The 56,884-nt window shown below is 77.8% G+C and carries 52 protein-coding genes and 2 riboswitches (1 of these 54 cut by a window edge); of the genes, 19 read left to right on the forward strand and 33 right to left on the reverse strand.

From position 1 onward, the window contains the following. Positions 1 to 163: 163 nt before the first annotated feature. From ACI780_RS18280 to ACI780_RS18290, 3 genes are all read left to right on the forward strand, one after another. On the forward strand, positions 164 to 916 hold the full coding sequence (locus tag ACI780_RS18280; RefSeq protein WP_457004770.1) for a Mut7-C RNAse domain-containing protein: 753 nt from the start codon (positions 164 to 166) through the stop codon (positions 914 to 916). 311 nt (positions 917 to 1,227) lie between these two features. Beyond that, positions 1,228 to 2,526 (forward strand): Nramp family divalent metal transporter, encoded by a 1,299-nt coding sequence (locus tag ACI780_RS18285; protein WP_457004773.1) that lies wholly within the window; start codon positions 1,228 to 1,230, stop codon positions 2,524 to 2,526. Between the two features lie 55 nt (positions 2,527 to 2,581). Continuing rightward, entirely contained in the window at positions 2,582 to 2,971 is a 390-nt protein-coding gene (locus ACI780_RS18290) for a PIN domain-containing protein (protein ID WP_456872116.1), read from the forward strand. A gap of 24 nt (positions 2,972 to 2,995) precedes the next feature. Here ACI780_RS18290 and ACI780_RS18295 read toward each other — a convergent pair whose 3' ends face one another. The 6 genes from ACI780_RS18295 to ACI780_RS18320 form a co-directional block, all read right to left on the reverse strand. Beyond that, entirely contained in the window at positions 2,996 to 4,015 is a 1,020-nt protein-coding gene (locus ACI780_RS18295) for a GNAT family N-acetyltransferase (RefSeq protein ID WP_457004775.1), read from the reverse strand. 13 nt (positions 4,016 to 4,028) lie between these two features. Further along, a complete protein-coding gene (gene thiD, locus ACI780_RS18300; protein WP_457004777.1) occupies positions 4,029 to 4,844 on the reverse strand; it encodes a bifunctional hydroxymethylpyrimidine kinase/phosphomethylpyrimidine kinase in 816 nt (271 codons plus the stop codon). Then, complete coding sequence (gene thiE / locus ACI780_RS18305; RefSeq protein ID WP_456872113.1) at positions 4,841 to 5,479, reverse strand: thiamine phosphate synthase; 639 nt, start codon at positions 5,477 to 5,479, stop codon at positions 4,841 to 4,843. The genes thiD and thiE overlap by 4 nt, the downstream gene beginning before the upstream one ends. Then, positions 5,476 to 6,261, reverse strand: a complete 786-nt coding sequence (gene thiM, locus ACI780_RS18310; protein ID WP_457004780.1) for a hydroxyethylthiazole kinase — start codon at positions 6,259 to 6,261, stop codon at positions 5,476 to 5,478. The genes thiE and thiM overlap by 4 nt, the downstream gene beginning before the upstream one ends. After that, positions 6,255 to 6,353, reverse strand: a riboswitch (TPP riboswitch). It overlaps the preceding gene by 7 nt. Further along, a complete protein-coding gene (locus tag ACI780_RS18315; protein ID WP_457004782.1) occupies positions 6,346 to 6,999 on the reverse strand; it encodes a TenA family protein in 654 nt (217 codons plus the stop codon). Its footprint overlaps the riboswitch before it by 8 nt. Then, positions 6,996 to 7,580, reverse strand: coding sequence for a thiaminase II/PqqC family protein (locus ACI780_RS18320; RefSeq protein WP_456872110.1), 585 nt, complete (start codon positions 7,578 to 7,580; stop codon positions 6,996 to 6,998). The genes ACI780_RS18315 and ACI780_RS18320 overlap by 4 nt, the downstream gene beginning before the upstream one ends. A gap of 37 nt (positions 7,581 to 7,617) precedes the next feature. Beyond that, positions 7,618 to 7,716: riboswitch (TPP riboswitch) on the forward strand. Here ACI780_RS18320 and ACI780_RS18325 point away from each other — a divergent pair. The 6 genes from ACI780_RS18325 to ACI780_RS18350 all read left to right on the forward strand — a co-directional run bounded on the left by ACI780_RS18325 (position 7,715) and on the right by ACI780_RS18350 (position 12,311). Beyond that, positions 7,715 to 9,046 carry a purine-cytosine permease family protein gene (locus ACI780_RS18325; protein WP_457004784.1) on the forward strand — a complete coding sequence of 444 codons (1,332 nt, stop codon included), beginning with the start codon at positions 7,715 to 7,717 and terminating at the stop codon, positions 9,044 to 9,046. (Overlaps the previous riboswitch by 2 nt.) Beyond that, on the forward strand, positions 9,043 to 10,164 hold the full coding sequence (thiO, locus tag ACI780_RS18330) for a glycine oxidase ThiO (protein ID WP_456872108.1): 1,122 nt from the start codon (positions 9,043 to 9,045) through the stop codon (positions 10,162 to 10,164). Before ACI780_RS18325 ends, thiO begins: the two co-directional genes overlap by 4 nt. Beyond that, a complete protein-coding gene (thiS, locus tag ACI780_RS18335; protein ID WP_456872107.1) occupies positions 10,155 to 10,355 on the forward strand; it encodes a sulfur carrier protein ThiS in 201 nt (66 codons plus the stop codon). The genes thiO and thiS overlap by 10 nt, the downstream gene beginning before the upstream one ends. Positions 10,356 to 10,438: 83 nt before the next feature. Then, complete coding sequence (locus ACI780_RS18340; protein ID WP_456872106.1) at positions 10,439 to 11,200, forward strand: thiazole synthase; 762 nt, start codon at positions 10,439 to 10,441, stop codon at positions 11,198 to 11,200. Then, positions 11,197 to 11,787, forward strand: a complete 591-nt coding sequence (locus ACI780_RS18345; protein WP_456872105.1) for a thiamine phosphate synthase — start codon at positions 11,197 to 11,199, stop codon at positions 11,785 to 11,787. Before ACI780_RS18340 ends, ACI780_RS18345 begins: the two co-directional genes overlap by 4 nt. A gap of 98 nt (positions 11,788 to 11,885) precedes the next feature. After that, positions 11,886 to 12,311: an ATP-binding protein gene (locus ACI780_RS18350; RefSeq protein ID WP_456872104.1), complete on the forward strand. Its 426-nt coding sequence runs from the start codon at positions 11,886 to 11,888 to the stop codon at positions 12,309 to 12,311. A gap of 10 nt (positions 12,312 to 12,321) precedes the next feature. On the opposite strand, the gene ACI780_RS18355 is transcribed toward ACI780_RS18350, so the two are convergent. From ACI780_RS18355 to ACI780_RS18365, 3 genes are all read right to left on the reverse strand, one after another. Beyond that, complete coding sequence (locus tag ACI780_RS18355) at positions 12,322 to 14,424, reverse strand: SpoIIE family protein phosphatase (protein WP_457004789.1); 2,103 nt, start codon at positions 14,422 to 14,424, stop codon at positions 12,322 to 12,324. A gap of 142 nt (positions 14,425 to 14,566) precedes the next feature. Beyond that, entirely contained in the window at positions 14,567 to 15,454 is an 888-nt protein-coding gene (locus ACI780_RS18360; RefSeq protein ID WP_456872102.1) for a S1 family peptidase, read from the reverse strand. A gap of 681 nt (positions 15,455 to 16,135) precedes the next feature. Further along, entirely contained in the window at positions 16,136 to 17,020 is an 885-nt protein-coding gene (locus tag ACI780_RS18365) for a hypothetical protein (RefSeq protein WP_457004791.1), read from the reverse strand. 328 nt (positions 17,021 to 17,348) lie between these two features. Between ACI780_RS18365 and ACI780_RS18370 the strand changes: the two genes are divergently transcribed. Beyond that, positions 17,349 to 18,770, forward strand: coding sequence for an APC family permease (locus tag ACI780_RS18370; RefSeq protein WP_457004793.1), 1,422 nt, complete (start codon positions 17,349 to 17,351; stop codon positions 18,768 to 18,770). Here ACI780_RS18370 and ACI780_RS18375 read toward each other — a convergent pair. After that, on the reverse strand, positions 18,751 to 19,626 hold the full coding sequence (locus ACI780_RS18375) for an ATP-grasp domain-containing protein (RefSeq protein ID WP_457004795.1): 876 nt from the start codon (positions 19,624 to 19,626) through the stop codon (positions 18,751 to 18,753). The two genes, ACI780_RS18370 and ACI780_RS18375, sit on opposite strands and share 20 nt — an antisense overlap. 40 nt (positions 19,627 to 19,666) lie before the next feature. On the opposite strand from ACI780_RS18375, the gene ACI780_RS18380 reads away from it, so the two are divergent. Continuing rightward, a complete protein-coding gene (locus ACI780_RS18380) occupies positions 19,667 to 20,626 on the forward strand; it encodes a nucleoside hydrolase (protein WP_456872098.1) in 960 nt (319 codons plus the stop codon). Positions 20,627 to 20,635: 9 nt separating this feature from the next. On the opposite strand, the gene ACI780_RS18385 is transcribed toward ACI780_RS18380, so the two are convergent. Next, entirely contained in the window at positions 20,636 to 21,331 is a 696-nt protein-coding gene (locus ACI780_RS18385; protein WP_457004797.1) for a GAF and ANTAR domain-containing protein, read from the reverse strand. Between the two features lie 174 nt (positions 21,332 to 21,505). Between ACI780_RS18385 and ACI780_RS18390 the strand changes: the two genes are divergently transcribed. Then, on the forward strand, positions 21,506 to 22,003 hold the full coding sequence (locus ACI780_RS18390; protein ID WP_456872120.1) for an ATP-binding protein: 498 nt from the start codon (positions 21,506 to 21,508) through the stop codon (positions 22,001 to 22,003). A 7-nt stretch (positions 22,004 to 22,010) separates the two neighbouring features. Here the strand turns inward: ACI780_RS18390 and ACI780_RS18395 are convergent, their stop codons facing one another. The 7 genes from ACI780_RS18395 to ACI780_RS18425 form a co-directional block, all read right to left on the reverse strand. Further along, positions 22,011 to 22,247, reverse strand: a complete 237-nt coding sequence (locus tag ACI780_RS18395; protein WP_457004799.1) for a hypothetical protein — start codon at positions 22,245 to 22,247, stop codon at positions 22,011 to 22,013. Positions 22,248 to 22,303: 56 nt separating this feature from the next. Continuing rightward, positions 22,304 to 23,008 carry an NYN domain-containing protein gene (locus ACI780_RS18400; RefSeq protein ID WP_456872096.1) on the reverse strand — a complete coding sequence of 235 codons (705 nt, stop codon included), beginning with the start codon at positions 23,006 to 23,008 and terminating at the stop codon, positions 22,304 to 22,306. Positions 23,009 to 23,100: 92 nt separating this feature from the next. Beyond that, entirely contained in the window at positions 23,101 to 25,203 is a 2,103-nt protein-coding gene (locus ACI780_RS18405) for a putative bifunctional diguanylate cyclase/phosphodiesterase (protein ID WP_456872095.1), read from the reverse strand. A gap of 164 nt (positions 25,204 to 25,367) precedes the next feature. Further along, entirely contained in the window at positions 25,368 to 26,996 is a 1,629-nt protein-coding gene (locus ACI780_RS18410) for an acyl-CoA dehydrogenase family protein (RefSeq protein ID WP_456872094.1), read from the reverse strand. Between the two features lie 131 nt (positions 26,997 to 27,127). Further along, complete coding sequence (locus tag ACI780_RS18415; protein WP_457004802.1) at positions 27,128 to 28,321, reverse strand: DUF222 domain-containing protein; 1,194 nt, start codon at positions 28,319 to 28,321, stop codon at positions 27,128 to 27,130. Positions 28,322 to 28,432: 111 nt separating this feature from the next. Beyond that, positions 28,433 to 28,828 carry an SRPBCC family protein gene (locus tag ACI780_RS18420; RefSeq protein ID WP_457004804.1) on the reverse strand — a complete coding sequence of 132 codons (396 nt, stop codon included), beginning with the start codon at positions 28,826 to 28,828 and terminating at the stop codon, positions 28,433 to 28,435. Positions 28,829 to 28,877: 49 nt separating this feature from the next. Next, complete coding sequence (locus ACI780_RS18425) at positions 28,878 to 30,161, reverse strand: competence/damage-inducible protein A (RefSeq protein WP_457004806.1); 1,284 nt, start codon at positions 30,159 to 30,161, stop codon at positions 28,878 to 28,880. A gap of 294 nt (positions 30,162 to 30,455) precedes the next feature. Between ACI780_RS18425 and ACI780_RS18430 the strand changes: the two genes are divergently transcribed. Next, positions 30,456 to 31,202: a hypothetical protein gene (locus tag ACI780_RS18430; RefSeq protein WP_457004808.1), complete on the forward strand. Its 747-nt coding sequence runs from the start codon at positions 30,456 to 30,458 to the stop codon at positions 31,200 to 31,202. 41 nt (positions 31,203 to 31,243) lie between these two features. Here ACI780_RS18430 and ACI780_RS18435 read toward each other — a convergent pair whose 3' ends face one another. From ACI780_RS18435 to efeO, 4 genes are all read right to left on the reverse strand, one after another. After that, positions 31,244 to 32,875: a serine/threonine protein kinase gene (locus tag ACI780_RS18435; RefSeq protein ID WP_457004810.1), complete on the reverse strand. Its 1,632-nt coding sequence runs from the start codon at positions 32,873 to 32,875 to the stop codon at positions 31,244 to 31,246. Between the two features lie 14 nt (positions 32,876 to 32,889). Next, positions 32,890 to 34,629 carry a serine/threonine protein kinase gene (locus tag ACI780_RS18440; protein WP_457004812.1) on the reverse strand — a complete coding sequence of 580 codons (1,740 nt, stop codon included), beginning with the start codon at positions 34,627 to 34,629 and terminating at the stop codon, positions 32,890 to 32,892. A 254-nt stretch (positions 34,630 to 34,883) separates the two neighbouring features. Then, on the reverse strand, positions 34,884 to 36,167 hold the full coding sequence (efeB, locus tag ACI780_RS18445) for an iron uptake transporter deferrochelatase/peroxidase subunit (protein WP_457004814.1): 1,284 nt from the start codon (positions 36,165 to 36,167) through the stop codon (positions 34,884 to 34,886). Continuing rightward, positions 36,164 to 37,033 (reverse strand): iron uptake system protein EfeO, encoded by an 870-nt coding sequence (gene efeO, locus ACI780_RS18450; RefSeq protein WP_457004816.1) that lies wholly within the window; start codon positions 37,031 to 37,033, stop codon positions 36,164 to 36,166. Before efeO ends, efeB begins: the two co-directional genes overlap by 4 nt. Before the next feature lie 157 nt (positions 37,034 to 37,190). On the opposite strand from efeO, the gene ACI780_RS18455 reads away from it, so the two are divergent. Next, entirely contained in the window at positions 37,191 to 37,985 is a 795-nt protein-coding gene (locus ACI780_RS18455) for an enoyl-CoA hydratase-related protein (RefSeq protein WP_457004818.1), read from the forward strand. 452 nt (positions 37,986 to 38,437) lie between these two features. On the opposite strand, the gene ACI780_RS18460 is transcribed toward ACI780_RS18455, so the two are convergent. The 3 genes from ACI780_RS18460 to ACI780_RS18470 form a co-directional block, all read right to left on the reverse strand. Further along, the gene (locus ACI780_RS18460; RefSeq protein WP_457004820.1) at positions 38,438 to 40,042 is read right to left on the reverse strand and encodes a dynamin family protein; all 1,605 of its coding nucleotides are present in this window, start codon (positions 40,040 to 40,042) and stop codon (positions 38,438 to 38,440) included. Positions 40,043 to 40,068: 26 nt separating this feature from the next. Continuing rightward, positions 40,069 to 41,853, reverse strand: coding sequence for a dynamin family protein (locus ACI780_RS18465; protein WP_457004822.1), 1,785 nt, complete (start codon positions 41,851 to 41,853; stop codon positions 40,069 to 40,071). 122 nt (positions 41,854 to 41,975) lie between these two features. After that, positions 41,976 to 43,409 carry an IniB N-terminal domain-containing protein gene (locus ACI780_RS18470; RefSeq protein ID WP_457004824.1) on the reverse strand — a complete coding sequence of 478 codons (1,434 nt, stop codon included), beginning with the start codon at positions 43,407 to 43,409 and terminating at the stop codon, positions 41,976 to 41,978. Between the two features lie 277 nt (positions 43,410 to 43,686). On the opposite strand from ACI780_RS18470, the gene ACI780_RS18475 reads away from it, so the two are divergent. Then, a complete protein-coding gene (locus ACI780_RS18475) occupies positions 43,687 to 45,687 on the forward strand; it encodes an Hsp70 family protein (protein ID WP_457004826.1) in 2,001 nt (666 codons plus the stop codon). After that, the gene (locus ACI780_RS18480; protein ID WP_457004828.1) at positions 45,684 to 48,248 is read left to right on the forward strand and encodes a LuxR C-terminal-related transcriptional regulator; all 2,565 of its coding nucleotides are present in this window, start codon (positions 45,684 to 45,686) and stop codon (positions 48,246 to 48,248) included. The genes ACI780_RS18475 and ACI780_RS18480 overlap by 4 nt, the downstream gene beginning before the upstream one ends. Positions 48,249 to 48,251: 3 nt before the next feature. On the opposite strand, the gene ACI780_RS18485 is transcribed toward ACI780_RS18480, so the two are convergent. Continuing rightward, on the reverse strand, positions 48,252 to 48,602 hold the full coding sequence (locus ACI780_RS18485) for a hypothetical protein (RefSeq protein WP_456872077.1): 351 nt from the start codon (positions 48,600 to 48,602) through the stop codon (positions 48,252 to 48,254). Here ACI780_RS18485 and ACI780_RS18490 point away from each other — a divergent pair. After that, entirely contained in the window at positions 48,592 to 49,230 is a 639-nt protein-coding gene (locus ACI780_RS18490) for an MBL fold metallo-hydrolase (protein WP_456872076.1), read from the forward strand. The genes ACI780_RS18485 and ACI780_RS18490 overlap by 11 nt on opposite strands. A 24-nt stretch (positions 49,231 to 49,254) precedes the next feature. On the opposite strand, the gene ACI780_RS18495 is transcribed toward ACI780_RS18490, so the two are convergent. The 3 genes from ACI780_RS18495 to ACI780_RS18505 form a co-directional block, all read right to left on the reverse strand. After that, positions 49,255 to 49,518, reverse strand: a complete 264-nt coding sequence (locus ACI780_RS18495; RefSeq protein ID WP_456872075.1) for a GlsB/YeaQ/YmgE family stress response membrane protein — start codon at positions 49,516 to 49,518, stop codon at positions 49,255 to 49,257. 106 nt (positions 49,519 to 49,624) lie between these two features. Next, positions 49,625 to 50,086: an SRPBCC family protein gene (locus tag ACI780_RS18500; protein WP_456872074.1), complete on the reverse strand. Its 462-nt coding sequence runs from the start codon at positions 50,084 to 50,086 to the stop codon at positions 49,625 to 49,627. Next, complete coding sequence (locus ACI780_RS18505; protein WP_457004831.1) at positions 50,083 to 50,550, reverse strand: MarR family winged helix-turn-helix transcriptional regulator; 468 nt, start codon at positions 50,548 to 50,550, stop codon at positions 50,083 to 50,085. The genes ACI780_RS18500 and ACI780_RS18505 overlap by 4 nt, the downstream gene beginning before the upstream one ends. 60 nt (positions 50,551 to 50,610) lie before the next feature. On the opposite strand from ACI780_RS18505, the gene ACI780_RS18510 reads away from it, so the two are divergent. Further along, positions 50,611 to 51,777 (forward strand): hypothetical protein, encoded by a 1,167-nt coding sequence (locus tag ACI780_RS18510; RefSeq protein WP_456872072.1) that lies wholly within the window; start codon positions 50,611 to 50,613, stop codon positions 51,775 to 51,777. On the opposite strand, the gene ACI780_RS18515 is transcribed toward ACI780_RS18510, so the two are convergent. The 3 genes from ACI780_RS18515 to ACI780_RS18525 all read right to left on the reverse strand — a co-directional run bounded on the left by ACI780_RS18515 (position 51,764) and on the right by ACI780_RS18525 (position 55,614). Continuing rightward, on the reverse strand, positions 51,764 to 52,504 hold the full coding sequence (locus ACI780_RS18515; protein WP_456872071.1) for a GntR family transcriptional regulator: 741 nt from the start codon (positions 52,502 to 52,504) through the stop codon (positions 51,764 to 51,766). The genes ACI780_RS18510 and ACI780_RS18515 overlap by 14 nt on opposite strands. A gap of 64 nt (positions 52,505 to 52,568) precedes the next feature. Then, positions 52,569 to 53,822 carry a metallophosphoesterase gene (locus ACI780_RS18520; protein ID WP_456872119.1) on the reverse strand — a complete coding sequence of 418 codons (1,254 nt, stop codon included), beginning with the start codon at positions 53,820 to 53,822 and terminating at the stop codon, positions 52,569 to 52,571. A 172-nt stretch (positions 53,823 to 53,994) separates the two neighbouring features. Further along, a complete protein-coding gene (locus tag ACI780_RS18525; RefSeq protein ID WP_457004834.1) occupies positions 53,995 to 55,614 on the reverse strand; it encodes a CYTH and CHAD domain-containing protein in 1,620 nt (539 codons plus the stop codon). 128 nt (positions 55,615 to 55,742) lie between these two features. Between ACI780_RS18525 and ACI780_RS18530 the strand changes: the two genes are divergently transcribed. After that, positions 55,743 to 56,789: a DUF2382 domain-containing protein gene (locus ACI780_RS18530; RefSeq protein ID WP_457004836.1), complete on the forward strand. Its 1,047-nt coding sequence runs from the start codon at positions 55,743 to 55,745 to the stop codon at positions 56,787 to 56,789. Between the two features lie 51 nt (positions 56,790 to 56,840). Here ACI780_RS18530 and ACI780_RS18535 read toward each other — a convergent pair whose 3' ends face one another. Further along, positions 56,841 to 56,884, reverse strand: partial view of a nitrilase-related carbon-nitrogen hydrolase gene (locus tag ACI780_RS18535; protein WP_456872068.1) — the end only. The gene runs 718 nt beyond the window's last position; only the last 44 of its 762 coding nucleotides appear in the window; its start codon lies off the right edge, out of view; the stop codon is at positions 56,841 to 56,843.

The following is a 56,884-nucleotide window of genomic DNA, read 5'->3' on the forward strand; positions in this document are numbered from 1 at the left end:
GGGTGGGCACACCCCCGGTGGTCCACCCCCCGCCCCCGCCCCCCCCCCCCCCCCCCCCCCCCCCCCCCCCCCCCCCCCCCCCCCCCCCCCCCCCCCCCCCCCCACGACGGTGGGCCGGACGGCGGCGCAGGTGAGCCGGCCGCGGTCCGGGTAGGGCGGTCCGGTGGAGCGGTCGGTCACCGTCGCGGTCGACGACGACCTGCGGCCGCTGCTGCCGGCCCGGGACCGCGCGGCCGGCCGGCGGGTGCTCGCCGCCGACCCCGACGCGACCGTCGGCCACCTGGTGCAGGCCGCCGGCGTCCCGCTGACCGAGGTGGGCGAGCTGCTCGTCGACGGCGTCCCGGTGTCCCGGGGGGCCCGGCCGCCGCCGGGTGCGACGGTCGCCGTCCGTCCCGTCCGGCGGCCGCAGCCGGTTCCGGCCGGCGGCTTCCTCCTCGACGTCGGCCTGGGGGCGCTGGCGCGGCGGATGCGACTGCTCGGCCTGGACACCGCCTGGTCGCCCGAGGCCCGCGCCCCCGACGCCGACGACGCCGAGCTGGTGGCGGCCGCCGTCGCCGGGGACCGGGTGCTGCTCACCCAGGACCGTGGCCTGCTCATGCGCCGCGCGCTGCCGGCCGGGGCCTGGGTGCGCGGCGCGACGCCGGACGAGCAGCTCGCCGACGTCCTCGACCGCTTCCGGCCGCCGCTGGCCCCGCTCACCCGCTGCCCGGCGTGCAACGGCGTGCCGGGTCCGGTGCCGCCCGCCGAGGTGGCCACCCTCGTGGAACCGGGGACGTGGCGCACCGCCACGGAGTTCACCCGCTGCCCGGACTGCGGGCGGGTCTACTGGCGCGGCGCCCACGCCCGGCGCATCGACGAGCTCGTGGCCCGCGCGCGCCGGCTCACCGGCAGCCGACAGCGCGACGACGGCCCGTAGGGGCCACGCGGGTCGGCCCCGCCGCGTCAGCCGGGCCGGCAGGACGAGGGGGTCCGCCCGGCCCGACGGCGAGCTCCGCGGCGCGCACCGCCACCGCCACCGCCACTGCCACTGCCACTGCCACTGCCAGGCTCGTCGTCCCGGCGTCCTGAGCACCCGCGGGCCGCGGGACCGCCCGCGGCCCCGGGACGGCCCAGGCGAGCCTCACCTCGGCCCCCGCGGGCCACGTCCTGGCCCTCCCGTGACACCGCCGGCGGGCAGGAGCACCGACGACCCCACCGCGCACCGCCCGTCCCCCTGCGAGGCCCGCCGTGTACCTGTCGAAGACCGAGGCCGCCGTCCTGCCGACGACGCTGGTCGGCACCCCGAGGACCCCACCCCCGCCGACGACCGGCCGGCGGCGGCTCTGGCCGCTGCTGGGCCCGGCCTTCGTCGCCGCCGTCGCCTACGTCGACCCCGGCAACTTCGCCACCAACTTCTCAGGCGGCGCCTCCTTCGGCTACACGCTGCTGTGGGTGATCGTCGCGGCCAACCTCATGGCGATGCTCATCCAGAGCCTCACCGCCAAGCTCGGCCTGGCCACCGGGCGCGACCTCGCCACCAACTGCCGCGAGCAGCTCCCCCGTCCGGTCACCTGGGGGCTGTGGGTGCAGGGCGAGGCGGTCGCCATCGCCACCGACCTGGCCGAGATCGTCGGCGGGGCGGTCGCGCTGTACCTGCTGTTCGGGGTGCCGCTGCCGGTGGGCGGGGTCATCACCGCCGTCGTGGCGTTCGTGCTGCTGGCCGCACAGTCGCGCGGGCACCGGCCCTTCGAGCGGGTCATCACCGGGCTGCTGCTGGTCATCGGCCTGGGCTTCGGCTACACGCTGGTCGGCTCCGGCGTCGACCTGGGCGGGCTCGCCGGCGGCCTGGTGCCCACCTTCGCCGGTCCCGACAGCCTGGTGCTGGCCGCCGGCATCCTCGGCGCGACGGTGATGCCGCACGTCATCTACGTGCACTCCGCGCTGACGCCGGGCCGCTACGGCGACGTCGTCACCGCCGGCCGCACCCAGGAGGGACGGCGCCGGCTGCTGCGGGCCCAGCGCATCGACGTCCTGCTGGCCATGGGCCTGGCCGGGCTGGTCAACGCCTCGATGCTGGTCATCGCCGCGCAGCTGTTCACCGGCGACGCCGGTCAGGCCACCTCGCTGGAAGGCGTGCACGCCGGGCTCGGCGAGCAGCTCGGCGCCGGCGCCTCCCTCGCCTTCGCCCTCGCGCTGCTGGCCAGCGGGTTCGCCTCGTCGTCGGTGGGCACGCACGCCGGGCAGGTGGTCATGGCGGGGTTCCTGCGGCGCCACGTCCCGGTGCTGGCGCGCCGGCTGATCACCCTGGCCCCGGCGCTGCTGGTGCTCGTCCTCGGCGGCGACCCGACCACCGCGCTGGTGTGGTCGCAGGTGGTGCTCAGCTTCGGCATCCCCTTCGCGCTGGTGCCGCTGCTGTGGCTGACCAGCCGGCGCGACCTGATGGGCGGCTGGGTGAACCGGCCGGTCACGACCGCCGCGGGCGCCGTCGTGGCCGCGCTGATCATCGGCCTCAACGGCCACCTGCTGCTGGGCTTCGTGCTGGGGTGACCCGCCGCCCGCTCCCCCGCGCCGAGATCGGCGCTCTCGTGGTCATCAGCCGCTGATGGCCACGAGACCGCCGATCTCGCGCGCGTCACGGACGGCTCTCGGCGCCGCGGGCGAGCTCGGCGGTGGCCCGGACGTCGTCGGCGATCACCGGCCACAGGGCGCGGGGCTCCTCGCTGCCGAGGAGGAGACGATCCTGGCCCGGCGGGCGGACACCCTCGCGCTGGCACGGGAGTCCGACCCGATCCCCGTCAGCGAGGCGGTCATGAGCTCCTGGGCACGCCTGGTCGTCGACTGCCGCCGCGCGGGCGTCCACCGCACGGTCACGCTCACCGACGCCCTCGTCGCGGCCACCGCGGTCGTGCACGGGCTGCCCGTCGTGACGCAGGACGAGGACGTCGACCGGATCGCGGCCGCCCACTCCCCGCTCCGCGTTCTCAGGGTCTGACGACGGCCCGCCCGAGCGTCCCGGTCAGATGCGGGTCGACCAGGTGGACAGCCCGCCGGCGCGGCGGAAGCCGAGCGCCTCGTTGACCGCGACCATCGGCCGGTTGGTGTCGGAGTTGTAGGTGCTGATCCGCCGGACCGCCGGCAGCGTGGCGGCGAGCTCGCGCAGGACGGCGATCTTCACGCGCGCGCCGAGGCGGTGCCCGCGGTGCTCGCGCAGCACCAGCGTGCCGCCCTGGTTCGCGCGTTCGGGGTGCGCCAGCGGCACGAGCAGCTCGGTGAAGGCCACCAGCCGGCCGTCCCGCACCGCGCCGGCCGAGAGCACCGTGCGGCCGCGGGCCAGGTCGACGTCCTCCTGCTCGCGCACCCGCGCGGCGTCCCAGTCCTCCTCGTCGACCGGCACGTCTCCGCTGGGCGCGTCGGTCGACATCCGGCGGCTGAGCAGCGCCCGGTCGGCCAGGAGGTCCTCGGGTGTCCGGTCCCGCCAGGTGACCACCTCGTAGCCGGCGCCGGCGGCCGCCGCCTCGGCCTCCAGGGCCGACAACCGCTCCTCGTCCACCGGGAGCAGCAGGTCGCGCCGGGTCTCCTGCAGGTCGCACGCCCAGCCGGACGCCAGGGCGAAGGCCCGCCCGGGAGTGCCCGGCCCGGGCTCGTCGACCTCGGCGACGAGCGACGAGCGCCCGGCCGCCGCGGCCAGCCGGACCCCCTCCTCCAGCAGCGCGGTGCCGACGCCCCGGCGGCGGGCGGCGGGGTGCACGGCCAGGTCGAGGAAGGCGACGGAGGTGTTGTCCCGCACCGGCAGCAGCACCCGCAGCGCGCCGACGACGGCACCGTCGACCACCGCGGCCCGGTGGGTGCCCACCCGCGAGCCGCCAGGGGTGGTCAGCCGCCGGGCCAGGGCGAGGTGGTCGGAGGCCGGCCGCGGCGCCTCGCCGGGACGGGCGGCACGCTGGCTCTCCGCCCACACCGCGCACCAGGCGGTGAAGCGCCCGTCGTCCGGGCCGGTCTCCACGATGTCCACGCCTGAGCCTGACCGGCGGCGCAACCGCGTTTCCGGCTCAGGCGGGCCAGATGCCGGCGAAGTGGTGCACCGGGCCGGCGCCGGAGCCGACGCCCAGCGACCGCCCGCCCTCCAGCATGCGCTGCAGGTGGTCCCGCGCCTGCTCCACCGCCGGCTCCCAGCGCGCCGGGCCACCCACGCCCCGGGCCACCAGCGCCGCGATCGCCGCGGACAGCGTGCAGCCGGTGCCGTGGGTGGCGGGGGTGTCGATCCGCGGCCGCCGGGTCGGGACGACGCCGTCGGCGGTGGCCAGCACGTCGACGCTCTCGTCCCCGCCGAGGTGGCCGCCCTTGAGCAGCACCGCGCCGGGGCCGAGCTCGAGCAGCGCCTCGGCCTGGCCGGGCAGGTCGTCGACCGACCGGGCCGGGGCGACGCCGAGCAGGGCGGCGGCCTCGGGCACGTTCGGCGTCACCAGGTCGGCCACCGGCAGCAGCACGTCGCGCACGGCGACGACGGCGTCGTCGTCGACCAGCCGGTCGCCGCTGGTGGCCACCATGACCGGGTCGACGACGACCGGCCCGGCCGCCCGGCCGGCCAGCGCGGCCGCCACCTCGCGGACGACGTCGGCGGTGCCGAGCATGCCCGTCTTGGCCGCGTGCACCGTCACGTCGTCGAGCAGCGTGGCGAGCTGCTCGGCCACGAACGCCGCGGGCACCGGGTGCACGCCGGTGACGCCGCGGGTGTTCTGCGCGGTGAGCGCGGTGAGCACGGCGGTGCCGTAGGCGCCCAGCGCGCCGAAGGTCTTGAGGTCGGCCTGGATGCCCGCGCCGCCGCTGGGGTCGCTGCCCGCCACGGTCAGCGCCACGGGGGTCACCGGCGCGCCTCCCGCAGGGCGCGCGCGGCCGCGGTGGGGTCGGGCGCGGCGCAGATCGCCGAGACCACGCAGATCCCGTCGACACCGGTGACCAGCGCGGCCCGGTCGGAGGAGATCCCGCCGATCGCCACCGACCGCAGCCCGGCCGCCGCCGCCTCCGCCGCCAGCGCCGCGACGCCCTCGGGCCCGAGCCCGGTGCCGGCGTCGGGCTTGGTCGGGGTGGTCCACACCGGCCCGATGCCCACGACGTCGACCGTGCCCGGCGGCAGCGCCAGCGCGACGGCGAGCTCGTCGTCGGACCCGGCCGACAGCCCGAGCAGCCGGTCGGGGCCGATCCGCGCGCGCACCTCGCCCGCGGGGGCGTCGTCCTGGCCCACGTGCACGCCGTCGGCCCCGGCCTGCAGCGCGACGTCGACGTCGTCGTTGACGAACAGCGCCACCCCCGTCCCGGCCAGGACCTCCTTCACCGACAGGGTCAGGGCGTACAGCTGCCGGCACGACGCCGTCTTGTCGCGCACCTGCACCGCGGTCACCCCGCCGGCCACCGCCGCGCGGACGACGTCGGGCACGCCGCGGGCGCCGGCCAGCGCGGTGTCGGTGACCAGGTACAGCGTCGGGTCGAACGCCGGCCTCACGCGGTCACCCGTGCCGGGGACAGGTCGGTCACCGCGTCGAGCGCGTCGAGCCAGCGCGGGGCGAACGTGCCCGGCCCGGCGGCGACCGCGGCCGCGGCCTCGGCGGCCAGCGCCACGTGCGCGTGCGCGGCCACCGCGCCGGTGAGCGGGTCGTCGGCGACGGCGACGTAGGCCGCGACCAGGGCGCCGAGGGCGCAGCCGGCGCCGGTGGTGCGGGTGAGCAGCGGCGACCCGCCGCCGACCCGCACGGTGCGGGACCCGTCCGTCACGACGTCGACCTCCCCGCTCACGGCCACCACGCCGCCGGTGCGCCCGGCCAGCGCGACGGCGGCGTCGAGCGCGTCGTCGACCTTCGCCGTGGAGTCGACCCCGCGCCCGCCCTCCCCCGCGCCGGCCAGCGCCATGACCTCGCTGGCGTTGCCGCGGACCACCGCCGGCCGCGAGCCCAGCAGCTCGGCGGCGAGCTCCGTGCGGAACGCCAGCCCGCCGACGGCGACCGGGTCGAGCACCCAGGGCGTGCCGGCGCCCGCGGCCGACCGGGCAGCCAGCCGCATCGCCTCCGCGGTGCGCCGGTTGACGGTGCCGACGTTGACCAGCACCGCCGAGGCGACGGCGGCGAAGCCCTCGGCCTCGGCCGGCTCGTCGACCATCGCCGGTGCCGCGCCGACGGCCAGCAGCGCGTTGGCGGTGAGCGTCTGCACGACCGTGTTGGTCAGGCAGTGCACCAGCGGGGCGGCGCCGGGCAGTGCGCTGCGGGCAGCGGTCAGAGCAGTGGCGTCCATCGCCGTGACATCCCTTCGCCAGCATGACCTGGACAGGTTCGGCGGGTGTGTTCTCAGCCCGCTCCCGAGAGCGGACACCCCGAGTCACTCGGCGGCGACGGTACCCCTCCCGCGCGGTGCCGCGCCGGGATCCCAGGCGGCGTCGAAGAAGCCGAGCTCCAGCTCCATCGCCCGCCGGTAGGCCCGCCGCACCGCCGGGGTGTCGGCGGCCAGGCGGTCCAGCAGCGCCTCCAGCGTCGCGGCCAGCTCCTCGAAACCGGCGTCGGCGTAGGTGTCGACCCACTCCCGGTAGGGCCCGGCCGCGGAGCCGGCCAGCGCCTGCCCGAGGTGCGCGTAGAGCCGCATGCACGGCGTCATGGCCGCCGCCACCTCCCCGAGGTCGCCCAGGGCTGCGGTGGCCAGCAGGAACTCGGTGTAGGCGAGCGTGGCCGGCGCCGGCTCGACGTCGGCCAGGTCCACGCCCCACCGCGCCGCGTAGCCCTCGTGCAGCCGCAGCTCGTCGCGGACGCCGGCGAGCAGGTCGGCGAACGCCGCCAGGGTCGCGCGGTCGCGGCTGTGCGCCACCCCGAGCGCGTAGGCGCGGGCGAAGGCCTCGAGGAAGAACGCGTCCTGGGCGACGTAGCCGGCGAACCGCTCGCGCGCCAGCGTCCCGTCGCCGATCCCGGTGACGAACGGGTGCCCGGCGGCGGCCGCGGCGAGGTCGGCGCTGCCGGCCCACAGCTGCGCCGACAGGGTCACCGCGCCATCCCCCAGAACGCCTCCTCCGCGGCGGCCACCTCGAGGAACACCGTCTCGTCGGCCGGGCCGGCGTCGTCGGCGGCGGCCTGCAGCCCGGCGACGTAGGAGGCGAACCCGGGCACGGTCCAGTGCTCGACGAACGGGCGGTACTGCTCCGCTCCCGGCCGCGCCGACCACCAGGCGTCGAGGTAGGCCCGCTCCACCGCCCACAGCGCGGTCAGCGCGGTGCCGACGTCGGCGGCGTCGAGCCGGTAGAGCAGGTCCCCGTAGGCGATGGTGGCCGGCAGGCGCGGCGCGGCGAGGTCCAGGCCGCGCTCCTCGGCGACCCGGGCGAACCAGTCCAGCTCCTCCACCAGCGACACGCACCCGGCGGCCAGCACCGCCTGCGCCGGGCGCGGGGCGCGGGCCAGCAGCCGGGCCTGGAAGCGCAGCAGGTCGGCGAGGAACCAGGCGTCCTGCACCAGCCAGGTGTCGAACGCGGCCGGCGGCAGCGTGCCGTCGCGGACGGCGTCGAGGAAGGGGGCACGGGTGGCTCGGCCCCACGCGTCGGCGTGGCGGACGAGCAGGTCGGCGACCGGCACGGCGGCCGACCCTACGGGGTGGCTATGGTGGCCGCGCCACGTGCGGGAGCTCGGGTCGACCGGGCTGAGAGGGCGGCTGGACGCGCCGCCGACCGCTGGAACCTGACCGGGTAATGCCGGCGTAGGGAGCGAGCATGAGCGCGGCGGACCCCGTCCGTACCGACGTCGTCGGCACCCCCGAGGTGCCCCTGACCCTCGACGGCGCGCCGCCGCGCACCCTGGGCCTGGCCGACACCCTCGGCCTGTGGGCCAACCTCGGCGTCAGCCTGCTGCTGCCGGTGGCAGCGGTGTTCGTCGTCCTGCCGGGGCGGCCGCTGTGGGTCACCGTCGCCGCGATCGTCGTCGGCGCGGTGGTCGGCTCGGCGCTGCTGGGGGCGGTCGCCGCGGCCGGCGCGCGGGAGAGCGTGCCGGGGATGGTGCTGCTGCGCGGGCTGCTGGGCCGCCGCACGTCCTGGCTGCCGACGGCGTTCAACCTCGTGCAGTGCGTCGGCTGGGCGACGTTCGAGATCGTCGTCATCGCCGAGGCCGCCTCCCGGGTGCTCGGCGCGCCGCGCTGGCCGTTCGTCCTCGCCGCGGGGCTGCTGGCGACCGCGATGGCGCTGCGGCCCCTCGGCGTCGTCCGGGTGCTGGCCCGGTACGCGGTGTGGGCGGCGCTGGCCGCCGTCGGCTACCTGTTCGTGCAGGTGCTCGCCGAGCCGCTTCCGCCGATAGGGGGCGGCGGGGCGACGTCGTTCTGGACGGCGGCCGACGTCGTGATCGCGCTGCCGGTCTCCTGGGTGCCGCTGGCCGCCGACTACACCCGGCACGTGCGCAGCGCCCGCGCGGCGGGGGTCGGGTCGGCGGTCGGCTACGGGCTGGCCACCGTGGTGATGTTCGTGCTCGGCGTGCTGGCGCTGGCCGCCTACGGCAGCGCCGGGCTCGACGTCGTCGACGCGCTGCTGGCCGTCCCGCTGGGCGCGCTGGCGGTGCTCGTGCTGGTCGCCGTGGAGCTCGACGAGGCCTTCGCCAACCTCTACTCCACCGCGGTGTCGGCGCAGAACGTCGTCGCGCGGCTGGACCGGCGGGTGCTCGCGGGCGCCGTGGGCACGCTCGCCACGCTGCTCGCCCTCTCCCTCGACGTCGCCGCCTACGAGCCGTTCCTCTTCCTCATCGGCGCGGTGTTCGTCCCGCTGGCCGGCGTGCTGGTCGTGGCCTACTGGACCACCCCGCGCGGGCGCTGGGACACCTCCGACACCGCCCCGGCCCGGCCGCTGTACCTGCTGCCGTGGCTGGCCGGGTTCGTCGCCTACCAGCTCACGCTGCCCACCTGGTTCCCCGGCCCGGGCGCCGGCTGGACGGCGTGGTGGACCGCGCGGCAGGCCGACCTGGGCATCGACCCGGCCAACGGCTGGTCGGCGTCGCTGGTGGGGCTCGCCGTCGCCGTGGCGCTCACCGTGCCGGTGACGCTCGCCGCCCGCCGCCGGTGACCGACGTCGCCGTCGCCGGCGGCGGGCTGGTCGGGCTCGCGGTGGCCTGGCGGGCCGCCCGGCGCGGGCTGTCGGTGACCGTCGCCGACGACGCCCCGGGCGGCGGCGCCTCGGCCGCCGCGGCCGGGATGCTCGCGCCGGTGGCCGAGGTCGGGTACCGCGAGGAGCCGCTGCTGCGGCTGGGCCTGGCCTCGCTGCGCAGCTGGCCGGCGTTCGCCGCCGAGCTGGCGGCCGCGTCGGGGTGGCCGGTGGGGCTGCGCACCGCGGGCACGCTGGTGGTCGGCCTCGGCGAGGACGACGCCGGCGAGCTCGACGCCCTGCACGCCTTCCAGCGCGAGCTCGGCCTGGCCGCGCGGCGGCTGACCCCGCGCGAGGCCCGCCGCCGGGAGCCGGCGCTGGGCACCCGGGTGCGCGGCGGGCTGCTGGTCGAGGGCGACCACTCCGTGGACGGCCGCGCGGTGCACGCCGCGCTGCTGGCGGCGTGCGCGGCCGCCGGCGTGGGGCTGGTGCGGGAGCGGGTGACCGGGGTCGTGGTCGACGGCGGCCGCGCCGCGGGACTGCGGCTGGCCTCCGGCGCCGTGCTGGCGGCCGGCGCCACGGTGCTCGCGCTCGGCGCGCACAGCGGCGCGCTGCCCGGGGCGCCGGCGCTGCCGGTGCGCCCGGTGAAGGGGCAGGTGCTGCGGCTGGCGGGCGCCGACGGCCTGCTCGCGGGCACGGTGCGCGCGCTGGTGCGCGGCCGACCCGTCTACCTCGTCCCGTACGGCGGGGACCGGCTGGTCGTCGGGGCCACCGTGGAGGACCGCGGCTTCGACGCGCGGGTGACCGCCGGCGCCGTGCACGACCTGCTGCACGACGCCGTCGAGGTCGTCCCGGAGGTCGAGGAGCTGGAGCTGACCGAGACGCTGGCCCGCTTCCGGCCGGGCACGCCGGACAACGCGCCGCTGCTCGGGCCCTCGTCGCTGCCGGGGCTGGTGCTGGCCACCGGTCACCACCGCAACGGCGTGCTGCTCACCCCGGTGACCGCCGAGGCCACCGCCGACCTGCTGGCCACCGGCGCCCTGCCGGAGGTGGCCGCCCCGTTCACCGCCGACCGCTTCGGAGGACCCGAGTGCAGCTGACCGTCAACGGCGACCCGGCCGAGCTGGCCGACGGCGCCACCGTGGCCGACCTCGTCGCCGCCCGGGCCGCCGGGCACGACCGGGTGGCCGTGGCCCGCAACGGCGACGTCGTCCCCCGCAGCAGCTGGGCGGCGACCCGGCTCGTCCCCGGCGACGCCGTCGAGGTGCTCGCCCCGACCGCAGGAGGCTGACGGTGAAGGACCCCCTCGCCCCCCGCCACTCGCGAGCTCGTGGCGGGCCCCTGCACGGGGGCCGAGCGGCCGATGGCGGCGACGTGTTCGAGCTCGGCGGGGTGGCGTTCGGCTCGCGGCTGCTGCTGGGCACCGGCGGGGTGCCCAGCCTCGAGGCGCTGGAGGCCGCCGTCCGCGCCTCGGGCACCGAGCTCGTGACCGTGGCGCTGCGCCGGGTGGAGGCCTCGGCGAGCGGCTCGATGGTGCAGGTGCTCGACCGGGCCGGCGTCCGGCTGCTGCCCAACACCGCCGGCTGCCGCACCGCCCGGGAGGCGGTGCGCACCGCCCGGCTGGCCCGCGAGGCCTTCGGCACCGACTGGGTCAAGCTGGAGGTGATCGGCGACGACGTCACGCTGCTCCCCGACGCCGTCGAGCTGCTCGACGCCGCCGAGCAGCTGGTGGCCGAGGGGTTCACCGTGCTCGCCTACACCACCGACGACCCGGTGCTCGGCCGCCGGCTGGCCGACGCCGGGTGCGCCGCGGTGATGCCGCTGGGCTCGCCGATCGGCAGCGGCCTGGGCATCCGCAACCCGCACGCCATCGCGCTGCTGCGCGAGGCCGTCGACGTCCCGGTCGTCCTCGACGCCGGCATCGGCACCGCCTCCGACGCCGCGCTGGCGATGGAGCTCGGCTGCGACGCGGTGCTGCTGGCCTCGGCGGTGACCCGCGCGCGCGACCCCGAGCGGATGGCGCTGGCCATGCGCTCGGCGGTGGAGGCCGGCCGGCTGGCGCGGCTGGCCGGCCGGATCCCGCGGCGCCTGCACGCGGAGGCCTCGACGTCGCCCGTGGGCCTGCCGGCGCTGTGAGCGGACCGCGCCTGCTCGTCGTCACCGACCGGACGCAGGCGCGCCGCCCGCTGCCCGAGGTGGTGGCCGCGGCCGTGGCGGCCGGCGCCCGCGCGGTCTGGCTGCGGGACAGGGACCTGCCGCGCGCCGACCGGACGGCGCTGGCCGCCGACCTGCGCGCGGTGCTCGCCCCGGTGGGCGGCCTGCTGGTGTGGGGCGGCGCGGACGGCGCCCCGGGCGGCTCGCCCGTGCACCTGTCGGCGGCCGACCCGTTCCCCTCGGTCCGGCCCCCGCTGGTCGGCCGCTCCTGCCACTCGGCCGCCGAGCTGGCCCGCGCCGCGGCGGAGGGCTGCGACTGGGTCACGCTCTCCCCGTTCGCGCCCACCGCGTCCAAGCCCGGGTACGGCCCGGCGCTGGGCACCGCGGGCCTGGCCGCGCTGACCCCGGCCGCTCCCCCGGTGCTGGCGCTCGGCGGCGTGCTCCCGGGCGACGTGGCGGGCTGCCTGGCCGCGGGGGCGTCCGGCGTGGCGCTGATGGGGCCGGTGATGCGCGACCCCGCCCTGGTCGCCCAGTACGTCGCCGCGCTGGCCGGGGTCCCGGGGGTGTGACCTCGGTCCTTCCGTGTTTGGGGACGGCCGGCGCGAGCCACACGCAGGTGTTGGACATCGACGCCCAGCAGTGGGCGGTACGCGCGAGGAGCTGACGGGTGAGACGCGGACCAGCCGTGCCCGGCTGGCCTCCGGCGTCCCCGCCGCCCGCGTGGGACGGGCTGTCCTGGCAGCTCTCCGACGTCGCCGAGCTGCCGCGGGTGCGCGACGAGCTGCGCCGGTCGGAGGAGGTCGACGGCCCGGCCGACCTGCGCGACCGGTTGCTGCTGGTCCTCGACGAGATGGCCTCCAACGCGCTGCGCCACGGCGGGGGGCACGTCGAGGCCGCGGTCCGCCGCACCGGCGACGCCTTCCTGGTGGCCGTGTCCGACGGCGCCGCCGGCACCCCGCCCACGCCCGCCGTCGACCGCGACCCCAGCCGGGGCGGGCTGGGGCTCTACCTGATCGCCGAGCTGTCCACCGCGCACGGCTGGTACGTCGACGGCGACGCCAAGACCGTCTGGGCGGTGCTCCCCCCGGCCTGAGGCGACCCCGTCACCCTTGGGGGTGGAGGCGGATGGCGACGAGGGCGACGTCGTCCTGGAGGCCCTCGGGCTGCAGCCGGGTGACCAGCGCGTCGCACAGCCGCTCCAGCGGCAGGTCGGCGAGCTGGGCCAGCGCGGCGCACAGCCGGTCGGTGCCCTCGTCGAGCAGCAGGTCGCGGCCCTCGACCAGTCCGTCGGTGTAGAGCAGCAGCGTCGAGCCGCGGCGCACCTCCAGCTCCTGGGAGGTGCGGTGCGCGCCGGGGTCGACGCCGAGCATGAGCTGCCCCCGGGCGCCGCCGAGCCGGTGCACCTCGCCCTCGGGGGTGAGCAGCAGCGGCACCGGGTGACCGGCGTTGGACCAGCGCAGCGTCGTCGTCCCGGCGGCGCGCTGCTGCGGCGTCTGCTCCACCCGGGCGACCACCGCGGTGGCCATGGTGTGCAGCCCGAGCGCCTCCATGGCGTCGTCGAGCTCGGCGAGGACGGCGTCGGGCGGGTTGTCGCCGCGGTGGGCGATCCCCCGCAGCATCCCGCGCAGCTGGCCCATCGCCGCGGCGGCCTCGGTGTCGTGCCCGACGACGTCGCCGATCACCAGCACCGTCGACCCGTCGCGCGGCAGGAACGCGTCGTACCAGTCGCCGCCGACCTGGGCGACCTGCACGGCCGGCTGGTAGCGGACGACGATCTCGGCGTCGTCGGGCTGCGGCGGCGCGGTGAGCAGGCTGCGCTGCAGCGCCTCGGCCAGCCGTCGCTGCTGGTCGAACAGCCGCGCGTTGTCCAGCGCGAGCGCGACGCGGTCGGCGACCTCGCGGGCTGCGGCGACGTCCTCGGCGGTGGCGGCGGGCCGGTCGGCGCCGCGGTAGACGCTGAGCGCGCCGAGGGTGCGGCCGCGGGCGAGCAGCGGCAGCGTGACCGCCGTCCGCGGGGCGAGCGCGTCGAAGACCTCGAGCACCTCGCCCTCGGGGAGGGTGGGGCGGACCACTGCCGGGACGTCGGCCACGGTGAGCAGCCGGCCCGACCCCAGCGCCTGCAGCACCGGGGCGTCGGGGGCGATGGAGGCCAGCCGCAGACCGGCGTAGGCGGCGGTCGCCGGGCGCATCGCGGGGTCGGCGTGCCAGCTGGCGACGTCGTGCATCCGGCCGTCGGTGCCGTCGGCCAGGGTGAGGATCGCCCAGTCCCCCAGGACCGGGACGACGGCCTCGGCCACCCGCTGCAGCGCCGCCTGCTCCGCCGCCGCGGAGCCCGGCGTCGCCGACATCAGCGCGCTGACCTCGGCGAGGAGCGTGAGGCGGGCGGCGCTCGCCCGCGCGCGCTCCTCGGCGGCGCGGCGCTCGGTGACGTCGAGGAAGTACACCGACAGGCCGTCGGGCCCGGGCCACGCCCGGACCTCGTACCAGGCGTCCAGCGGCGGCGGGTAGTGGGCGTCGAAGACCCGCTCCTCGCCGCGCTCCATCACCGCGCGGTAGTTGACCTCGAAGTCGCTGCCGACGGCGGCGGGGAAGAGCTCCCACAGGTCGCCGCCGAGCAGCTCGTCGCGGCTGCGGTGCAGCACCCGCTCGGCCTCGGCGTTGACGTAGGTGAACCGCCACGAGCGGTCGAGGGCGAAGAACGCCGACCGCATGGTCTCCAGCACCCGCGAGACGCGGGCGTCGCCCTCGCGCAGCCGGGTGGTGTCGAGGGCGGCACCGAGCAGCCGCACCGCCCGGCCGCGGGAGTCGGCCAGCGCCCGGCCGCGGCCCTGCACCCAGCGGGTGTCGCCGGAGGGCAGCACGACGCGGAACTCCGCCTCGTAGGTGCCGACCGTCTCGACGGCCTCCTGCAGCGCCTGCAGGGTGCGGTCGCGGTCGTCGGGGTGCAGCCGCGCGGCGAAGGCCTCGATCGTCTCGTCGAAGCCGCCGGGCCGGTAGCCGAACAGGGACAGCAGCTGCTCGTCCCAGGCGAGCCGGCCGGTGAGCAGGTCCCAGTCGAAGCTGCCGATGCCGGCGGCGTCGATGGCGAGCTCGAAGCGGAGCCGGCTGACCTCGGCGTCGTCGGGGAGGAGGGACAGCGGCCGGGGCGCCTCACCCGGCGACCCCGGACGCTGCTCGGGGACGGTCACGGGGAGCGGGAGGTCCATTCGTGCGGGGGAGAGCGGCGGTCCGCCGTCCTTTCTCCCATGCCGGGGCGGTGGGAGACAACCGGTGTGCCGGAGTCGACACCCGCCTCCGGCGTGCGGGAGCCCCGGTCCGCGGCCGGCGGACCGGGGCTCCGTCGAGGGCTCAGGCGGCCGGGGTGACCCCGAACTGCGCGAGCCAGTCCTGCACGACCGGGATGTCGACGCGCTGCAGGCCGTCGATGTACCGGCAGTTGCTCGTGTAGCCGTAGCTGGTCACCGTGACGACGTTGCCCGACGGGGCGAAGCTCGGGCCCCCGGAGTCGCCGAAGCAGGTGCCGCCGCCACCGCGGTTGTCGTTCTCGTTGCCGTTGACCTGCAGGATCTGCGCGGTCAGCTTCTGCCCGACGACGTCGGTGTAGCGGCGCACGATCGGGTAGCTCATCGGCGTCGGCTTCTGCGGGCCGGAGTCGGCCTGCCGCACCTCGGTGCCGTAGCCGACGGCGCGGAACGTCGTGGAGTTCAACCGCGGCTGGGCGTACTGGTCGAGCTCGTTCGGGGCGGCCAGCTGCGCCGGCTCGATGCCGGTGACCGGCTCGTCGAGGACGATGACGCCGACGTCGTTCCAGTTCCGCTGGTCGGTGAAGTCCGAGTAGCCCGGGTGGGTCTGCGCGGTGCCGGAGTACCAGTCGGAGCCGTCGGTCTCCTCGCTGCCGGTGTACCCGGCGGCGGGGTCGGCGGCGACCGGCAGCGCGGAGGGCTCGCCCGGTGCGGGCTGGGTGCGGGCGACCTCCCAGTCGAAGGTCACCAGGGTCTTGCCGTCGGTCCCGTCGGTGCAGTGCGCGGCGGTGAGGACGACGGTCGGGCTGACCAGCGTCCCGGAGCAGCGGTACCGGCCGCCGTCGCTGTAGAAGGCCAGCATCCCCACGTTGGAGTACGTGTTCGCGCTGTCCTCGGTGCCCCCGGTGACCGCGCCGGCCGGGGCGGGTGCCACCAGGCCGGCGGTGAGCAGGGCGGCGGCTCCGGCGAGCACCGCCTTCGTGCGTGCGTGCATCCTCGTCCTCTCCGTCGTCGGGCCGCCGGACCGCGACCCCACGGAGGGCAACGAACCCTGTACCGACCGGATCCGCAACTCGGGGGGCCCGGAACGCCGGACGGGCGCCCCGGGAGCGAGCCGGCCGGCTGCCGGTCCGACGCTCCTGGGGCGCCCGTCGAGGCCGTGGTCCCTCCCACCCCGGGCTCCCGGGACGGCGTCCTGCGGTCTCCCTCGTCGCGGCGCCGGGCCGGGACCGCGTCCCGGTCCGGCGAGCGTCTCCCTCGGGCGGCCGGTGGGGCCGGCGCCGTCCTGGCCAGGTCGTGCCGGTCAGAGACCCGGGGACGACGGGGTGGGTCGTCCTGCGCCGGGCACCGGCAGGGCCTGGGTCCTCGTCCGCGGGCGCTGCCGGGGTCGCCGTCCCGCGTCGCGTCCGGGCCTCCCGGGAGAGTCCGCGCGCTGCACCCGGGTCGGGTCAGTCGGCGGGAGGTCGAGGCCGGATCGTCGTGCGGTGCGGTCTGCCGGCGGCGGGGCGGTGCCGCGGGAGGGCCAGGGGTGGGCCGTGGAGGCCGGGAGGGAACTGCTCGGGGAGCGGGCCGTCGGTCCGGCCACCCGCGGGGGGACGGGGGTGGCCGGGCCCGTCGGGCTCGGTCGACGAGGGGAGCGGACGCGCGACGTCCTGGGAGGAGGAGGCGCGGGGGATCAGTCGGGAGCCGGTGGGGGCCGGGGCGAGCCCCGGGCCCGGTGCACGGCCGGGTCGCCCCGGGTCCGCACCGCACCGGCGAGGGACACCGGTGGGTCGGGCGCCCGCGCCCGCGAGGAGCCCGGCGCCGGGCGCAGCGGCCAGCCCGCGGGGGCCAGCGCCGGCGCCGCCCGGCGCGGGGCGGGGACCGGCCGGGCGGCGCCGGCCGGAGGAGACGCCGCGGTGGGGGAAGACACCGCGGGCCTGACCGTGGGGGTGCTCGGCAGCTCGGTGAGCACCACGGGCCCGTTCGCGACGGGAGCGGGGGCCGGCCGCCGGGGGGCGCCCCAGGCGAGGTGCGCACCGTCGGGACCGGCGCCCCAGAGCGCCAGGCGGCGCACCAGACCGGGGCCGGCCGGCGGGACGACGACCGGCGGGGTCGGCCACGCGGCGTGGGCGCCGTCGGGACCGGCGCCCCAGAGGGCCAGGCGGCGGACCGTCGCGCGGAGGCGCGCCCCCAGCCGGGAGCCGGGAGCGGGCCGGGCCGCCGCGGACGCCGGGACCGGGGGCACCGCGGGGAGCACGGCGGGGGTCACCGCGGCCGCCGAGGGGCGTGGCCGCGGCGCGGGCACCGGGCGGGCCACCGGCAGCGGACGCAGCGCCCGCCGGGCGACCGGGTGCCGCGTGGCGGCGGCCCGGACCGGGCGACGGCGGCGCGGCGGGGCGCCGGCGCGCTCGAGCAGGTCGAGGAGGCCGGTCAGCGGCCGGTCGTCCGGCAGCACGGCCGGCGCCGCAGCCGGAGCCGGGACCGGACGCGAGGCCGCCCGCGCCACCGGTCGCGACACCGGCGGGGACACCGGCGGCAGGGGGGCCGACCACAGGGCGGCTGCCCGGTCGATCGCCATGCCGGCCTCCTCGGGGGGTCTGTGTCCGCAGCCGGGGAAGGTGCTGCGGACGAGGAGAACGGTAGGGACCGCGGGCCTCGCGGACGGCTCGTCGGGACACGTCCTGGAGGCCCCGTGACGCAACCGTTGTGCGGCTCTGACCTGCGCGTTGGTGACCGTGTGCTGCCGGCGAGCACTTGTCGACAGGTCGGCGGCCACCGAGCGTGGGACCGCCCCGCCGGGCCCGCGGTCACCCCGGGACGCGCCCCGGCGCGCCCGGCGTGTCGGACCCGTCCCGGAACCGGCCGGTCCGGTTGCCGGCGTCAACGAGCCTGCCCAGACTCGATCGGTGACCGAGCCGTCCCCCACCGGGGCCACCGCAGCGTCCACCGCCCCGTCCCCGGCTCCGTCCACCGCGACGGCCCCGGCCGGCACCGGCGAGCCCGGGACGAAGCTGCGCCGCGCGGTCACCGGCCCGCTGCTCTACCTGTTCATCCTCGGCGACGTCCTCGGGGCCGGCGTCTACGCGCTCGTCGGCGCGGTGGCCGCGGAGGTGGGCGGCGCCATCTGGGTGCCGCTGCTCGTGGCGCTGCTGCTGGCGCTGCTCACCGCCGCCTCCTACGCCGAGCTGGTCACCAAGTACCCGCGGGCGGGCGGGTCGGCGGTCTTCGCCGAGCGCGCCTTCCGCTCCCCCGTCGTGGCGTTCCTCGTCGGCTTCTGCATGCTCGCCGCCGGTGTCACCAGCGCCGCAGGGCTCGCGCTGGCCTTCGCCGGCGACTACCTCGGCGTCTTCCTCGACGTGCCCGCCGCCCCGGCCGCGCTGGTGTTCCTGCTCGCCGTGGCACTGCTCAACGCCCGCGGCATCCAGGAGTCGCTGCGCGCCAACCTGGTGATGACGCTGGTGGAGACCTCCGGGCTGGTGCTCGTCGTCGTCCTCGGCGCGGTGGTGCTGTTCGGCGGCGACGGCGAGCCGGCCCGGGCGCTGGAGTTCCCGCCCGGGGTGTCCGCGGCGACGGCGGTGCTCTCGGCGGCGCTGCTGGCCTACTACTCCTTCGTCGGCTTCGAGACGTCGGCCAACCTCGCCGAGGAGGTCCGCGACGTCCGGCGGGTCTACCCCCGGGCCCTGTTCGGTGCGCTGCTCACCGCCGGCCTGGTCTACGTGCTGGTCGGCATCGCCGCCGCCGTGGTGCTGCCGCCGGAGGAGCTGGCCGGGTCCACCGGGCCGCTGCTGGAGGTGGTCCGCGCCGCCGACGCCGGCATCCCCGACCGGCTGTTCAGCCTGGTCGCACTGGTCGCCGTCGCCAACGGCGCGCTGCTCACCCTGATCATGGCCAGCCGCATGGCCTACGGGCTGGCCGAGCAGCGGCTGCTGCCCGCCGTCCTCGGCCGGGTGCTCCCGCGGCGGCGGACGCCGTGGGTGGCGATCGCGGTCACCACCGCCGTCGCGATGGGGCTCAGCCTCGCCGGCGACCTCGCCACGCTGGCCAGCACCGTGGTGCTCCTGCTGCTGTTCGTCTTCCTGAGCACCAACACCGCGGTGCTGGTGCTGCGGCGCGACCGGGTCGAGGCGCCGCACTTCCGGACGCCGCTGGTGCTGCCGGTTCTCGGCATCGCCTCCTGCCTGCTGCTGCTGTGGCAGCAGGAGGCCCGCACCTGGGCCTTCGCCGGGGTGCTGCTGGCCGTCGGGCTGCTGCTCTACGCGGTGACGGCGCTGCCGCGGCGGCGCGCCGAGGCGCGCGAGGGGACGGCGGTCAGCCGACCCGGCGCCTGATCGCCGCCGCGAGCCGGTCGGCGGCGCCGCCGTCGGTGGTGAGGAAGAGGCTGGGCTCGGTGAGCTCGACCTCGATCACCTGCGGGTCGCCGTCCTCGCCGGGGACCAGGTCGACGCGGGCGTAGAGCGGCGTGCGCCCGGTCCGCTCGGCCACCCAGGCCAGCACCCGGTCGCCGATCGCCCGCTGAGCCGCCGTCGCGGTGCGGGAGGTGATCTCCTCCTCGGCGTAGAGCCCCTCGCCGAGCGGCCCGCCGGCCAGCAGCGCGCCCTTGCCGAAGGCGTGGCCGTACGCGCCGTCGACGTACACCAGGCCGGTCTCCCCCTCGGCGTCGAGCCGGTCGAGGTAGGGCTGCACCATCACCGCGCGACCGCCGGCGAGGATCCCCTCCGCGGCGGCACGCGCCTGCTCTCGCTCGGCCGGGGAGAAGCGGGCGGTGTCGCGGGCACCGGCCGACACCACCGGCTTGACCACGACGTCGCCGGGCCAGCGCTCCAGCGCGGCGGCCACGTCGCCCGGGACCTCGGCCCAGGCGGTGGGGACGACGGGCACCCCGGCGGCGGCCAGCTCGCGCAGGTAGCGCTTGTCGGTGTTCCAGGTGAGGACGTCGGCGGGGTTGGCCAGCCGGGTCACGGCCTCGACGCGGCGCGCCCAGGCGAGGAACTCCTCGCGCCGCGGCGCGTAGTCCCAGGTGGAGCGGACGACGACGGCGGCCGCGGCGCCCCAGTCGACGCCGTCGTCGGCCCAGTCGGCGGGAGCGGCGGACAGCCCCACGGCGGCCAGGGCGGCGAGCAGCAGCGGCTCGTCCTCGTCCTTCCCGGTGGCGGCGGCACAGCTGGCGAGGAGGACGTCGGGCACGGGCTCGATCCTGCCCGACGGGGTCTGCTGGGATGACCGGGTGGCTGCTCCCCGACCGCGACCCCTGGTGATCGACACCGACCCCGGCATCGACGACGCCCTGGCGATCCTGCTCGCCCTGGCCAGTCCCGAGGTCGACCTGCGCCTGGTGACGACGACGCACGGCAACGTCGAGCTGGCGCAGACCACCGACAACGCGCTGCGGGTGCTGCACCTGGCCGGCCGCTCCGACGTCCCGGTCGCCGCCGGCGCCGCCGAGTCGCTGGTGTACCCCCAGCCGGAGCGGGCCGGGCACGTGCACGGGCAGACCGGCCTCGGCGGGGCGCAGCTGGCGCCGTCGCCGGCCGCCGTCGACCCGCGGCCGGCCGTCGTCGCGCTCGCCGAGCTGCTGCTGGCCAGCGAGGAGCCGGTGACCGTGGCCGCCATCGGGCCGTGGACGAACATCGCGCTGCTGCTGGCCACCTACCCGCAGGCCGCGGCGCGGATCGACCGGCTGGTCCTCATGGGCGGCTCGGCCGCGCGCGGCGGCAACGTCACCGCGGCCGCCGAGTTCAACGTGTGGGCCGACCCGGAGGCCGCGGCGCGGGTCCTCGGCTCGGCGGTGCCCACCGTGCTCGTCGGGCTCGACGTCACGGTGCCCACGGTGCTCGACGAAGACGGCATCGCCCGCTTCGCCGCGGCCGGGCCGGTGGGGGCGACGGCGGCGGCGATCCTGCAGCAGTACGTCGACCACGCGCGCAGCTCGTACGGCACCACCGGCGTCGTCGTCCACGACGCGCTGGCGCTCACCGAGGCCATCGTGCCGGGGACGCTGGGCACCGTCCGCCGCGACGTCGTCGTGGACACCACCCGGGGCGCCGGCCGCGGGCAGACGCTGGTCGACCGCCGCGCGGTGTCGGACTCCCCCACCGCCGTCGACGTCGCCGAGACCGTCGACAGCGCCGCCGCCGTGGAGTTCCTCGTCGGCCGGCTGGCCGGCCTCGCCGCACGGACGCGCTGAGCCCGGCGGTCAGGCGGGCGGCGTGCCCTGGGTGGAGGCGACGATGCCCGCGGCGATGTCGCGCAGCTTGCGGTTGTAGCGCTGCGAGGCCGCGCGCAGCATGTCGAAGGCGCCCTCGGCGTCGACCCCCCGCTGGGCCATGAGGACGCCCTTGGCCTGCTCGATGACCGCTCGCGACTGCATCGCCAGCTCCATGTTGCGGGCGTGGTCGCCGAGCGTGGCGTGCGCGTCGGCGTTGGCGACGGCGACCGCCACGGCCTCGGCCACCTCGCGGGCCGCCTCGGCGGCGTCGGCGGAGACGAAGGCGTCGACCCGGGTCGCGTAGAGGTTCAGGGCGCCGATCGAGGTGCCCTGGTAGGGCAGCGGCGTGGACAGCGAGCTGAGGACGCCGACGTCGACCACCCGGGCGGTGTAGTCCGGCCAGCGCGTCTCGGTGCGCATGTCGTCGATGCGCAGCTGCACGCCGCCGCGGCCGGCGTCGAGGCAGGGGCCGTGCCCGCGCTCGTACTGCATCTCGTCGGCCGCCAGCGCCATGTCGCCGTGGTGCGCCGCGGTGAGCGGGGTGTCGCCGCGGACGAGGGTGATCGACGCCGCGTCCACGCCGGGCACCTGCTCGGCCGCCAGCCGGGTCACCTCACCGAGGACGTCGGACAGCTCCCGGTTGACCAGCTGCAGCCTGCTCAGTGCCCGCCAGAGGTCCTCCACGGGCGCCATCCTGCCCGGCGCGGGGGCCCGCCGGGGAGTCCGCGGCCCGGGGCCGGGGTCTCGCCGCAGCCCTGGCCGGGGTCCCCCCGCCGGGGGCCGCCGCTGCAGCCGTCGGCGGTTTCGGTCAGGATGGACGCCGGTGAGGCGCCGGGAGACGGGACACGAGGGGTGACGATGGCCCAGGAGGCGTGGCCGCTGGTGCCGGTGCCCTCGGTGGCGGGTGACGTCTGGCACTGGCAGCTGGAGGCCATGCACGTGGTCTCCCGCGTCCGCGCCGACCTGCGGGCCCGCATCGCGCACCCGTCGGTGAGCTCGTCGTCGACCGAGGACGCCCGCGACGGCCTGCTGCTGGTCTTCGAGGAGCTGGCCTCCAACGCGCTGCGCCACGGCGGCGGCGACGTGCGCGCCCTCGTCGTCGCCAGCCCCTCCGGCTGGCTGCTCGACCTCAGCGACGAGGCGCCCGACCGCCCGCCGGTGCCGGCCGTCGACCGTGACCCCTCCCTCGGCGGGATGGGGCTGCACCTGGTGGCGCAGCTGTCGGTCGACTACGGCTGGGAGCGCCGCCCCGGCCGCAAGCACGTCTGGGCGCGGCTGCCCTCGGGCCTGGCCCCGCTCGAGGGCATCGGCGACCGGGTCCCCGAGCCGCGCAGCCCGGAGATCCCGCGCGACTGACCGCCGCTCAGGCGGAGTCGGCCACCGCCGCGTCGCGGTGTTCGGCGCGGGCGCAGTGGGCGCAGCAGTAGAACTGCCCCTCGACGACGACGCCGTGGCCGATCACCTTCACCCCGCAGTGCTCGCAGATCGGGGCCATGCGGTGGATGGCGCACTCGAAGCTGTCGAAGGTGTGCCGGACGCCCTGCGCCACCACCTCGAAGCTCATGTCGTAGTCGTTGCCGCAGACCTCGCAGACCGCCATGGGGCTGTCGTTCCCCGGCGGGCCACCGCGGACACCGCCGTCCGGCGCCGGGCGTGTCAGCCGCTGCGGCGGGCGGTCCAGGAGGACACGAAGTCGCGCAGGCTCCGGGTGGGCCGCAGCCACGCGCCGTCGGGCGGGAGGGCGTCGAGGCGGACGCGGTCCAGCGGCGCGGAGAAGGCGCCGGGCACGTCCTCGATGTCGATGAACTCCAGCAGGTCCGAGCCGATGGCGTACCCGGCGACCTCGCTGAAGGCGACGACGACGACCTGGGTGCCGGCGCGCGCGAGCTCCTCCAGCGGCTCGGCGAAGTTGCGCCCGTCGCCGGAGAAGACGACCAGGCGGCGCAGCCGGTGGCTGTGCCGGCGGACGTCGATGTGGTCGAGCATCGCCTGGTCGATGTCGTCGTCGGGCTGGGCCTTGGGCCGGGCGAACACCGCGTAGCCGAACCCGCGCAGCGCCTCGACCCAGCGCTGCAGCGACCCGACGACGGGCGGGATGTTGGCGAAGACGCAGGCCTCGACCTCGGGCGCGTCCGGGGCGGCCGGGTCGCCGGCGCCGTCGACGAACCACGCGGCGATCGCGTCGAAGCGCGGCCGGGAGGCGGCGGTGGGCCGGGCGCCGATGACCGTGGACAGGGTCATGTCGATGTTCGGCGCGTCCCAGATGAGCAGGTCCAGCGCCGGGCGTCCGCGGCCCTGCTCGTCGTCGGGCAGGGCGGACACCGCCGCGACGGGGTCCTCGGCCACGCTGGTCTCGGTCACGGGGGCAGTCTGCCCGGCCGCCTCCGGCACGCGGACGGGCGGCCCGGCCGGTGCAGTCGCCCGGCGGACGGCGCGACGGCGCACCGGGCCGGTCAGCCCAGCCGGCCGGCGAGGGCCATCGCGCAGGAGTCGCCGCCGCCGTCGCGCACCCGGTACGCCCAGCGCTCGACGTCGGCGGCCGCCATCGGGCGGGCCAGCAGGTAGCCCTGGGCGGAGTCGCAGCCGGCCTCGCGGACCATCCGTAGGTGCTCCGCGGTCTCCACGCCCTCGGCGACCGAGCGGATGCCCAGGGTGTGCGCCAGCTCGACGATGGCGCCGAGCACCGCGCCGGTGCCACCGGAGGCCAGGCGCTCGGCGGCGGCGATGAGCGAGCGGTCGATCTTCAGCGTCCCGATGGGCAGGGCCATGAGCTGGGCCAGCGAGGACCAGCCGGTGCCGAAGTCGTCGATGGCGACCCGGACGCCGAAACCGCGCAGCACGGCGAGCTGGTCCTCGGCGCGGGTCGGGTCCTCGGCGACGGAGGTCTCGGTGAGCTCGAGCATCAGCTGCTCGGGGTCCAGGCCGGAGTCCTTGAGCGCGGTGCGGACGTCGCGGACGAGGGTCTCGGCGGAGAAGTGCCGCGCGCTGATGTTGACCGCCATGCGCAGGGCCAGGCCCTGCCGCGCCCAGTCAGCGGCCTGGCGGGTCGTCTCGCGCAGCAGCCAGCGGGTGATGGGGATGAGCTGCCCGGTCTCCTCGGCGACGGAGAGGAAGGCGTCGGGGGCGAGCAGCCCGCGCTCGGGGTGCTGCCAGCGCAGCAGCGCCTCGACGCCCTCGACCTCACCGGTGTCGAGCCGCACGACGGGCTGGTAGTGGACGACGAACTGGTCCATGGCGCCGTCGCGCAGCCGCGTGGCGACGTCCATCCGCCAGCGGGCGGCGTCGCGCAGGTCGGGGGAGAACAGCCGCACCCGGTCGCGGCCGGCCGCCTTGGCGGCGTAGCCGGCGGCGTCGGCGTCGCTGAGCAGGTGGTGGGCGCGCCGCTGGCCGGGCTGGGCGACGGCCACGCCGATGCTCGCCGACACCGGCACGCTCAGCCCGGCGGCGCTGAACGGCCGGGTGAAGGAGCGCTGCAGGCGGAAGGCGAGCGCGGCCGCCTCGGGGGTGTCGCAGGACCGGGCCAGGACGACGAACTGGTCACCGCCCAGCCGGGCGACGGCGTCGTCGGGACGGACCTGGCCGACCAGCCGGCCGCCCACCTGGCGCAGCAGCTCGTCGCCCACCTCGTGGCCGAGCGAGTCGTTGACCGTCTTGAAGCCGTCGAGGTCGAGGAACAGCAGCGCGGTGCGGGAGGACTCGTCGGCCAGCGCCTCCTCGATGAGCTCGAGGACGCGGGCGCGGTTGGGCAGGCCGGTGAGGTCGTCGTGGGAGGCCTGCCAGGCCAGCCGCCGCTCGCCGCGGGCACGCTCGGTGACGTCGGTGTGGGTGACGACGACCTGCCCGGTCTCGTCCACGCGCGCGGCCTGCAGCCGCCACCAGGTGGTGTCCTCGCCGAGGTCGTGGGAGTAGTCGTGGGCGAACGTGCGCGGGACGACGTCGGCCGGCCCGGTGCGCAGCAGCCGGAGCCCGTCGTCGATGCGATCGGCGTCGGCCCGGGAGAGGCCCTGCCGGATCCGGCTCACGTAGTCGTCGCCGACGTCGGCCGGCTCCCAGCCGTGCGCGCGCACCCGGGGGGCGTTGCCCGCCCAGACCCGGTTGACCATGAGGATCCGGCCGTCGCGGTCGAGCAGGACCGTCGGGGAGGGCAGCGCGTCGAGGACGCCGGCCATCTGCTCCAGCCGGCGCGCCTGTGCGGCCTGCTGGCGATACCGGGTGTCGACGTCGCGGAGGAAGACCACGGCCCCACCGTGGGCGTCCGGGGAGACGCGCACCTCGAACCACCGGTCGTGCGGCTCGTAGAGGTACTCGAAGGCCCGCGGCCGGCCCTCGCCGACGGCGGCGTGCACGTGCGCCTGCAGCTCCGAGCCGAGGACGTCGGGGACGCAGTCGCGCACCGGGCGGCCCAGCAGGCGTCCCGGCGGTCGCTGCAGCAGCTCGGCGAGGGCGGCGTTCACCCAGGTGAAGCGCCACTCGGCGTCCAGGCGGCAGACGGCGTCGGGGACACTGGCGAGCAGGTCCGGGGGTGCGATGGTGACTGCACGGTCGGATTGCTGCACGCGCTCTCTCTCCCCCTGCCGCACTCCGGGTCCCGCCCAGCGGGCCGCCTCCGGGAACGGACCGGGACGGGATGGGAAGTCGGTCCGTGCGCGACGCCTGTCCGAGAGTAGTGGAGTGACGCGGGGTCGGGCACAGGACGGCCCCAGCCGTCTCTCCCGTTCCGTCACACCGGGGCGACGACGGACCGCTCGACCAGGCGGGACACCGGCACGCCGGCCGGGAGGGTGCCCAGCACCGTGCCCCAGTCGCCGCCCAGGCGGGTGGCGCAGAAGGCGTCGGCGACCTCCGGCGGGCTGTACCGCAGCAGCAGCGAGGCCTGCAGGCAGAGGGCGAGCAGCCCCGCGACGCGGCGGGCGCGCAGCGGCAGGGCGTCGGGGTCGCCGAGCTCGGCGGCGAGCCGCTTCACGGCGTCGTCGAAGCGCGGGTCGGCGCCGCGGGCGAGCTCGAGCTCGGCGGTGACCGCGGCGAGGGACTCCCCCGACCGGCCCAGCGCCCGCAGGACGTCGAGGGCGATGACGTTGCCCGAGCCCTCCCAGATGCTGTTGAGCGGTGCCTGCCGGTACAGCCGTGGCAGGCCGGACTCCTCGACGTAGCCGTTGCCGCCGAGGACCTCCATCGCCTCCCCGACGACGGCCGGGGTCCGCTTGCAGACGAGGAACTTGGCCGCGGCGCCGGCCAGCCGGAGGAACGCCGTCTCGCCGCCGTCGACCGCGGCGGCCAGCCGGATCGCAAGCGCCGTCGCGGCCTCGCTCTCGACGGCGAGGTCGGCGAGCACGTTCTGCATGAGCGGCTGGTCGGCGAGCAGGGCACCGAAGGCCCGGCGGTGGCGGGCGTGGTGCAGTGCCTGGGTGAGGGCGGCGCGGACGGTGGCCGCCGAGCCGACGACGCAGTCGAGGCGGGTGGCGTTGACCATCTCGATGATCGTCGGGACACCGCGGCCGGGGTCGCCGACCGGCCAGGCGGTGGTGCCGTCGAACTCGACCTCGCTGGAGGCGTTGGCGCGGTCGCCCAGCTTGTCCTTGAGCCGCTGCAGGCGGAAGACGTTGCGGCTGCCGTCGGGGAGCACCCGCGGGACGAGGAAGCAGGACAGGCCCTCGGGCAGCTGGGCGAGGACGAGGAAGAGGTCGCTCATCGGGGCGCTGGTGAACCACTTGTGACCGGTGAGCGCGTACGTCCCGTCGGCGGCCGGCACCGCGCGGGTGGTGTTGGTGCGGACGTCGGAGCCGCCCTGCTTCTCGGTCATGCCCATGCCGGCGACGAGGCCGGGCTTGGCGGCGGGGTCGGTGAGCCCGGGGGCGTAGCCGGTGCCGGTCAGGCCGGGCTCGTAGCGGTCCGCCAGCGCGGGTGCGGCGCGCAGCGCGGGGACGGCGGCATAGGTCATCGTCACGGGGCAGCCGTGACCGGCCTCGACCTGCGTCCAGGCGAGGTAGCCGACGGCGCGGCGGACGTGGGCGTGCCGGTCGCCGGCGCCGGCCGCGGCCCAGGGGGTGCCGGCGAGGCCGTGCGCGAACGCCGTGCGCATCAGCTCGTGCCAGGCGGGGTGGAACTCGACCTCGTCGACCCGGTGGCCGTAGCGGTCGTGGGTGCGCAGGACGGGCCGGTTCTCGTCGGCCAGCCGGCCCCACTCGCGCGCCTGCTCGCCCCCGGCCACCCGCCCGAGGTCGGCCAGCGAGGCGAGGGTGGCCTGGTCCGCGTGCCGGACGCAGGCCTCGGCCAGCACCGCGTCCCCGGCGATCGGGTCGTACCCGGCCAGTGGCGGGACCTGGTTGGTGACCTCGTGCGTGGCGCTCACGGCCGGCACCGTACGGCCTGCCCCGCCGCCCGGTCCTCACCCGCCGTGCGCCTGCGGCCGGCCACGCACGCCGGCCCGCCGTTCCACGTGGAACGGCGGGAGGGCAGGGTCCCGTGCGGGTCGAGGTGGTGTCAGGCGGCGGTGGGCACGGCTGGTGTCGGGGCGAGGGGTGCCGGGGTGCTGATCTGCGACCCGTCGGGTCTGTAGGTGCGCCATCGGCCGTCGGGTTGGCGTGCGACGCGGAAGCCGTGGTGGACCTGGGTGTGGTGCCGCTCGCACAGCAGCGCGCTGTTGTCCAGGCTGGTCTCGCCGCCGTCGATCCAGTGCACCAGGTGGTGCACGTCGGCCCAGTGGCTCGGCGCATCACAGCCGGTGAACACGCAGCCGCCGTCGCGCAGCTCCACCGCCCGGCGCAGCTGCCGGCTGACCAGCCGCTGACTCCTGCCGAGGTCCAGCGGGACCCCGTCGGGGCCGAACACCACCCGGCTGATTGCGCCGTCACACGCCAGCCAGCGAGCCCGGGCGGCGGAGATCACCGCACCGAACCCCATCGTGGCCGCGCCCGCGCCGGTCGCCGGGTCGGCCAAGTCGTCGAGATCCACCCGCACGGCCACGTGCGGCTTCACCGTCCGCAGGACGGGGAGGTCCCCCGACGCGAGCGAGTTGTCGGCCAGCTGCACCAGCGCATCCCCCTGCCGCTGCGACCGCGTGCGCTCGTCCCCGGCGGGGCGGTCGGCCTGCACGTGCGCCTCCAGCGCCGCCTGCAGCTTCTCCCCACCCACGGCGTCCAGGTGCCCGCGGAACGACAGGCTGCCGTCGGCGTGCTTCGACAGCGTGAGCGACCGGCCCTCGGTGGGGTCGGGCTCCGGGCCGTCGGGGTCGAGCGCGTCGCAATAGCGCTTCACGACCAGCACGAGGTCGGCGTGCTCGCCGTCGCTCGCGACCTGGGTCAGCGCCGCGTCGATCACATCGAGGTCCACCCCCTGCGCGGCCGCCGCCGCCCGCCGGCGCGGGGTGACCACCCGGGCGGCCTCGGCGACCTGCTCGGCGCTCACCCAGCCGGCCTCGTGCGCCTCGGCGAGCACGGGCAGGTGCTCCAGTGCCCGCCCGGCGGTCACCAGCCGGGCGGCCGCGGCGTCGGTGAGTCGGCAGTGCCCTCGCAGCCACGAGGCCATGGACTTCAGCCCGTCGCGCTCCGGGGCCTGGGCCAGCTCCGCCGCCCGCACCCGCCGGGCCAGGGCGGCGTCGATCCGGTTGCGCTCGGCCACCAGCGCGGCGACGTCGTCCAGCACGTCGTCACCCACCTGCCACTCACCCGAACACATGTACGAAGGATACCGGAACGGAGACCGTCCCGCCACCCGTATCCGCAGGTCAGAGGCTCGTCCACAGATCCGGGCGGCGTCTTGACACGGCCCACGAGGAGCCGGACAGCGTCAGTCGAGCGGACGCACCAGCCGGCTGATCGCCAGCTGCGCGAGAGGCACGTAGCCGACCACGACGGGCAGTGGACCGGAGACGCGCAAGCCCGTGGTGCTGCCGCCGTCGGGCCCCTGCGAGACCCAGTGCAGCAGGTGCAGGCGCACCGGACCGGCCGTCACCGTCCACGACCACCGCCGCGCGGCCTCGTCCACCGACTCGACGACGAACGGCAGCGTCACCCCGACCGGCCCGCGCACCCGCCCGGTCACGCCGGCCGCCAGCCGGGCGACCGGCACCTGGACGCCGGTGATCTGCGGCGCCCAGGTCGGCCACCGCGCGGGCTCGGCGTAGCGCTCCCACACCTCGGCCGGCGGCAGTGGCCCGGTGGCGTGCAGCGTCACGGTGGTCACGAGGAGGTGCTGCCCGCGACCGGCCCGCCGCACGCACCCGGCACGAGCCTCACGCCGGCGGGCCACCCAGCAGCAGGTGCCGCAGCAGGTGCAGCGCGAGCACGACCGACCGCTCGCGCACCGCCGTCCGCGAGCCCGGCAGCCGCACCGACCGCGCCTCGGTCCCCGACGGCCCGACGACGCACAGGTGCACGGTGCCCACGGGCTTCTCCAGCGTCCCACCGCCCGGGCCGGCGATGCCGGTGATGCCGACGCCGACGTCGGCACCGAACCGCGCCCGCGCCCCCTCCGCCAGCGCCTGCGCCACCTGTGGGCTCACGGCGCCGAACTCGGCCAGCATCTCCCCCGGCACGCCCACCAGGTGCTCCTTCGCCGAGTTGGCGTAGGAGGTGATGCCGCCGAGCACCCAGGCCGAGGACCCCGCCCGCTCGATCAGCCGCGCGACCAGCAGGCCGCCGGTGCACGACTCGGCGGTGGCGATGGTGAGTCCCTGGTCGCGCAGCGCGTCGGCGACGAGGTCGTCGAGCGTGGGGCCGGTCGAGAACAGCGTCGCCGCGTACTCCTCGGCCAGCACCGCGCCCAGCCGGTCGTAGGCCGGCTGCGCCCCGGGCGCGAACCGGGTCACGATCTCCAGCTCGCCCTCGCGCAGGCACGTGGTGATCTCCAGGCCGGCCAGCTCGGCCTCGTGCTCGCGCAGCGTGGCCGCGAGCTGGGCCTCCAGGGTCCCCCACAGCCGCACGGTCTCCTGCCGCACCTCACCGGCCCCGGCCAGCGCCGTCCGCACCGGCCCGACGGCCAGGGCGGCCGGCCACATGCCCTGCAGCTCCGACGGCGGACCGGGCAGCACGACGACGACGGGCCCGCCGCGCCCGTCGGCCGGTGGGACGACGAACCCGGGCGCGGTGCCGACCGGTTCCAGCACCGCCGCGCCGGCGGGGACCATCGCCTGCTTGCGGACGCCGGCCGCGGTCGCCTCGGGGTCGGCCCGCCAGCCGCGGCGGGCCATGAGCCGCTCGACGATCGCCCCGACCCGCTGCTCGAGCTCGGCGTCGACGGCGACGGGGCGCCCCTGGAACTCGCCGACGACGGCGGCGGTCAGGTCGTCGGCGGTGGGGCCGAGCCCGCCGGTGGTGACCACCAGGTCGACGCCGGCGGAGGCGAAGTAGGTCAGCGCGCCGCGCATGTCGTCCGGCCGGTCCCCGACCACCAGCACGGCCCCGACGTCGACGCCGGCCTGCCGCAGCTCCTCGGCCAGCCACGGGCCGTTGCGGTCGGAGACCCGGCCGGTCAGGACCTCGGTGCCGGTGACGACGATGCCCGCGCGCGTGCCCACCCGCCCGACCCTAGGAGGACCCCCTCGCCCCCGCCGCTCGCAGCCGGTCCCCGCACGGCGGCCCGCCGGCGAGTGGGCAGTCGTCGCTGCCCGTCACGGCGCGTCGGCCCGTGTCGGCGACCGCAGGTGCTCACCCGGGTCGCGAGAACACAGCGGCGGCGGGGACCAGGGGGCGGGGACCAGGGGCCCGACACCGGACCCGCCGACCCGCCTCCGGGGTCCCGCCGCCCGCCCCGGATAGCGTGCCGGGGAGGGCCCGACCCGGTCCACCGCCGACCGCTTGGAGGAACGACCGTGACCGCCTCGCCGCCACCGGCCGGCCCGCGCACGCAGGAGATCGCCGTCCCGCCGGCGGGTTCGGCTCCCGCCGACCCCGCCGCGCACGGCGCCACCGCCGTCGGCACCGCGCCCGAGCACCCGCCGCACGCGGCCCCGGCCCCGCTGCCGCCGCCGGCCTACCCGCACACCGCTCCGCAGCCCGTCCACGCGGAGGCGGCGACCGCCGTGGTGCCGCCGGCCGGGACCGGAGCCACCGCACCTCCGCAGCCCACCGGCCCGCTGGACTCCTTCTTCGGCACCCCGCCCCCTCCCCCGCCGCCCGCCGCGCCGGCCGAGGCCCCCGCGGCGCCGGCCGCCGAGGCACCTCCCCGGCGCACGGCCCGCGCTCCCCGCACCCCCCGCGACCGGGCGGTGCTGATCACCACGGGGCTCGGCGTCGTGGGCCTGGTGCTGCTCGAGCTCGGGCTGGCGCTGCGCCTGGGCGGCCAGGTCCTGTGGTCGGACCTGCCGCTGTGGTCGGCGTTCGCCACGCTCGCCGCCCTGAGCGGCGTCGTCGGCCTGGCCGCGAGCCTGCTGTCCGGCGGGCGGCTGCGCCCGGCCGTGGCCGAGCGGCTCGCGGTCGGCGGGCTCGCCGGCCTCGCGGTGTTCTGGGTGCTCATCGCCCTGCCGCGGGTCGACTCCGACCGCGGCTTCCTGCTCACCGCGGCCCTGGGAGCGCTGGCGGTGGCCGTGTGGCTGGCGCCGGCCCGCCGCCGGGGCTGAGCAGCCGCAGCCCGGTCCGCCGACCACGACCGACGGCGGGGTCAGCCGTCGCGTCCGCGGCCGTTGCCCCCGCCGTTGCCGTTCCCGTTCCCGTTGCCGTTGCCGTTGCCCCCGGCGTTGCCGTTGCCCTGACCGGCACCGTTGCCCGGGCCGGCGTCCGCACCGGCGTCGGGGTCGTCCTCCTCGTCGACCTCGTCGGGAGCGGGGACGGCCGGAGCGACCGGCGCCGGGACGACGACCTCGGGGACGGCGGCCTCGGGGGCGGCCGGCGCCGAGGTGGCCGGCGCGGGCGAGACGACGCCGGAGCCCGCGTCGCCGGCCGGGTACCCGCCGCCGTCCCGCGTCGGCCAGTTCCGGGACCAGGGCACCTCGTCCTCCGCCGGTGCCGGCTCCCCGGTCCGGGCCGAGGAGGACGGCGCCGCGGGGGGCGGTGCGACCGCGACGGTCAGCGTGACCAGGTCGCCGAGGGCCAGCCGCCCGACCGGCGTCACCGCGAGCACCGTCCCCGCCGTCGCGCCGGCGCTCTGCTCGGTCACCCGGGTCACCCGCAGGCCGGCGGCCACCAGCTGGTCCTCGACCTCGTCGGCGCCGCGCCCCACCACCTCGGCGCGGCGGACGTCGACGCCCGCGGGGGCGGCGTCGGCGACGGCGGCCGGGGGCGTTCCCGACCCGGTGCCGGCCAGCTGCAGCACCCCCACCCCCAGGACGGCGCCGGCAGCGAGCGTGCCGGCCGCCGCCAGCGCCCGGGCGACGTACCGCCGGCGCGGCGGCCGCCCGGCCGGAGGCGGGGCGGGGAGCAGCAGCGGCGCGGTCACCGGTGGCGGCGCCGGCGGCAGCGGGCTGCCCGAGCGGACCGCGTCGACGACGGCGAGCAGCGCCGCACCGTCGGCGGGACGGCCGGCGGGGTCCTTGACCAGCATCCGCGCCACCAGCTCGCGCACCGGCGCGGGGACGCCGTCCGGCAGCGGCGCGGGCTCCTCGCGGATCTGCATCAGGGCGATCTGGACGGGGTTCTCGCCGTCGAAGGCGCGCCGCCCGGTCAGGCACTCCCACGCCACCATGCCGAGCGCGTAGACGTCGCTGGCCGGGCCGGCCTTGCCGCCGGCGGCCTGCTCGGGCGAGAGGTAGTGCGCGGTGCCGACCACCTGGCCGGTGCGGGTCAGCGGCATGCTGCCGGCCGACCACGCGATGCCGAAGTCGGTGATCCGGACGACGCCGTCGCGGCCGACGAGGAGGTTGCCCGGCTTGACGTCGCGGTGCACCACCCCGGCGGCGTGGGCGGCGGCCAGGCCCGCGGCCGTCTGGCCGACCAGGTCCAGCACGCGGTCCGGCGGCAGCGGCCCCTCGCGGGCGAGCAGGGCCGACAGCGGCTCGCCGTCGACCAGCTCCATGACCAGGTGGGCGCAGACCACGCCGTCCCCGTCGACCTGCTCGCCGTAGTCGAACAGCGCGGCGATGTTGCGGTGCGTGAGGCGGCCGGCGAGCTGGGCCTCGGTGCGGAAGCGGGTGCGCACGGTGTCGTCGCCGCTGTACTCCGCGCGCAGCAGCTTGACCGCGACCGGGCGGTCGAGCAGCGTGTCCCGCCCCCGCCAGACCTGCCCCATCCCGCCGGTGGCGATGAGGCCCTCGAGCGCGTAGCGGCCCCCGATCACCCGCACCCCGCTCCCGCTCACCGCCGCTCCCTCGATCAGGCCTGCGGGGATCCTGCCCCAGCCGGCGAGGTGCCGCTCGCCGTGGAGGACCCGCCGGGCTCGGAACTCGAGCCGCCGGGCGACGACGTCGTGGCCGGGTCGCTCGGCGGCGTCCGGGTCGTGGTCGTGGTCGGGGCCGTCGTCGGCGTCCGGGTGGTGGGCGCCCCCGGGGTCAGCGACCCGGCCGCGGTGGTCGGCGACGTCGTCCCCCCGGCCGGGCCGCCCGGTGTCGTCGTCGCCGTCGCCGGAGCGGTGGGCGGGGTCGGCGACCCGGTCGCCTCCGGCGAGGGGGCGGGGGTCCCGTCGGTGGTGCCGGTCGGCTGCGCGACGGGCTGCTCCACCTGGCCGGGGACGGCGGCGCCGGACACCGGCGACCAGTCGCCCCGGTCGGTGTCGCCGTCCCACCACCCGGAGTCGCTCGGCGGCGCCACGGCGTAGGTCACGACGACGTCGTCGCCGGGCCCCAGGACGACGCCGCTGGGGGAGACCGCGGTGACGACGCCCGGGACGGTGCGGTCGGTGACCTGCTCGCGGCGCTCGACGGTGAGCCCGAGCGCGGACAGCTGGGTGGCGACGTCCTCGACCGGCCGGCCGACGAAGTCGTCCTCCCGGACCAGCACGCCCTGCTCGTCCTCCTCCTGCGTCTGCGCGGCGGCGACGGTCGGCGGGGTGCGGTCGGTCAGCGCGGAGAACACCGCCGCGGCCAGCCCCGCGCCGAGCAGGAGGGCCAGCAGCGGCACCAGGACGGCGGCGGCCCGGCGGCGGGGCCGCGACGGCGGGCTGCGGCGCGGCCGGGCGGCCGGGGCGCCGGGCGGCGGGTGCGCGACCTCGGTGGCCGGCCCCGCGTCGACGGCTGACGGCCCGGGGACCGTCGGCACGGGGGGTGCCGGGTCCGGCAGCCGGCCGGCGCGGGCGTCCTCGACCGCGGCGGCGAACGCCGCGCCGTCGGGCATCCGCGCCGCCGGGTCCTTCGACAGGGCGCGGCCGATGAGCGTGCGGACCCCGCCGGGCAGGTCGTCGGGCAGCGGCTCGGGGTGGGACCGCAGCTGCTTGAGCGCGATGGTGACCGCGTTGTCGCCGTCGAAGGCCGGGTGCCCGGCGAGGCACTCGTAGCCGACCAGGCCGAGGGCGTAGACGTCGCTGGCGGGGGTGGCCAGGTGCCCCTCGGCCTGCTCGGGCGAGAGGTACTGCGGCGTGCCGATGACCTGGCCGGTGCGGGTCAGCGGCACGCTGCCGGCCGACCAGGCGATGCCGAAGTCGGTGATCTTCACGCTGCCGTCGGGCCGGACCAGGATGTTGCCGGGCTTCACGTCGCGGTGGACCAGCCCCGCCCGGTGGGCCTCGGCGAGGGCGGCGGCGGTCTGCCCGAGGACCGACAGCGTGGTGGCGGTGTCGAGCCGGCCCTCCTGGCGCAGCAGCGACGACAGCGGCTGCCCCTCGACCAGCTCCATGACCAGGTAGGCCAGCTGCTCGCCGGTGTCGCCGGCCTCGGTCTCGCCGTAGTCGTAGACCGCGGCGATGTTGGGGTGGCTCAGCGCCGCCGCGTGCTGCGCCTCGGCGCGGAAGCGGGCCAGGAACGTCGGGTCGCCGGTGTACTCGCTGCGCAGCACCTTGACCGCGACCGGGCGGTGCAGCAGCAGGTCGGTGGCCCGCCACACCTGACCCATGCCACCGGCGGCGATGAGCGCGACGAGCTCGTAGCGGTCACCGACCATCCGGCGACCCGGTTCCACCACGGGAGCTCTCCCATCCCTGCCGGCCCTGCTGCCGACGCCGTCCACCCGGGGACGTCGCACCCTCCACCGGAGTGCCCGCACCCTCCGGGACCACACATGTTCCCAGGAGCACCACCCGTCCGGGGAGTCTCCTGCGTCACGGCTGCGCATCGACATGCCGACGCGCCGACGACACCCCGGTGACCGGCTGGAACCGGCCCCGGTGCAGGGCCCGCACCGAGCGCGCGAGGGGTGGGGTGCAGCGGGGTCCTCCCTCAGCCGCTGAGGAGTGCCCGCCCCCACCAGTCGCCGGCGTCGCGCACGCCCGGCGGGCAGGCGAAGACCGCCGAGGAGGTGTGCCGGACGTACTCGTTCATCGCGTCGTGCCGCAGGTTGCGCTGCACCTGCACGAACCCGGTCTCCGGGTCGCGCTGGAAGGCGATGAAGAACAACCCGGCGTCGAGCCGGCCGAGGCCGTCGGAGCCGTCGACGAAGCTGTAGCCGCGCCGCAGGATCGCCGTCCCGGCGTTGGCCGGGTGGGCGAGGAAGACGTGGCTGGTCTCCGGGATCGCGGGCCGGCCGTCGACCTGCGCCGCGAGGTCGACCGGGTCGAACTCCGCCCGCTGCCCCAGCGGCGCGCCGGTGCCCTTGGTGCGGCCGATGGTGCGCTCCTGCTCGTCGAGCGTGGCGCTGTCCCACGGCTCGACGAGCATCCGGATCCGCCGCGTGACCAGGTAGGACCCCCCGCGCAGCCAGTCGACGTCGCCGTCCCCGACCCACACGAACCGGTCGAGCGCGCCGGGGTTCTCGGCCTTGAGGTTGTCGGTGCCGTCCTTGAAGCCGAACAGGTTGCGCGGGGTGGCCTGCCCGGTGCTGGTCGACGACGTCCGGCCGAAGCCCAGCTGCGACCAGCGCGCGCTCACCGCCCCGGCGCCGAGGCGGACCAGGTTGCGCACCGCGTGGACGGCGACCTGCGGGTCGTTGGCGCAGGCCTGGACGCACAGGTCGCCGCCGCTGGTCGCCGGGTCGAGCTGGTCGCCGGGGAAGGACGGCAGCTCGACCAGCGGCGCCGGGCGGCGGGCGGCCAGGCCGAAGCGGTCGACGCCGTCGGCGGTGGTGAAGAGAGTGGGCCCGAAGCCGACGGTCAGGGTCAGCCCGGACGCCGGCAGGCCGACCGCCTCGCCGGTGTCGTCCGGGGGCGCGTACCGGTCGCCGTCGACCGCGCCGACCTCGCCGGCGTCCTGCCCGGCGGTCATCCGGCGGGCGGCGGCGGTCCAGTCCCGCAGCAGCGCGACGAGGTCCTCGCGGCTGTCGGTGGTGACGTCGAGGGCGACGAAGTGCAGCCGGTCCTGGGCGGGCGTGACGATGCCGGCCTGGTGCTCGCCGTGGAAGGGCACCGCGTCGTCGGCGGTGACCGCCGCGGGGGCGTCGTCGGCGGTGGCCCGGCCGATGACCCCGCCGGCCGTGCCCGCGGCGAGGACACCGGCGGTGCCGGCGCCGAGGGCGCCGAGCAGGCGGCGGCGGGACAGGCCCGCCCGGTCGGAGGTCGGCCCGGTCATCGTCCGGCGACGACCGCCGCGACCCTGCCGACCGACTCCGACAGCGCGGTGACGGCGTCGGACAGGCCGCGCAGCTGCTCCTCGGTCAGCTGGTCGTGCGGGGTCCAGCCGCCGTCGGTGCGGTACTGCTCCAGCTCGGCCCGGGTGGCGGCGAACCGCTCGTCGATCTCCGCCACCAGGTCGGGGTCGGCCTCCTCGAGGTGGGGGCGCAGCGCCTGGACGGCGGCCTCGGAGCCCTCGAGGTTGGCGGCGAGGTCCCACAGGTCGGTGTGCGAGTACCGCTCCTCCTCCCCGGTGATCTTGCCGGTGGCGATCTCGTCGAGGAGGGCCTTGGCGCCGTTGGCCAGCTGCAGCGGCTCCAGCGTCGTCGCGTTCGCCCGGTCGACGACCTGCCGCACGTCGGACAGCAGCCGGTCGGCGTAGGGCGCCATGCCCTCGGTGGTGCCGCCGACCCACAGCGCCTGCTCGATGCGGTGGAACCCGGTGAAGTCCTCGCCCTCGGCCTGGTCGCCCTCGCGGCCGTCGATGACCGGGTCGAGGTCGCCGAAGCTCTCGGCCACCGGCTCGATCCGCTCCCAGGGGGTGCGGGCCACCGGGTAAAGGGCCTGGGCGCCCTCGACGTCGCCGGCCTGCACCGCGGCCACGAAGGCGGTGGTCTGCTCCAGCAGCACGCCGGTCTGGTCCTGCACGTACCGCTGGTAGTCGGCGCCGGCCTGCGCGAGCGCCGCGTCCTCCGCCGGCTGCGCCGCCCCGCCGGTCACGGTGCGCTCGCTGGAACTGCCGTCGGCGGCCGAGCAGGCGGCGGTGGTTAGCGCGGCCAGCAGGCCGGCGGTGAGCAGGGGGAGGCGGCGGTCGCGCGCGGACATGCGGGGAGGTCTCCGACGGCTGGGGAGGGGTCCGGGCCGGACCGGCGCCGGAGGGGTGACTGAGGCAAGGCACACCTTACTGACCGGCTGCGGCCGGCCCGGGTCCCCCGGCACGGCGGCGCTCGGCGGCGGTCCGGGCGCGTGGCAGGGTGGCGGCATGTCCGAGACGACGGTGACCCCGACCACGGTGACCCGCGAGGACGCCGGCGGCGTCGCGACGATCACCCTCCGGCGACCGGGACTGACCCGCGTGGGGCGCCGGGAGCTGCTCGCGGTGGTCCGGGACGTCGCCGCCGACGCGTCGGTGCGCGCGGTGCTGCTCACCGGCACCGGCCGGGCGTTCTGCGTCGGCCAGGACCTCGCCGAGCACGTCGAGTCGCTGCGCGGGGACGCCGCGACGTCGCTGTCGGTGGTGGAGGAGGAGTACAACCCGCTGCTGCTGGAACTGGCCGCGCTGCGGGTGCCCGTCGTCGTCGGGATCAACGGGGCGTGTGCCGGGGCGGGCCTGGGCATCGCCATGGCCGGCGACCTGCGGGTGGCCGCGGCCGGCGCCAAGTTCACCACCGCGTTCACCGGCATCGGGCTGTCCAGCGACTCGGGGCTGGCCTCCCGCCTGGTGCACAGCGTCGGCGTCGGCCGGGCCACCGAGCTGCTGCTCCTGCCCGACCCGTTCCCCGCGGAGGACGCGCTGCGGTGGGGGCTGGTGCACCGCGTGGTCGTGCCCGAGCAGGTCGCGGACGAGGCGCGGGCGCTGGCGCAGCGGCTGGCCGGCGGCCCGACGGCGGCCTACCGCGCGCTGAAGACGGTGCTGGCCACCGCGGCCACCGACCCGCTGGCGGACACGCTGGCCCTCGAGGCGCGGCTGCAGACCGAGCTGGGGCGCACCGCCGACCACGCCGAGGCGGTCGAGGCGTTCCTCGCCAAGCGGCCGCCGCGCTTCACCGGCCGGTGACGGAGCACGGGCCGGTGCCGCGGGCCGGCACACCGCGGGACGCCGGGGAGCAGCCGCTGCCCGCGCGGCCGCTGCCGGACGGGCGCGCGGGGCGGCGGCCGCCGCCCCGGCCGGCCACGGCGAGCTCCGTGGCCCTGCCGCTGGCCCCGCCGGAGGCGCGGCGCCCGGTCGGCGTGCGGCTGGCGGCCGTGCTGTGGTGGGCCGGCAGCCTGGCGGCGGCCGTCGGGCTCGGGGCGATGCTGCTCGACCGGGCGGCGCTCGACGCGCGGCTGACGGCCACCGCCACCGCCGAGGACCCCACGGCCTCCGCCGAGCTGGTCGCCGACGGGGTGCGCACGCTGGTCGCCGGCGTGGTCGGCGGGGTGGGCCTGCTCGTCCTGGTGTCGCTGGTCTGGGTGGCGCTGGTGCTGCGGCGCCGGTCGTGGGCGCGGTGGGCGCTGCTGCTGACCCTGCTACCGCTGCTGCTCGCCCTCGACGTCGCGCAGAGCGTGGCGGCCGGGGACGCCGACCTCGACCGGGTTGCCCTCCTCACGGCGGCCGGCCTGTTCGTCGTCGCCGTCGTCCCGCTGTTCCTGCGCCCGGCCCGGGCCTGGTACCGCGCCCGCTGACCAGCCGTCCAGCGCGGCGAGCAGGGCCTCGCAGGAGCGGACGACGACGTCGGCGGCGTCGGCCGTCGCGCGGTCGGCCAGCGGGTCGGCCGCGGCCGCGCGCCAGCGCCCCAGCGCGGCCACCGCCGCCGTCCGCAGCGCCGCCGGGGGTGTGTCCGCCGGCAGGCCGAGCCGGGCGGCGGGGCCGGTGCCCTCGCCGCCGAGCAGCCGCCGCCCCTCCGCCTCCGCCCCGGCGGGCAGCGGCGAGCCCGGCCCCCGGGAGCGGGTCAGCAGCTCCAGCTCGTCGAGCTCGGGGAGGGCCAGCCGGATGCGCTCGAGCTCCGCGCCGAGCACGGCAGAGCGCGGTCCCGGGTGCGCGGCCAGCACGGTGCCGAGCAGCCGCAGCGCGGCCCCGGCGCGCACCAGCGCCCCGCGCTCGGTGACCTGGACCCGGACCAGCCGCTGCAGCTCGACCAGCCCGCTGCGGCGCAGCAGCTCCTCGGCGAGCGCGGCGGCGTCGGGGACCCCGGCCCGCACCAGCGTGACCGACAGCCGGGTCCCGTAGAGGCCCAGCCGGTCGAGCAGGCCCTCACGGACCTCCCGGGACGGCGCTCCGGGCACGTCGGCGCGGACGAACCGGTCGGCGGTGAGCAGCATCCCGGCGACCTGGGCGGGGTCGACGCCGGCCAGCGCCCGCAGCGCGGTGAAGTCGCCCTGCCGCAGCGTGCGGCCGGCCAGCGCGAGCAGCCCGGTCACCGGCACCACCGCGGAGCCGACCGCCTGCAGCGCCGGGTCGCCGGACAGCCGCCGGGCCACCGACGCGGCCGCCTCCAGGGCGTCGAGCCGCCCGGCCCCGACCTCGTCGGCCCGGGACAGCACGGTGATCGTGGCGGCCCGCCCGCCGGTGGCCTCCTGGAAGGCCGAGAGGACGGCGAGGTCGGCCGGCTGGGGCTGCCGGGTGAGGAAGACGACGGCGTCGGCGCCCGACAGGCCCTCGTCGGCGGCGAGGAAGGCGGAGGTGCGCGCGCTGGTGTCCGCCGACAGCGAGGCGGTGCCGGGGGTGTCGACGACGGTGGCGGGGAGCAGGTCGGCGGAGGGCCAGTCGACCTCGAGCGAGGCGACCTCCTCCGGCGGGGTGCCGCCGAGGTCCAGCTGCAGCCCGCCCCCGGCCCGGCGCACCGGCAGGTGCCGGGACCCCCCGTCGGTGCCGTGCAGCACGACCCGCGGGGTGGCGCCGTGGCGGTAGAGGGTCACCACCCGGGTGCACTCGCCGGCGTCGGTGGGCGCGACGCGGGCGCCCACCAGCGCGTTGAGCAGGGTCGACTTGCCCGACTTGACCCGGCCGACCAGCGCCAGGCGCAGCGGCTCGTCCAGCCGCCGCCGGGCCTCGGCCAGCCGCGCGGCGACCTCGGGGAGGTCGCGGTGGGCCTCGACGGCGTCGTCGAGGAGGGCGCGCAGCGCGTCGGTCACCGGGGGGTCGTCCGGGCGACCGTGCCTCACGGGACGGGCACCGGCGCGCCGCCGAGCCGGGCGACGTCGGCGGCCAGCCGGTCGAGCTGCTCGCGCCGCTGCCGCAGCACGCGGGCGCGGGCGTCGCGGTCGGCGGCGGCGGCCTGCGCCGCGCGCTGCGCGGCCGCCACGGCGTCGGCCAGGGACCGGGACACCTCGTCGGCGGTGTCGGTGATCAGGTCGCGCAGGGTGCGCTGCACCGTGCGCAGCCGGTCCTTGAGGTGCTTGCCGACCTGGAAGACCACCTCGTCGAGGTGCCGCCGCACCACCGTGCGGGCCTCGCCGCGCCGCTTCTGCAGCCGCTGCTTCTGGTCGTCGGTGTAGGCCTTGCGGCCCATGAGCACACCGGCGGCCAGCGAGATCGGGTTGATGATCGCCAGGCCGGCGAGGCTGGTGACCAGGCCGGTCATGAGCACGCCGGTGTAGGAGCCGCGCAGCCCGACCAGCGTCCGCTCCCGCAGGGTCATGGCACCGTCGTCGACCGCGGGGACGTCGACGAGGTCGTCCAGGGCGTCGTCGGGGTCCCCCACCGACAGCGCCGGGACCACGCCCCCGCCGTCGCGCTCGAACTGCTCGACCACCTGCTCGGCCAGCCACTGCGACCGCTGCTCGGCCCACACGAAGCTGTCGGCCACGGCCGCGGCGACGCGCTCGTCGAGCCAGGCGGAGATCTCCGGCCAGGCCGCCCCGGGGTCGCGGGCGGCGATGACCTCCTCGGCCTCCCGGACCACCACGCGCGAGCGGTCGCGCAGGTCGTGGTCGATGTCGGCCATGAGGTCGGTGACGCCGTCGGCGAGCACCTGCTGCCAGCGCGAGGAGCGGCGCCGCTGGTCGTCGGCGGCCGCCTTGGCCGCCTCCAGCCCGCGCAGCAGCTCCTCGCGGCCGGCGGGGTCCTCGAGGGCGGCGAGCTCGCTGCGCACCGCCAGGGCGAGCTGCCCGGTGACGGCGGTGAGGTCGTGCACCAGCGACCGGCGGGCCAGCGTCTCGGCCCGGTCGACCACCTCGCGGCGCAGGTGGTCGACCAGCGCGGCGATCCCCGACTCGGTGTGCAGCCCGCGGTCGCGGTGCTGCACCGCCAGCAGGGCCAGCGCCGAGGACACCGCGAACAGCGGCGCGTCGAGACCGCGGTCGGCCAGGTGGCGGCGGTCGATCTCCTCGATGGTCCGCCAGTCGGTGCAGACGTCGGTCTTGGTGAGCACGCAGACGACGGTGGGGCACAGCGCGGCCGCCTGGTCGAGCAGCGCCATCTCCGGCGCGGTGAACTCCTGGCTGGCGTCGGAGACGAAGACGACGGCGTCGGCGGTGGGCAGCAGGTCGAGCGTGGCCAGGGAGTGCGCGATCCCGACGCCCCCGACGCCGGCGGTGTCCACGAGCTCCAGGCCGCCCTCGAGCAGCCGGCGCGGGAGCTCCACCTCGGCACGCACCAGCCCGCGGGCGGCCTCACCGGTGACCGCCGCCGCGACCGTCTCCACCGGCACCGCCTCGCGCTCGGCGCCGTCGGCCCGCACGAGGGTCGCGCGGGGCTCGGCGCCGGCCCGGACCACGGTGGGGACGACGGTGGCGACGTCGTCGGCGACCGGGCACACCGGCACGCCGACGAGGGCGTTGACCAGGGAGCTCTTGCCCTGCTTGGGCTCGCCGACCACCAGCACCCGCACGCCGGGGGTGCGGGCGCGCTCCGCGGCCAGCGTCAGCCGGCGGTGCAGCTCCGGGCGCTCGCAGGCCTCCGCCAGCACGAGCGCCCGGTCGACGAGCTGTTCGGGTGTGACCACGCCCACCTCCTGGTCCTCCCCCGTCCTACCACCCCGGGTCGCCGGGGCCGGACGGCGCCCGGCCCCGGCGTCCGCGGGGGACACCGGGGCCGGGGCCGGCCGGGTGGGTCGGTGCGGGTGGGTCAGTGCACGGCCGTCACGTCGGTGGACAGGTCGTTGTGGTTGAGCGAGTCGTCCACGTCGACCAGGTCGTCGTCGGACAGGTCGTTGTCGTCGAAGGAGTCGTCGACGTCGACCCCGTCGTCGTCGGACAGGTCGTTGCCGTTGAGCGAGTCGTCGACGTCCAGACCGTCGTTGTCCTGGGACAGGTCGTTGCCGTTGAGCGACCCGTTGAGCGAGTCGTCCACGCCGTCGTTGTCCTGGGACAGGTCGTTGCCGTTGAGCGAGTCCTGGACGTCGACGTCGAGCCCGTCGTTGTCCTGGGACAGGTCGTTGCCGTTGAGGGAGTCGTTCACGGAGTTGTCGACCGAGTTGTCCACGGAGTTGTCGGTGGTCGAGTTGTCCACGGAGTTGTCGGACAGGTCGTTGCCGTTGAACGAGTCCTGGACGTCGACGTCGACCCCGTCGTCGTCGGAGAGGTCGTTGCCGTTGAACGAGTCGGTCACCGAGTTGTCGGTGGTCGAGTTGTCCTGGCCGGAGTTGTCCTGGTTGCCGTTGAACGAGCCGTTGAACGAGTCGTCGACGCCGTCGTTGTCCTGGTTGTAGGAGTCGGTGACCGTCGTGGAGTTGTCGGTCGTGTTGCCGCTGCCGACGACGTTGCCGTCGCCCTGCTGCACGTTGCCGGAGTTGACGACCTCGACGTCGACCGAGTTGTCCTCGCTGTTGTCGATGACCACGCCCTTGACGTCGTCGCCGGCGGCCACGCCGTCGCCGCCCACGACCACGTTGTCGTCGCCGAAGATGGCCTGCGCGTCGCCGCTGACCCAGATGCTGTGCGAGGCGTCGATCTCGACGTCGATGTCGGTGTAGCTGTAGTTGATCGTCTGCAGGTGGGTGATCACCACCGGCTCCGCGGGCGCCGGCGCGTGCCCGCCACCGCCGCCACCGCCGCCGTGGCCACCGCCGTACCCGCCACCGGAGTGGTCGTCGTCGTCGTCGCAGTCGTGCTCGCCGGCCGGCGGGGCGGGGGTCGGGCTGACGCCCTCGTCGTCGTCGCAGGCGTCCTTGCCGCCGTGCCAGCCGCCGTGGCCACCGCCGTGCCCGCCACCGGAGGAGTCCTCGTCGCGCCCGCCGTGCCAGCCGCCGTACCCGCCGTGACCGCCGTCGTCGTCGCGGTCGTGGCCACCGTGGCCACCACCGTGCCCGCCGTCGTACCCGCCGTCGTACCCGCCACCGGAGCCGCCCTGCCCGCCGTGGCCGCCCTGCCCGCCGCCGGCCCAGCTGACCGGCGCGTAGCTGGCCACCATGGGCACGAGGTCGTCGACCTCGGCCGGGGTGGCGTCGAGGCCGGCGGCGGCCAGCGTGCCCTCGGGGTCCTCGGCGTAGGCCGCGGCGGCCTCGGGGTCGCGCAGCAACCCGAGGATGAAGTCGATCAGCGAGCCGGCGAGCGATGTCATGGCGTCCTCCGTCGTGTGGGCCGCCCGTCATCGGGCGGCCGGCGAGCTGCCTGGCCGCAGTCCAACCGCAGCGGAGGGTCACGGCATCGGGGGACCGCCCCCTGTCTCGACCACCCGTTTGGGGGGTGCCGCTGACTCCCCGTTAGGGGGTAGCGGGGTGTCGCCCCCTTCTCGGCGCGGAACCGGCTCCGCTGCCCACCGGGACCGAGACAGGCGTGACGCGTGGGACATACGGTCCGGACGACTCTCCGGTCCAGCGACGGGCCGGTCGGGGGAGATGCCTGGGGGTCTTGTGCGCAACCGCGAGTACGGACTGGGGATCGACGTCGGCGACCACGGGGTCGCCGCCGCGGTCTGCAGGGACGACGCGACGGGACCCGAGCCGCTGCCGCTGCCCCCCGCCGGGGACGGCGCGCTCCGCGGCCTGGTCGCCCGCACCGGCACCTCGACGCCGGTGTACGCCGGGGACCGCCCGGTCGCGGCGGCCGACCTGCTGGCCGCGCAGGTGCAGCGGGTCCGGGACGCCGCGGCCGACAGCGAGGGGCGCCCCGACGGGTGGACCGTCGTCACCGTGCCGCCGTCCTGGGGCGGGCACCGCCGCGCCGAGCTCGCCCGCGCGCTGGAGCGGGCCGGCGTCCCGCGCTTCAGCCTGCTCTCCGGCGCGGTGGCCGCCGTCGCGCACCACGTGGCCGCCGGCCGGCTGCCGGCCCGGCCGACCGTGGCCGTCCACGACCTGGGCGCGAGCACGCTGGACCTTGCGGTGGTCGGCCCCGCCCCCGACGGCCCCGCGGGCCTCGACCACCTGGCGCCCCCTCCCCCGCCCGAGCCGTGGGGCGGCCGCGACGTCGACGACGCGGTCCTCGCCCTCGTCCGCCGCAGCCTCCCGGCCCCCGTCGCGGCCCCCGTCGCGGCACCCGCGCAGCTCCGCGCCGCCTGCGTCGCGGCGAAGGAGGAGCTGTCCTCCTGCACCACCGCCTGCGTCGACGCCGGGGACGGACCGGTCCGGCTCACCCGCGAGGAGCTCGACGAGCTGCTGCTGGACCGGGTGCAGGAGTCGGCCGCCGCGGTGGCGGCCGCCGCCGGCGCCGCGGGCCGGGCGGTCGCCGACCTCGACGCCGTCGTGCTGACCGGCGGCGGTTCGCGGGTGCCGCTGGTGGCCGAGGTGCTCTCCGGCGAGCTGGACCGGCCCCTGGTGGTCGGCCCCGACCCGGCGGGGACGGCCGCCCTGGGCGCCGCGGCGCTGGCCGCGGAGGCCCTGCGGACGGCGGGCGAGGCGGCGACGGAGACCGCGGCGGCCGCGGATCCCACGCCCGCCGGCACGCCTCCGCGCCGGAGGCGTCCCCCGGGCCCCCGCTCGGGCCGGCCGCCGGTCGGTCCTCCCCTGCACCCGGCCGGGAGCGCCGGGCGCTCCGCCGCGGCCCACCGGCTGCACCGGTACGGCGTCGTGGCGGCCCTGTTCCTGCTGCTCGCGGTCGGGCCGGCGGCGCTGGCCGCGGTCCTGGGCGGCACGGACACCGCGGTCGCGCCCGGCGCGGGTGTCGCCTCGGCCCGGGAGGCGGCGGCCGACACCGGCTCCCCGGCGCCGGCGGCCCCCGAGGGGACCGCCGGCGCCTCCGGGAACGGCGCGCCGGCGGCCGGTGACGGGTCCGGCCCGGTCGGCCGGACGGCCGCCGATCCCGACCGCGGCACGGCCGCGGGGTCCGACACCGGCTCCGACACCGGGTCCGACGCCTCCGCACCGGGGACGCCCCCGGCAGGCACCCCGGGGGCCACCCCGCCCGCCGGCGCCCCGGCGCCGGGGACGGCGGCCGGGACCCCGGCGGCGGGCTCCCCCGCGCCCGCCGGGACGCCCACCGGCACGGCGGCGGGCACCCCGGCGGCCGGCAGCCCCACGACCGGCAGCCCCACGACCGCCGGGCCCACCACCGGCGGGCCCACCACCGGCAGCTCTGCACCCCCGGCCACCGGCAGCGGCACGACGCCGACCGCCGCGGCCGAGCCGCCGCCCACCGGGTCCGCCCCACCCGAGCCCGCGCCGACTCCCACCCCCGACCCCACACCGGACCCGCAGCCGACGCCCGACCCCCAGCCGACCACCGAGCCGACACCCGAGCCCACGCCCGCCCCCCCGGCGACGGCCGGACCCGACCCGGCCGTGGAGACCACCGCCGGGGACGCGACGTCCGGCGGCACGTCCGGTGCCACGTCCGGTGCCACGTCCGGCGGCACGTCCGGTGCCACGGACGGGGACACCGTCACCCCGGCGGAGGCCCCGTGACCGCCGCACCGTGCGCCCCTGGCACCGCGACCGCCGGTCCGGGGCACGGCCGGGTGCGCGACCTCGCCACCGGCGCCGGCCCCCTGCTCGTCCGCGGCGCCGGCGGCACCGGCAAGACCCGCCTGCTCGCCGAGCTGGCCGCCGTCTGGACGCGCGCCGGCGTCCCCGTCCTCGACGGGCGCGACGACCTGACCCTCCCCCCGGGGGAGTTCGCCGTCGTCGTCGACGACGCCCACCGGCTCACCCCGGAGCTCGCCGAGCGGCTCGTCCCGCTGCTGCGGCACCCGCGCGGCCACGTGGTCCTCGCCTTCCGCCCGTGGCCGCGCCCGGCGCCCCTCGGGGCGCTCCTGGCCGAGGTGGGCGCCGACCGGCGGTCGGTGCTGCTCGGTCCCGCCGACCGCGTGCAGGTTGCCGAGTGGGCCCGCGAGCGGCTCGGCGCCGCCGCGGCCCCCGAGCTCGTCGACGCCGTCACCGTCCAGACCGGCGGGCTGCCCGGGCTCGCGCACGCGCTGCTGGCCGCGCTGGCCGCCCGCGGGCGGGGCTCCGACGCGACCCGGCCCGCCGCGGGACGACCGGTGCCCGAGGAGGTGGCCGCGCGGGTCCGGGCCGAGCTCGACGCCGTCGACGACGACACCCGCGGGCTGCTGCACGCCGTCGCGGCCGGTGCCCCGCTCGACGACGACGTGCTCGGCGGGGTGCTCGGCGTCCCGGCCGACGAGGTGGCCGGGCTGCTCGCCGCCGCCCGGGCCACCGGGCTGCTGCAGGCCGGCGGCGCCGTCGTCCCGCTGGTGGCGTCGGTCCTGCTCGGGTCGGTGCCGCCCGACGTCACCCGCCGCACCCGGCGCCGCGTGCTGGGCCTGCTCGTCGACCGCGGCGAGGAGCCGGTGGCGCTGGCCCGCCGGCTGGCCGCCGACCGCGTCCGCGACCCGCAGGCGGCCGCGCTGCTCGAGCGGCAGGGCGACGCCGTCCTGGCCACCGACCCGGCCCTGGCCGGCGAGCTGTGGTCCGAGGCGGTCGCCGCCGGAGCCCCGGCACCGGCACTCGCCACCCGCCGCGCCCAGGCCGCTGCGCTCACCGGGGACCTCGACGGCGCCCTGCAGTGGGCCGACGTCGCGCTCGCCGACCCGGCCGCCGCCGACCGGCCCCGCGCCGCCGCGGTGACGGCGACCGTGCTGGCGCAGCGGGGGCTGCTGGCCCGCGCCGCCGAGCTCTACCTCCTGGCCGGGCGGGAGCGCGCCGGGTCGGCGGCCCTAGCCCTGCTGGCCACCGGCGCCGCCGGCGAGGCGGCCACCGTGCTGGCGGGCCCGCGCGCCGGCCTGGGGATGGCGAGCGTGCTGTCGGTGGGCGAGGAGCTCATGGCCCAGGGCGTGGTGCAGTCGCTGCGCACCGGGGCGGAGGCCGCCGACGGCATCACCGCGGCGCTGTCGACGCTCACCCGCTCGGCGGCGCTGCTCGAGCCGGTCGGCCGCACCGCGCTGCTGCCCGACACCCCCGCCGCCCTGGCCGCGCTGGTCGGGCTGCACAGCGGCGAGCTGCCGGTGGCCGAGTCGGTGCTGCAGCGCGCCGTCGCCGCCGATCTCGGCGGGCCCTCGAGCCGGCCGCGCCACCTGCTGCTGCAGGCGTGGATCGCGATGCTGGCCGGGCGGATGACGCGCGCCCGGGAGCTGATGGCGCAGGCCCGCGCGGTCGCCTGCGGCCCGCTCGAGCCGCGCGACGACGTCTTCCTGCAGGCGATGGAGGTGGGCCTGGCCCGGCGCAGCGGGGACGCCGCGGCCCTCGTCGCGGCGTGGGTGCGGGCCCGGGAGGCCGTCGTCCGGCACCCGGTCGACCTGTTCACCCTGCTGCCGCTGGGCGAGCTGGTGGTGGCCGCGGCCAGGCTGCGCGACGGCGAGCGGCTGCGCTCGCAACTCGCGCAGGCGCAGGACCTGCTGGCCCGCCTCGGCGACCCGCAGCTGTGGGCGGTGCCGCTGCACTGGAGCGGCGCGCAGGCCGCGATCATCACCGACGACCGCGACGGGCTGCGGCCGCACGCGGCGGCGCTGGTCGCCGCCGCCCGGACCAGCCCCTACGCGGCCACGCTGGCCCGCGCCGGACGGACCTGGCTGCAGGTGCTCAGCGACGAGATCGACCCGGCCGCCGTCGTGGCCACCGCCGAGGAGCTCACCGCGGTGGGGCTGGGCTGGGACGGCTCCCGGCTGGCCGGTCAGGCCGCGGCCCGGGCCACCGACCTGCGGGCCCGCGCGGCGCTGCTGGCCTGCGCCCGCTCGGTCGCCGACGGCGCCGGCTGCGAGCCGGCGGCACCGCCGGCCGGCCCGGTGGCGGACGACGCCGACGGCGGCGCCGCCGGGGTCCCCGCGCAACGGGGTCAGCTCAGCGAGCGGGAGCGCGAGGTGGCGCGGCTGGTCGTGGCCGGGCAGACCTACCGGGAGATCGGCGGGCAGCTCTACATCTCCGCCAAGACGGTGGAGCACCACGTCTCGCGGATGCGCCAGCGGCTGGGCGCCGGCACCCGCTCGGACCTGCTGGCGCGGCTGCGCGCCGAGCTGGCCCAGGGGGCCTGAGGCTCAGCGGACGCCGGCGAGGGTGGCGCAGGCGCGGCAGACGTCGCGCGACGAGGACGGCCACGGCTCGTCGACGGCGACCCGCGCGAGCGTGCCGCACAACGTCAGCTCGCAGGCGCCGTCGACCTCCCCCGCGGGCCGGTGCAGCTCGACGGCGTGCCACAGGGCGTTCGTGGGGCCGTGCGCCCGGCTGCGGGCGGCGGCGAAGGCGGTGGCGGCGAAGGCGGTGGGGGCCATGCCGGGGAGGTCGGCAGCACGGCGCCGCGGCGCCAGCCGGGCCGCTCCCGGCTCCTCCCTCCGGGTGAGGCGGCAGGCCGGGCGGGCCGGCGGCAGGATGCCCCCCATGGAGCTCACGAAGCACGGTCACGCCTGCGTGGTGGTCAGCGACGGCGACCGGCGGCTGGTCGTCGACCCCGGGGCGTGGACCGAGCCCGCGGCGCTGGAGGGGGCGACGGCGGTGCTGGTGACCCACGAGCACCCCGACCACTTCGCCGGCGACCGGCTGCGCGCGGCCCTGGACGCCGACCCGGCGCTGGAGGTGTGGACCAACCCGTCGGTCGCCGGGCAGCTCGAGGGGCTGGGCGGCCGGGTGCACACCGTCGGCGACGGCGACGCGCTCACGGTCGCGGGCTTCGACGTGACGGTGCACGGGGAGTGGCACGCGGTGGTGCACCCCGAGCTGCCCCGGGTGCGCAACGTCGGCTTCCTGGTGGAGGGGCGGGTGTTCCACCCCGGCGACGCCTTCACCGTGCCGGGGGCGCCGGTGGCCACGCTGCTGCTGCCGGTGCACGCACCCTGGTCGAAGACGGCCGAGGTGATCGACTACGTGCGGGCGGTCGGCGCCGACCAGGCCTACGCGGTGCACGACGGCCTGCTCAACGACACCGGGCTGGGCCTGGTGGGCGGGCTGCTCGGGGAGCGGGGGCCGGGGACCCCCACCCCCTACGCCCGGCTGACGCCGGGGGAGTCGGTGGACCTGTAGCCCGGCCGCTCCCCCGGCGGCCGGTCAGCGGACGGCGCGGCGGTTGCGCCCGGCGATGCTCTCGGCGACGCCGATCAGCAGCACCGCCGCGATGACGGCGCACACGAAGCCGAGGACGTTGAGCTCCCAGATGCTCCCGGTGCCGAAGAACTGCGCGATCAGCCCGCCGATGAGCGAGCCGACCAGGCCCAGGGCGAGCGTGGCGAGGATGCCGAGGTGCTGCTTGCCCGGGACGATGAGGCGGGCGAGGGCGCCGATGACGAGCCCGGCGACGAGGAAACCGATCACGGTGGGACCTCCGTGGGACGCGGCGCCCGGCCGGTCGCCGGGCGCTCCTGTCGCTCCCTCTACCCCCGTGCGCTCGGCCGACGCGTGTCCACCCTCACGGGGGAGGTCAGCCGGCGGGGACCTGCTCGACGTGTGCCGGCAGCTTGTCCAGCTCGCCGTCGACGGTGTCGCGCACCATGCGCTGGAGCGCCGAGCGGGTGAACCGGTCGGCCAGCCGCACGCGGCGCGGCTCGTGGGTGAGCGTGATGGTGACCCGGGTGGCGCCGGGGCCGGCGTCGGCGAGCTCGATGCGCGTCGTCCAGGTCTCGGGGGTGAGCTCCAGCCGGGTGGTGACCAGGCGCTCGGGCTCCCACTCGACGATCTCCCCGCGCGGGGCGCCCGAGCGGGGGGTCGCGCCGTCGGCGAGCCGGCCCGGCACGCAGACGAACCGCGCGCCCTCCCCGGCACGGTCGCCGTCCACCACGTAGGAGACGTCGCACACCGCGCAGTAGGGCTCCAGCACGGCCAGCGCCCGCCACACCCTGCTGCGCGGGGCCGCCACCTCCCGGGTCCCGCTCGCCGTGGTCACCCCTCGACGGTAACCGGGCGGCCGCGGACGCCTGGCCGGGACGCGAGGTCGGCCAGCACGCCGCGGGCGACGGCGTAGCGCTCGGCCCCGACCCGCCCCGCCCAGTCCCGCTCCACCGCCGCGAGCCGGTCGCGGGCGGCGTCGTCCACCGCCCGGCCGCGGTCGGTCAGCCGGACCAGCCGCGCCCGCCGGTCACCGGGGTCGGGCACGACCTCGACGTAGCCGCCGGCCTCCAGGGGCGCCAGGGCCTGGGCCAGCGCCTGCTTGGTCAGCCCGCTGTCGACGGTCATCCGGCTCAGCCGCTCGCCCTCGGGCGGCAGCAGGGCCAGCAGCCGGTAGTGACGCATCCGCAGCCCGGGGAAGCGCTCCTCGCTGAGCGCGTAGAGCTCGTCGCGGACCCGGCTCATCGCCGCCTCCAGCAGGGCGGTGACGAGGGGCGGAAACCCGTTGACGGGATCGGACAAGCTGCTTCACCATCACCCTCGTCAGACAAGCGGCTTGACCATTCTCCCACGGAGCCCGCGATGACGACCTCCCCCCGGAGCGCGACGACGGGAGGCGAGCTGCCCGGCGGGGCCGTCATCGCCGACCTGCTGCCCGGCCTGCGCCGCTGGACCGCCGACCCCGGGCTCGAGGTGGACGCGGTCACCTGCCGGCCCCTCCCGCACGACATCAGCGCCCCCACGACCCGCGGCCTCGCGCGGGTGCGGGTCGAGGGCCGCGACGGGGCGGGGCGGCCGGTCGAGCTGCGCCTGGTGGCCAAGGAGCTGCAGTCGGCCCGGTACGGCCTGCCGCCGCAGATGCCCGACGACGCGCGGGCGCACCTCGACGCGACCATCCCGTGGCGGATGGAGGCCGACGTCCTCGCCGCCGGCCTGGCCGAGTGCGCGCCGCCGGGCCTGCGGCCCCCGACCGTGGTCGCGGTGCACGAGCAGCCCGGTGACCGGCTGACGCTGTGGTTCGAGGACGCCGACCCCGTCGACGCCCCGTGGACGGCGGAGGACACCGTGCGCGCCGCGGAGGCGCTCGGCCGGCTGGCCGCCCGCCGCCGGGGACGCCCGTGGCCGGCCATGCCGGGAGGGGACTTCCTCACCGTCTACCGCGACGAGCAGCTCGGCAGCTGGGCGGTCCCCTGGCTGCTCGACGACGGCACCTGGGCCGCGCCGGTCATGCAGGTGCCCGAGGTCGCGGCCCTGCGCGCGGAGGTCTGCGCGCTGACCACCCGCGTGACCGGCCTGCACGCCCGGCTGGCGCCCCTGCCGGTGCTGCCGAGCCACGGGGACGCGACCCCGATGAACCTGCTGCGCCCCGCGGCCGCGCCGGACACGTTCGTGCTCGTCGACTGGGCGATGGCCGGGCCGGCACCGGCCGGTTTCGACCTCGTGCCGCTGCTGTTCGGCCGGGCGGAGTGTGGGGACGCGCCGGCCGAGGAGGTGCCGGGCCTGCTCGGGCCGGCCGTCGCCGCCCACGTGCGGGGCCTGGCCGCCGAGGGGGTCGAGGTCCCCGCCGAGGAGGTGGAGACCGGGGTGCTGCTGGCGGCGCTGCTGCGGTACCCCTGCACCGGCATGCCGCTGCACGTGCTGTTCGAGCCGGTCACCGACGAGCTGCTCGGCTACGCCGCCCGGCGCGCCGGCTTCGTCCGGATGGTCCTCGACCTCGAGCCCCGCCTGACCGCGCTCAGCGGCCGGTGACCGAGACCTCGAACTCGACCTGGCTCACGTCGGGGCGCAGCCGGGAGAAGCTGTGCACCAGCGGGTGCCCGTCGCTGTCGCGCACGGTGGTGCGGACGACGAGCAGCGGGGAGCCGGCGGCGACCTGCAGCAGCTCGGCCTCGTCCGGGGCGGCGGTCCCGACGTCGACGACGATCCGCGCGTGGGCGAGGTCGGCGCCGTACTCGCGGCGCAGGAACTCGTAGAGCGAGCCCTCGCTGAAGTCCTCGACGGCGGCCTCGGGGTAGCGGTCGGCGGGCAGGAAGCTGTGCGCCACGTGGTTGGGCGCGCCGTCGACGCTGCGCAGCCGCTCGAGCTCGACGACGTCCTGGGCGACGTCGAGGGCGAGCTCGGCGGCGACCGGCGGCGGCGCCGGGACCACCCGCTGCCGGAGCACCGTGGTGCCCACCTGCGCGCCCTGCTCGGCCATCACCGAGCTCCACCCGGCGATGCGGTGCACGAAGCTCTCGCGGTACTCGTGCCGGATGGCCGGCCGGGTGACGTAGGTGCCGCGGCCCTGCTCGCGCACCAGGTGCCCGTCGGTGACCAGCCCGTCCACGGCGCGGCGCAGGGTGATCCGGCTGACCCCGTACTCGGCGCACAGCACCGGCTCCGGGGGAAGCAGCGCCCCCTCGGGCAGCGCCGCCACCCGGCGCCGCAGGTGCTCCCGGACCGAGAGGTACTTCGGTCCCGCCGTCGCTGCCGTCACGCCCGCCAGCGTAGGCGGGGGAAGACGTCTGCGGACGTCATGTCGTATGAGACGTCTCTCCCGTTCACCCTCCCGGGGCGCGCAGCTCGATCACGGTGACCTCCGGCCGCGCGCCGACCCGCATCTGCGGACCCCAGTTGCCCGCTCCGGCGGTCACGTAGAGCTGGGTGTCGCCGTGGCGCGACAGCCCCTCGACGGCGGGCTGGTCGAGCCGGATGGCGTAGTCGAAGGGCCACAGCTGACCGCCGTGCGTGTGACCGGACAGCTGCAGGTCGACCCCGGCGGCCCGGGCCTGCTCCACCTGCACCGGCTGGTGGGCGAGCAGGACGACGGGGACGGCGTCGTCGCGGCCGTCGAGCGCGGCGTCGACGTCGGCGCCGTGGCCGGGCAGACCCGAGGACGCCGCCGTGCGGTCGTCGATCCCGGCCAGGTCGAGGCTCGCCCCGCCCCGGCGGATCGCCACCCGCTCGTTGCGCAGCACGTCGATGCCCAGGGTGGGCAGGTGCCGCAGCCACGCCTCGGTGTCGACGAAGTACTCGTGGTTGCCGGTGACGAAGAAGACGCCCTGCTCGCTGACCAGGTCGGCCAGCGGCGCGGCCTCCCCGCGCAGCTCGTCGACCTCGCCGTCGACGAGGTCGCCGACGATGGCCACGACGTCGGGGCGCTGGGCGTTGACGGTCTCGACCACCCGCTCGAAGCGCCGGCCGCCGTAGGTCGCCGACAGGTGCCCGTCGGAGAAGGTGACGATGCGCAGCCCGTCCAGCGCCGGGTCCAGCCGCGGCAGGGTGACCGGCACCCGGCGCACGACGGGCGCGGAGTTGGCGAGGTAGGCGCCGGTGCCGGCCGTGCCGAGCGCCACCGCGCCGGCCGTGACGGCGAGGCCGCGGGCGAGGAACAGCCGCCGGCTCGGCAGAAGGACCCCGTCCTCCTCCTCAGCGCTCGCAGGCTCGCGGCGAGCCTCTGGACGGGGCCGACCCGGCTCGGCAGCCGCGGCCGCGGCGCCGGCCGGGACTCGGTCCGGCACCGGGTCCGGGGCGGCGGCGGGCGCGCGCCGGCGGTCGCGCAGCCGCAGCAGCAGCCGCACCGGCTCGAGGGCCAGCAGGGCGAGGAACAGGTAGAAGGCGATGCCCAGCCAGCTGTAGCCGGCCCAGGCCAGGACCACCTCGGCCTCGAACGGCAGCGCGCGCCGCAGCAGCACGGCGCCGGCCGGGAGCAGCGCGAGGACGGCGGTGAGCAGCGTCAGCCGCCGGCGCAGCCGCCCGGGCACGGTGGTGGCGCGGACCAGCCGCCACCACAGGTAGGCGTGCAGCAGGAGCATCGCCACGAGGACGACCGTGCCGAACCCGAGCAGGGCGATCAGGGACAGCGGAGGACCTCGCTTCGGACGGACGGCGGGCGGCACGTGCCCGGCAGGGGAGACGCGCGGGCCGGTCCCCCTGTTCCCGCCCGGCGCGCCGTCAGGCCCCGGTCAGGCCCTGATCAGGCCCCGATCAGGCCTTGGCAGCGGCCTTGACGGCGGTGCGCAGGTTCGGCTCCAGCGCCCAGAACGCGCGGTCGGCCCGTTCGGCGCGGACCTCCTCGAGGGCGTGCAGCCGGCCGTAGGTGAAGGTGTCCTCCCCCGCGCCGGAGGCCGCGGTGGCCAGCCGGGTGCACCACTGGCGGGTGACCACGGTGTCCTGCGCCTCGCCGAGCACGTCCTGGACCTGCTTCATGCAGGTGACCAGCGCCTCGGCGGGCGCGCCGAGCACCGGTGTGGCGACCTCGGCGGTGTAGCGGACCCGCTTGGCCGCCTTGCGCGCCTCGTGCAGGGCGTGGTCCGCGTCCTGGTCGTGGACCTCCTCCTGGGCGCCGCGGGTGCGTGCCTCGTCGATGCGGGCGGCCAGCCGCTTGCCGGTGCGCCGGACCGCGTCGGTGAGCACCGCCCGCGCCGGCTCGCCGGCGGCCGCGGCCAGCGGCGGGTCGGCCAGCAGCGCGTCCAGGGAGTCCAGCAGGGCCAGGTGACGCTTGTCCGACAGCGCCCGGACGGCCGCCTTGCGCCCCCGCTCGACGTCGGCCACCTCGGTGGTGCGCAGCCGCGCGGACACCGGCCCGCGGACCAGCTCGACCGGCTGGGTGGCCACGACCGCGCGCAGGTGCTCGAGGGCCACCTCGCCGTCGCGGGCACCGGAGAGCGCGGCGCCGATCCACCGCAGCTCGTCGCGGACGGGGTCGGTGGCGGTGCGGTCGAGGACGGGCCGGAAGGCGGCGAGGATGCTGCGCAGCCGCCGGCAGGCCACCCGCAGGTCGTGGACGCCCTCGGGGTCGCCGGTCCGCACGCCGATGTCGGCGACCTGCAGCGCCTGGACCTGGGCGCGCAGGGCCCCCAGGACGACGTCGGCCGCGGTCGGGCCGGAGCCGCCGTCGTCCCGCTTGCGCCCCTTCTTCTTCCGGCCCTTGGCGGGCTCGGGCGCCGGGGCTGCGGCGGGGACGGGCGGGGCCGGGCCCAGCGCGGCGAGCCGGCCGGCGAGGACCCGGGAGAGCTTGGACGGCGAGTCCGAGGGCCGGATGCCGGCCGCGGCCAGGGCCTCGGTGACGGCGTCGAGCAGCGCCTCGTCGCCGTCGACGAGCTCCACCTCCAGCTCGCGCCACGTGGTGACCTCGGCCGGGGAGGCCGGGTCCGGCGCCAGCGCGGTGCCGGTGACGGTGTCGGCGGCGACCTGGGCCAGCAGCCGGCCCTCGCCGTCGCGCAGGTCGGTCACCAGCCGCGTCGTCTGCAGGGTGGCGACCGGCTCGGGGCGGACCCCGCGCAGGACGGCGGTGACCGGCTCGGTGACCGCCTTGGGCACGACCGTGCGCCGCACCCCGAGCGGGGCGTGCACCTCGCGGCGCGAGCCCGCGACGGCGGTGGGCAGCTTGAGGTGCCAGCCGGCGTCGGTGCCGCCGGTGCGCCGGCGCAGGGTGATCCGCGCGCGGGCCAGCCGCAGGTCCGCGGTGTCGAAGTAGGTCGCGTCGAGCTCCTGCGTCCCCGCGTCCTCGGCGGTGACGACGCCGCCGACCCCGGCCAGGTCGGGCAGGACGGCGTCCGGCCTGGCCTCGAACTTGCGCTCGACCTCGAGTTGCACGCCGCCCACGTCGTCCTCCTCCGCCGGGTCTGCTCCCGTGTCGACCGTAGGCGTGAGCAGGGTGTCGCGGCACTCCGGACCGGGCATGCCCTCGCCGGTGGACCGCCAGAGCAGGCGATCCGGAGGAGGCGAGCACCGTGTTGAGCGAGCGAGACCTGTCCGCGGCGATCGGGAGCACGGCACACGGGCCGGACGGCGAGAAGATCGGCACCGTCGAGAGCTTCTTCGTCGACGACCGCACGGGTGCACCGACCTGGGTCGCCGTCAGCACCGGCCTGTTCGGCACGCGCCACTCCATCGTCCCGGCGACCGAGGCCACCTTCACCGACGGCGTGCTGCAGGTGCCGGTTGGCAAGGACGCCGTCAAGCACGCCCCGGCCATCGGCGGGGACCACCTGAGCCCGGAGGAGGAGGCCGAGCTGCGCCGGCACTACGGCCTCGGCACGGCTCCCGCTGCGGGCACCGGCACGGACGCGCCGACCGCGGCCGGCGGCCCGGTCCCGCCCGTTCCCCAGGACCGGCTCGCCGCCGGGACCCCCGCCGGCCCGGGGACGGCGCCCGCCGGCACGGCCGTGACCGACCCCGGCACCCGGCCGGTGCCGCCGCCGGCGACCGACGTCCGCACCGCCACCGAGCAGGCCGCGCCGCCGCCGGCCGCCGAGCACACCCCGCAGCACGGGATGCAGCACGGGATGACCGACGGCGCGATGACCCGCAGCGAGGAGCAGCTGCGGGTGGGTACCCAGCAGGTCGCCGCCACCCGCGTCCGGGTGGTCAAGTACGTGGTCACCGAGGAGGTGCAGGTGACCGTCCCGATCCGGCGCGAGGAGATCCGCGTCGAGGAGGTGCCCCTCGACGCGCCCGACCCCGGCCCCGGCGAGTCGCTGCTCCCGGCCGGTGCGGCCGGCGGGGTCCCCGGCGGGACGGCGGGCGCGATGACGGGCGCGGCGGCAGGTGGGGTGGCCGGCGGCGTGCCCGAGGAGATCGTGCTGCACGCCGAGCGCCCGGTGGTCAACGTCGAGGTCGTGCCGGTCGAGCGGGTGCGGCTGCGCACCGAGCTCGTCCAGGGCCAGGAGCGGATCACCGACCAGGTGCAGCGCGAGCAGATCGTCGTCGACCAGTCCGGCTCACCGCGGCCGACCTCCCCACAGGCAGCGTCCCCGCAGGAGTACCCGACTCAGTAGTACCCCCAGGCGTCGCCGCCGGTGCGCTGACCGGTCCCGCCGGCCGCCGCCTCAGGGACGGCGGTCGGCGAGGAAGGCGAAGCGCTTCCGGGTCG

Source organism: Geodermatophilus sp. SYSU D00814, assembly GCF_054050055.1.

What these genes read in the sequence shown, in the direction of transcription:
- ACI780_RS18475 (WP_457004826.1), top strand. Translation starts at nt 43,687, where the DNA reads ATGCCTGGGGGTCTTGTGCGCAACCGCGAGTACGGACTGGGGATCGAC.
- ACI780_RS18415 (WP_457004802.1), bottom strand. Translation starts at nt 28,321, where the DNA reads ATGTGTTCGGGTGAGTGGCAGGTGGGTGACGACGTGCTGGACGACGTC.
- ACI780_RS18325 (WP_457004784.1), top strand. Translation starts at nt 7,715, where the DNA reads ATGAGCGCGGCGGACCCCGTCCGTACCGACGTCGTCGGCACCCCCGAG.
- ACI780_RS18290 (WP_456872116.1), top strand. Translation starts at nt 2,582, where the DNA reads ATGGCCACGAGACCGCCGATCTCGCGCGCGTCACGGACGGCTCTCGGC.
- ACI780_RS18360 (WP_456872102.1), bottom strand. Translation starts at nt 15,454, where the DNA reads ATGCACGCACGCACGAAGGCGGTGCTCGCCGGAGCCGCCGCCCTGCTC.
- ACI780_RS18395 (WP_457004799.1), bottom strand. Translation starts at nt 22,247, where the DNA reads ATGGCGGTCTGCGAGGTCTGCGGCAACGACTACGACATGAGCTTCGAG.
- ACI780_RS18510 (WP_456872072.1), top strand. Translation starts at nt 50,611, where the DNA reads ATGACGACCTCCCCCCGGAGCGCGACGACGGGAGGCGAGCTGCCCGGC.
- ACI780_RS18390 (WP_456872120.1), top strand. Translation starts at nt 21,506, where the DNA reads ATGGCCCAGGAGGCGTGGCCGCTGGTGCCGGTGCCCTCGGTGGCGGGT.
- ACI780_RS18490 (WP_456872076.1), top strand. Translation starts at nt 48,592, where the DNA reads ATGGAGCTCACGAAGCACGGTCACGCCTGCGTGGTGGTCAGCGACGGC.
- ACI780_RS18520 (WP_456872119.1), bottom strand. Translation starts at nt 53,822, where the DNA reads ATGCTCCTGCTGCACGCCTACCTGTGGTGGCGGCTGGTCCGCGCCACC.
- ACI780_RS18355 (WP_457004789.1), bottom strand. Translation starts at nt 14,424, where the DNA reads ATGGACCTCCCGCTCCCCGTGACCGTCCCCGAGCAGCGTCCGGGGTCG.
- efeO (WP_457004816.1), bottom strand. Translation starts at nt 37,033, where the DNA reads ATGTCCGCGCGCGACCGCCGCCTCCCCCTGCTCACCGCCGGCCTGCTG.
- ACI780_RS18365 (WP_457004791.1), bottom strand. Translation starts at nt 17,020, where the DNA reads ATGGCGATCGACCGGGCAGCCGCCCTGTGGTCGGCCCCCCTGCCGCCG.
- ACI780_RS18455 (WP_457004818.1), top strand. Translation starts at nt 37,191, where the DNA reads ATGTCCGAGACGACGGTGACCCCGACCACGGTGACCCGCGAGGACGCC.
- efeB (WP_457004814.1), bottom strand. Translation starts at nt 36,167, where the DNA reads ATGACCGGGCCGACCTCCGACCGGGCGGGCCTGTCCCGCCGCCGCCTG.
- ACI780_RS18470 (WP_457004824.1), bottom strand. Translation starts at nt 43,409, where the DNA reads ATGACATCGCTCGCCGGCTCGCTGATCGACTTCATCCTCGGGTTGCTG.
- thiM (WP_457004780.1), bottom strand. Translation starts at nt 6,261, where the DNA reads ATGGACGCCACTGCTCTGACCGCTGCCCGCAGCGCACTGCCCGGCGCC.